Below are 57,671 nucleotides of genomic sequence, written 5' to 3'. Positions count from 1 at the left end.
TTTTATATCGGTCTCAACTTTAGTCAGCCAAATGATACTCTGTAGACTATTACTCGGAAAACAAGTCACTGGATAGATATCTCTCGCCCGTATCACAAGCGATACATACAACGAAGCTTCCCTTTGGCAAGTCTTTTGCTACGTTGATGGCTGTGAAACATGCAGCACCGGATGATGGACCTACCAGGATGCCTTCTTCACTCGCTAGTCTTTTCACCGTTTCGTATGCTTCTTCATCTTTTATTTGATGAATCTTATTGTAGATGTCTTGGTTTAAAATCTCAGGGATGAAACCTGGGCTAGTTCCCACTAGTTTATGCTTACCAGGTTTTCCACCTGAAAGAACGGGAGATCCTGCTGGTTCTACTACATGAATCTCCACATCTGGGTATTCTTCTCTTAACACTTCTCCAGTACCTGTTATAGTCCCACCCGTACCTGCAGTTGCAATGAATGCACTTAAAGGTTGGTTTAGTTGATTTGCTGCCTCAATAATCTCAGGACCAGTAGAACGTCTATGAGCTTCAGGATTTGCATCATTTTCAAACTGCATTGGCATAAAGCTATTAGGAATTTCATCTACTAATTCTTTCGCTTTCTTAATAGCACCTGGCATTTTTTCATCACCTGGCGTAAGAACCACTTCTGCACCATAAGCTTTAAGTAAGTTAATACGCTCTGACGTCATCGTATCTGGCATCACTAAGATTGCTCGATATCCTCTTGCTGCTGCATTCATGGCTAACCCTATTCCTGTATTTCCACTAGTTGGTTCAATTATGGTAGAACCTGCTTTCAATAACCCTTGCTCTTCTGCTTGGATAATCATTTGAAACGCAGCACGGTCTTTAACACTTTTACTTGGGTTATAATATTCTAATTTTAAATAAACATCTGCTCCATTTGGATCTGCTAAACGTTGTAACTTTACTAATGGTGTATCTCCGATTAAATCGGCTATATTGTGAACTACTTTCATCCTAATTCCTCCTGCAAGATACTCTGATTCGTTTGATGCATTTTCTATAGTACTTATTGTACATAAATAACAAGATATCTTTCAAATATTCGAGTCGATTGCTATAGTAAGAAATGGTAATTATTTTGAATATGTAGAAAGAATTCAAAAAGCCGATACAACTAATAGATTGAAAAGAAATTAGGTGATACGTGTGGCACAATTAATTAAATGTCAAGATTATATATCAAGGTATGAGATGGATATTTATCGTTATCCATCACAGTATGTACGATTAAAGAAACAACATTGGGACGCTCTTTTAGAAATGTGGTTAAAGGACGAATGGCCAGAGAATGAAACCATTATCGTGGAAGAAACAAAAATTAGTCTCTTTACTAAAATGAGAGAATTTGTGAAGAAAAAACCTTCTAAACTTCTCGATAGTGCAGTGGAAGAAAAAGGAGAAGAGAGACCTGCTTTTACCTTTTTACCTCATTTAAGTTATGTACCAGATACGGAAGAAGAATTAAAGCAGTTTTTCTTAGATCAACTGTATTCTTTTCAGTTAACTTGGGCCAGCTCAACGTTTACACAGCGATCTATCATGGATAGAAAATATCAATATGATCCTACGTTACGATATTTGCTTCAAAGATTTCCAGATACCTTTTTAGTTTTATATGAACCGATTTTATTAATAAAAAAGGCTCCTGTGGAATGCCACACAATCTTGATCTCTCCAACAGATGTATGGTGCATTGTTTTTCTAGAAGGGAAAGAAAATGAAGCCTATATAGGATCAAAGGAGAGGTTTTGGGAAAAGAAGTTTGGGGATTCATCTGCAAAAGTGTTAAATCCTGTTGTAGCCCTAAACAGAATGGAAAGCATTGTCCACTCTATTTTTCAACATCATCAAGTGGATTTACCTATAAAGAAAGTTGTTATCTCAAGAACTGGATATGTGGATTACCCAAGCCCCCAACTGATTTAACCATATTAGATAAACGAACGTACCCGGAATGGTTTATGCTACAACGAAAGATGAGGTCGCCAATTAAGAACAGTCAAATTCGTGCCGCGGACGCCATTTTAAAACATGCACAGACAAGTAGCTTTAGGAGGTCTCCTTTACATGACGAAGAAGTCAATCCTTTTGTGATGGAAGTAGATGAAAGTCCTGCTGAAAAAGAAGAATAACACATTGCCTGTAAAACCGGACAGGGTAAAAGAATAAAGTAGAAGAAAGGTAAATGGCTATTTTTTAGAGACGGTGGCTAGAATGGAAGTATGTATTGTAGAAAGGAGCTACTTCTATGCTCAAAATAGATCGTCCATATTCTGTTTTTGTAGATACATTAACCACGCTAACTGTCATTATGCCATTTGATTATATGAAAGATCGAAACCCTTTTTTTACTTTTGTTCATAAGACGGATACTCCGTTACCCATTATTCATACAGAGATGTTGGAAGGCGCGAAGAAATTTATTTTACAACTGAATTTTGAATGGAAATTTGGAGAGACAATTTGGATTCAGGATGACATACAAACTAGTGTAGATGTTCAGGTAGGTGCTGTGGTTAGAACAAGTGATTTTGATGAGAAGTGGCATTCGAACGAAGAAAGATTCGGAGTTTGGGTAGATACGGAAACCACAATTTTTAAGTTGTGGAGTCCTACAGCTACAGAAGTAAAAGTTCGTTTGTATAGTTCTGAAACAGTGGATTATTCTTTAAAACGAGAGGATAAAGGTGTTTGGAATTTTCAAATTAACCAAAACCTTTCAGGAATTAAATATACATTCCTTTGTAAACACAACCTAGTTTGGTATGAGACTGTGGATCCATTTGCAGTATGCACAACTCCTAATAATGAATTTGGAATAATAAAAGATTTTTCTGATTGGATAGCACCTTCTAAGTTAGAGAATGCTCACCATACTCCTATTATTTATGAGGTTCATTTACGAGATTGGACCATACATCCTAATAGTGGAGTAAAGCAAAAAGCCATTTTTAATGGATTTGTAGAATCAAACACCGTTCATTCCCATAACAAATCTTTTTCTACAGGGTTAAATTACTTGAAAGATTTAGGTATCACTCATGTGGAACTATTACCAATCAACTCATTCTTCGGAGTGGACGATGAGAATGGTTTAGAAGCGTATAATTGGGGGTACAATCCACTTTATTTCAATTCCCTGAAGAATGCTTACGGCTCTATCCCTTCTGATGCTTTTCATACAATGGAAGAGTTTAAAAAGCTTGTAGATGTTATGCATGACAATGGTATAGGGGTTATTGTCGATGTGGTGTACAATCATGTGTATGATAGAGAATTGTCAGCCTTTGAGAAGATTGTTCCAGGCTACTTTTTTAGACATAACATTCATGGAACCCCATCTGATGGGACGGGTGTTGGAAATGATGTTGCTACAGAAAGACGAATGGTAAGACAGTTTATTTTACAATCCCTCCGCTATTGGTATTCTACTTATCATGTAGATGGATATAGGTTTGATTTATTAGGTATTTTTGACTTAGATATGACAAATGAAATAATTAAATGGCGTGATGAGGAGGCTCCTTCTTTATTACTGTTAGGAGAAGGCTGGGATTTACCAACAGAGCTTCCGCAAGAAAAGAAAACGACCACATACCATGCAAGCCAGGTTCCAGGCATGTACTTCTTCCATGATCGATTTCGAGACATGATTAAAGGGAATACATTTGAGGAGTTGTCGCATGGAATTGCGTTAGGTGTTACGGACCAGTTAGAGTTATTGTATAAACACTTTTTACGACAAGATCACTATCTACCATTTCATCAAGCAGTTAATTATGTAGAATGTCATGATAATTACACACTGTGGGATAAATTTTCACTGGCAGCTCCATACTTAAACGAAGAAGAGAGGAAATTACGACACCTTTTAGCAACTTGCTTAGTTATTTTTTCTAATGGGATCCCTTTTCTCCATGCTGGTCAGGAATTCTTTCGGACTAAAGAAGGAGTAGAGAATAGTTACCAATCTCCTGATAGTATTAATCAAGTAGATTGGGATTTAGCTGTGCATAATCTCAGCTATATACAAAAAGTAAAACTAGCATTAAAAGTAAGAAATAACTTTTCTGTTTTCTGGGAACCAGAGAGTAAATCTCTTCCTATTGGGATCCATCATCAAGAAAAATGGATATCATGGCAATTAACCAACGGTAACGGGGAAACACTTTCCTTCTTTTGTACGGTTGGGAGAAATAAAGTGAATGTACCAATCTATGAGGGAGAAGTATTGTTTACGCTATCGAACGCTTCCAACAATGTGTTTATAGATAAACAGGTACAAGGTCCTGAATTTATTGTCGTGAAAACATAAGGGTGTTTTTGACAGGTTTATGTCGAAACTTCTTGACGAAAGGTTGCCAGAAACGATAATATGATGTAAGGTGGCTTTTGGGGTATCTTTGTCCTCAATTGCTTTTTTTTGTTACACATGCTACAAGGCAAAAGACGGTATGATATTAACGCTTTAAGCGGAATAAACGAAGGTGAATGAAGTTGGACTATTTATTTGGACAGGGATGGGAGATAATCCCGGCTGGCGGAGCGACTGGAGAAGCGTTCTTTGCTATACATGATGATCAAAAGCTTTTCTTAAAGCGCAATGCTTCCCCGTTTATTGCGGTTCTGTCCGCGGAGGGAATTGTTCCTAAACTTGTCTGGACGAAACGACTAGAAAGTGGGGACGTCATTACAGCACAAGAGTGGCTTGAAGGTAGAGAATTAAAGCCTGCTGATATGCGTATGCCGCTTGTTGGTGACCTTCTAAGTAAAATACATCAATCTAAGCCTTTGTTAACGATGTTAAAGCGCATTGGGAAACAACCGTACACGCCTTATGAAATGTTGATGCAAATCGAGACGACTCTAACGAAAGAAGTTGTGCTACATCCAAGCGTTCAAGCTGCATTGAGTTATCTAGATCAACATGTAGATGAAGTGTATACGGAGGATTTGGTAGTATGCCATGGAGACTTAAATCATAACAACTGGCTGTTAACTGAGGCGAACCAATTATATTTGATTGATTGGGAAGGCGCCGTAATTGCGGACCATGCTTTAGATTTAAGTATGATTTTATATTGGTATGTAGAAAAAGACGAGTGGGCTGATTGGTTACATCATTATGGTTTAGATATGAATGAAAGCCTCTTGCTTCGATTAAAGTGGTACATGATAGGTCAAACATTACTTTCCATCCAGTGGTCTAAAGAACAAAATCGAGACCACGAAGTGAAAAGTAGTCTCGCCTTTTTAGAAAAATGCTTATAATTTATAATGGTTGTTCAATTGTGTAGCCCAATCTCCAAGATTAGATTGATAAGAAGAGATATGTTGATCTAATTGTTGAGAAGTGCTACCGGATTTACTATAAACAGAAATATCTTCCAGTATTGATTTCATTTCTTGTTCGGTATTTGGATTAGACAATAAAGATTGGACTAGCCTTTCCATTTGCTCACATTCTTGATTAGATCCACAACAATCGGTTTGTTGGTTTTGCAAAAGATCTGCTAGTAAGCGTACTTGATCAGATGTTTGTAAAGGCATATTATTCTTCCTTTCGATTTCAATTTGAACCATTTGGGGACATAACCATAGTGTGTGTGTTCCCTTTTTAATTATTCTTCATAGAGGTGAACGAGATGAGATTACGTCATAAGCCTTGGGCAAGTGATTTCTTACAGGAGCATAACTCCATCGCGATTTCGAATCCATTCGACTATAAAGGAAAATGGAAAGAACTTTTTGGAAACGACCACCCTATTCATATTGAGGTAGGAACTGGTAAAGGACAATTCTTAGCTGGTATGGCAAAAGCAAATCCAGAAGTAAACTACATTGGTATTGAGATGTATGAGAGTGTCATTGTTAGTGCAGTACAAAAAGTTATTGATGAAGACATTCCTAATTTTAAATTAATTAATATTGATGCAAGAGAACTGACTAATTTCTTTGCAGATGGAGAAATTGGCAGAGTTTACTTGAATTTTTCTGATCCTTGGCCAAAAACTAGACATGAAAAGCGTCGTTTAACACATAAATCTTTTTTAGATTTATATAAGCAAGTGTTGGTTGATGGTGGGGAACTTCATTTTAAGACAGATAATCAAGGGCTCTTTGAATACTCGTTAAAAAGTTTTTCGTGGTATGGTTTAAGTTTAAATTGGTTAAGTTTGGACCTTCATAAAAGTGACATAGAAGGTAATATCATGACTGAATACGAAGAGAAGTTCTCTTCGCAAGGATATAGAATATACCGTGTGGAAGCTAAGTTCCCATCTGAAAAGTAAGGAATGAAAGAGGCTTGGACAAAACCCAAAAGTGACTGCACAGGGATTTCCGCTGCAGGGGGACGCTTTCCACTACGAAAAGCGAAAGGCGCGCGTTCAGCCGCGGCAGAAAAGTTTGGAAGACCGAGGAGGCAGCTCTTCAGGCACCGGAGGGCTTTTGGACTTTTCAGAGCGGTTGCGCACCTGCAGCTGGACACGGCCTCACTTTGCGTACGCTCCTGTGGGGTCTCAGTAACCCACCTTTCCCGTAGGAGTCGCCCCCTTCCGCTCCAATCCCAAAGATTTATTATGTAAATGCACTAATACTGCAATAATAGTAACTCAAATATAACGTGAAAAAGGTACATTCGTTTTATTGAATGTACCTTTTTCTTTTTGTTTGTGTGCCAGAGGATGGAAAAGAAGAAACCCGAGATAACGTCTATAGCTCATATACTAAATAAGTAGGGAAATGCAAATATTCTGCCAAATACCTACATGCGTGATACAATAGTAATAGGAGGGGATAGGATGGAAAAGCTTCATATTGGTAAATTTGCTGTAACTTGGCTTCGCGGCGGTATTACTCAGATGGATGGTGGGGCAATGTTTGGTGTTGTTCCTAAACCTTTATGGTCGAAAAAGTATCCTCACAATGAAAAAAATCAAATTCCATTAAGAACAGATCCTTTACTTATTCAAGTAGAAGGGAAAAATATTTTATTGGAAGCTGGCATAGGAAACGATTTATTAACAGAAAAACAACAAAGAAACTATGGTGTGTCAGAGGAATCACTTGTTGAACAAGACTTAACGTCTCTAGGATTAACTCCAAACGACATTGATATTGTATGTATGACACATGTGCACTTTGACCATGTATTGGGACTTTCTAAAATGCAAGGTGGCACAAGAACTAGCATGTTCCCCAATGCGGAAATTTACATAAGCGAAGTAGAATGGAACGAAATGCAAAACCCTAATATCCGTTCTCGTAATACATACTGGGAAGAGAATTATCGACCTATAGAAAAACAAGTGAAAACATTTAAAGAAGAAATCACCATTGTAGAAGGCTTAAAAATGACTCATACAGGTGGACATAGTAATGGTCACAGTGTAGTTACCATTTCTTCAGAAGGGGAACACCTCATTCATATGGGAGATCTGATGCCAACGCATGCCCATTTTTCCCCGCTATGGGTTCTAGCTTATGACGATTATCCAATGACATCCATTGAGCAAAAACAACGATTCATACAGCCTCAAATAGAAAAAGATGCTTGGTTTACTTTTTATCATGACGCGGTGTTCCGTGCGGTGAAGTTTTCATCTGATGGAACGATACAAGAATCCATTAAACGTGAATAAACTATGAAAAGCTTTCTTTGTTTATATAACAAAAAAGATGTCTAAATCGGAATCCCGATCTAGACATCTTTTTAAAGCTTACTTTTCTAAATGTATAGAAATAACAGCACCAGTAGAGGCATCTAGTTGCAGGGAAAAAGATCTCATCGTGTCTTGATCTTTTACTGTAAGCCCAGCATTATAAATGGATGTCTCAATTTTTTCCCGTACCAATGTTTCAGGCTTTAAGTGAATCCAAGAGCCTGTTACCGTATAATGTTGTTGAAAGGCACTCTTTACCCGTTGAAGTGCTTTTTCAGGAGAAGCATTTACTTTTTTTTGTGTCACTTGATATGCAAGAACAGAACTGACAGAGCCAACAAGTAAACCTAATAGAAAAGATGAATTCTTCACAACCAACAACTCCTTTATTAACCTATTTATAAGTATACCAAATAATATACAATGTGTAAGTCACATGAAAGGACGATTACATAATGAATGAAAAAACATTATCTTTATTTAAAACACTAACAGAATTACCGGGAGTTCCTGGACAAGAACATCTAGTTCGTAAATTTATGAAAGAAGAGTTAGCGAAAGTTTCAGATGAAGTAGTTCAAGATAATCTTGGTGGCGTGTTTGGACTGAAAAAAGGACCTGAAAACGGACCTACTATTATGGTTGCAGGACACATGGATGAAGTTGGGTTTATGGTTACGTCCATCACTAAGCAAGGATTAATCAGATTCCAAACGCTTGGTGGATGGTGGAACCAAGTAATGCTTGCACAAAGAGTTCAAGTCATGACAACGAACGGACCAATTGATGGTGTCATTAGCTCTATCCCACCTCATTTATTAACAGAAGAAATTCGTCAAAAACCGATGGATATTAAAAATATGTTAATCGATATTGGAGCAGACAATGAAGAAGACGCTAGAGCACTTGGCGTAAAACCAGGTCAAATGATTACACCGGTTTGCCCATTTACACCAATGGCAAATCCAAAGAAAATTATGGCGAAAGCTTGGGATAACCGTTACGGTTGTGGTCTTGCTTTGGAACTTTTACAAGAAGTTGCAGGAGAAACACTGCCTAACACACTGTATTCTGGAGCTACTGTTCAAGAAGAGGTTGGGTTGCGTGGAGCGCAAGTTGCTGCAAATATGATTAACCCAGATCTGTTTTTTGCTTTAGATGCATCTCCAGCAAATGATATGACTGGCGATCCGAAAGAATTCGGAAGACTTGGAGAAGGTGCGTTACTTCGAATTCTAGATCGATCTATGGTTACACACCGTGGAATGAGAGAATTTGTATTAGACACTGCTGAAAGCAATAAAATTCCTTATCAATACTTTGTTTCCCAAGGTGGAACAGATGCAGGTAGAGTGCATATGTCAAACAACGGTGTACCAAGTGCTGTAATTGGTATCTGCTCTCGATACATTCACACGTCCTCTTCTATCGTTCATGTAGATGATTATGCTGCAGCAAAAGAGTTAATTGTGAAATTAGTGAAATCGGCTGATGCTTCTACTGTGAAGACCATTAAAAGCCAAGCGTAAGAGGTTTCCCAATATGAAAGTGATGGTAGGCTCCAAGAACCCTACAAAAATAGAAGCAGTAACAAATGCATTTATTTCGTGTGAATACAAAATAGAAGTACAGGGTAGTGATATTCCCTCATTTGTTTCTGCTCAACCTATTGGACATGAAGAGACTAAGCTTGGTGCCATTAATCGGGCGAAACAGGCAGTAATTGGGAATGATATTGGAATTGGATTAGAAGCTGGAATAGTCATTATGGACGACGCATACTATCTGTGCAACTGGGGCGCGCTGGTTCATTCCTCAGGCGAATTATTTGTAGCTGGAGGCCTTCTCTTGCCACTTCCAAACTTTTTATATGAACACTTGCATGCTGGTGAAGAGTTAGGTCCACTGGTAGATCAATTTTGGAATAGACAGAATACAAAACACCAAGAAGGTATAGCTGGGATTCTGACAAATAATCGAGTGAAACGTACAGATTTATTTGTTCAAGTGGTACTTCCACTGATTGGTCAATGGGAAGAAAGTCGCTAAATATTCCTCTCTTTCTCCAATTTTCGACAACCTCTTATTGCATGCATTCTATGAAAACGCTATGATTAACATATATTGTAGTCAAGGGTTGGAGGGAGTTTGGAGAATGTTGAAAGGAAAAGGGCTATTCGCCTTACTTACCATACTATTTTTAGCTGGTTGTCAAGGAAGCGTGGAAGATCAGCTAAAGGGATCAAAGTCTATTTTAGAAGAGCCATCAACTATTGAAGTTGCTGCACCAAATGAATCAACAGAAGGATTAAGTTTTCATTTGCCTTCTAATGTGAAAATTATAGAAACTTCACCTAGTAATATTATATTAGAAGGAAATAATCAAACATATATTGTCTTCTTTAATCCATTTGAAGATGAATTTAGTAAATCTCTCTATGAAGAAGAAAAAAGTAGGAGAGAGAATGTTACACTCTCAACAGTAAAGGAAACAGATGAAGGATATTACTATTCGTTTATTGATTCTATCGAGGATGATCGATATCGAATCATTATAGGACGAGGAGGAGTTAAAGTAACTACTGAGTCAAGTGGAGATACTATTCTTTCTAGTGTGAAAACAATGGTAACCATGTTACGTTCATCTGATGTAAGTAAATAAATTGTTGGAAAGCTGCCAGGAATCCTCTGGCAGCTTTTTTGTTACGTGATCAGTAACAACTCATCGTTGACCACGTGATGTGGTCTGCACTTAGATGAGTATACTTATCGAGTCCCATAAAGAAAAGATATCCTCCTAATGAGTAAGTCCCTGATTAAAAATTTAGTGTAGTATCCTTTTCCTCATTTGGGGTAAGGTAACAAGTGATTGCCTTACATATTTTCCTCTAGACATTTATTACATCTGTCTTTACACTTGAATAGAAAGTGAGGAGAATGGTTATGAAGAAATACATAAAAGAGCAAGGTGTATCTCTTTCTGTAAAAGCATATGTAATTGATGCACTTACGTATATGGCATTAGGACTTTTTAGTTCTTTAATAATCGGTGTTATTATTAAGACTATTGGAGAGCAATTAGGCGTTTCTATTCTAGTGGAAATAGGAACTATCACAATGGGATTAGCTGGACCTGCAATTGGGGTCGCGATTGCATATGGACTTCAAGCACCTCCATTAGTATTATTCTCTGCCGTAATTGCAGGTAGTGTCGGTTTTACTTTAGGAGGTCCAGCTGGAGCATATGTTACATCTGTGATAGCAACGGAGTTCGGTAAGTTAGTTAGTAAACGAACAAAAGTAGATATTTTGGTAACACCACTTGTCACTATTTTGGTGGGTTACTTTATCGCTTCGATTGTTGGGCCACCAGTCTCGTTTTTTATGACTTCGTTAGGTGAAACTATTAGTTGGGCGACAGAACAAAGACCAATTATCATGGGAATAATAGTTGCATTATTAATGGGGTGGGCTTTAACTGCACCAATCTCTAGTGCAGCCATAGCTTTCATGTTAGATTTGAGTGGATTAGCAGCGGGTGCAGCGACGATTGGGTGTAGTGCTCAAATGGTTGGATTTGCGGTGTCTAGTTATCGGGAAAATAAGATTGGAGGTCTTATCGCACAGGGGATAGGAACTTCCATGCTTCAGGTACCAAACATTTTAAGGCACCCTCTCATTATTATTCCTCCAACAATAGCTGGTGTCGTTCTATCTCCCATTGGAACGGCGTGGCTAGCGATGGAAAATAATGCAGCTGGAGCAGGGATGGGTACGAGTGGTTTAGTAGGTCAAATAATGACTTTTACCACGATGGGATTTAGTGTAGATGTATTGATAAAAGTTCTTTTACTCCACATCATTGGTCCTGCTGTGTTATCCTTATTAATATCAGAATGGATGAGAAAGAAACAGTACATTAAATATGGACAAATGACTATTGATACAGGAGGCACCCAAAAATGAAAAAGCTTGAGAGTGTAGAACAATTTGAATCATTTAAACAAGAAGGAAAATATGTATTTATGTTTTCTGCTGATTGGTGTCCAGACTGTCGAGTAATCGAGCCAATTTTACCTGAGGTAGAGAGTAAATTTAGCGAATATCATTTTATTTATGTAGATCGAGATCAGTTTTTGGACCAATGTATCCAGCATGACATTTTCGGAATTCCGAGCTTCCTAGTGTTTACGGATGGAACTGAGACTGGAAGATTTGTCAGTAAAGATCGTAAAACGCAAGAAGAGATTGAAAAATTCTTGCAAGAAGCAACGAAGTAATTCATTTCAAGACCCTAACTTGGTGTTGGGGTCTTTTGTTACGTAAACTATTAATATCCTTTTATCATGAATGGAGGAATGACGATGAAGATGACTTCGGAGTTAATGAAGACAACGTTAACGAATCGCTTACAAAAAGAAGAGCGTTCGATTACTTATAATAAGAAAGAAGACCAGCTACGAATTGAGGATACGAAGACTGGTAAAGGGGTGACGCTTTCCATCCCTAACATGATTGTTAAATGGGAGAGAACGAAAGAAAAAGCATTTGACGAGATTGTTTACTATGTCGAAGAAGCCTTGCACGCAATGACTGACCAACAAGGATTAAATGGACAAGAACAAAATATCTTCCCTGTCATTCGTTCTACTTCTTTTCCGAATGAATCAGAGAGAGGTTCTGCTTTTATTGTTTCAGAGCATACGGCAGAAACAAGAGTGTATTATTCCGTTGACCTGGGAACAACGTATCGATTAATTGATCAAGCTTTCCTAGAAAAAGAAGGCTGGACAGAAGAACAAGTAAAAGAAGTGGCAAGGTTTAATGTGAAAAAACTATCTACACCTTTAAAGAAAGATACAGTTGCAGGAAATCATTTTTATTTCTTAGCAACGAAAGATGGATACGATGCAAGTAGAATTTTAAATGAACGCTTTTTAGAAGAGTTTTCAGAGAGTGTTACTGGAAAAATGGCAGTTGCTGTGCCGCATCAAGATGTACTAATATTAGCAGATATTCAAAATGAAACTGGTTATGATATACTTGCACAGTTGACAATGAGTTTTTTCTCAAATGGTCACGTTCCGATTACGGCTCTGTCATTTTTATATGAGTCTTCAGAACTAGAACCTATTTTTATATTAGGAAAAAATAGACGTGTAGAAAAGGAGTAAGTAGAAATGTTGCATATGTTTTATAACAAAGAAGGTATTGGTGACGTGTTATTAGCTACTTCTAAAGAGGTAGGACAAGAGAAAGTTCATGTAGATCGAAAAGGAAATGTAGCTCGTGTTATCGAAACTTCTTCGAATGAGACGATTGGATACAATATTTTTGAGGTTTCTTTTCACCTTTCATTAGAAGCGAATGGACAAGTTGAGCTAACGGAGGAGTTAGTGAATCAAGTTAATGAGTTGATTAAAGCAGAGGGCTTTGAGGATCTGTTAGTAGCTGATTTATCTCCTAAGTTTGTTGTTGGACATGTTGTGGAAAAAGAGAAACATCCTAATGCAGATAAGTTAAGTGTGTGCCAAGTGGATTTAGGCGATGAGAAGGTACAGATTGTTTGCGGTGCGCCAAATGTAGAAGCTGGGCAGAAAGTAGTGGTAGCAAAGGTTGGAGCCGTAATGCCAAGCGGTATGTTAATTAAAGATGCAGAGCTACGCGGTTTACCTTCTTCAGGCATGATTTGTTCCGCTCGTGAGTTGGCAATTCCAAATGCTCCAGAGGTGAAGGGAATTTTAGTTCTTGGTGATGATGCAGTGGTTGGAACTGAGTTTCCGGTAGGTAAATAGGTTTAGGACGAAAAGACACTTCCATTCTTGGGGTGTTTTTTCTTTTATATGCTGAGTGACTGCACCATTTTCGGCTCATTCGTGTGAAGCATTGCTTCACACGCCTTTCAGCTTTGCTGAAAGGTAGGAAGATGTGTAGGAAGTCTTTTAGGAAAGCTAGCTTTCCCTGCGACTTCCTACACATCTTCCTAAATGAGCCGAAAATTTACAAAGCTTGTTTTGGCCATCACATTTCTACCATAACAAAAGCCACTCGTAATTTCTGTTTATTGTGCTACAATTTGATGTGACGAATATTCACAAATGAAGGATGTTGACATAGATGAAATGGTTAAAGAAGTTGATTGCGAAAGTTGATTATGATGATCGTGTGGCGGAGGAAGAGGTTGCTGTGACGCAAGAGGTTGCAGAAGAGGAGCTAACACCGCCTAAATCACATGTCGCTTATCATTATCCTAAGAATGAATTTAAGTTTCCATTGATTCCAGATGAGGAAAAGGAAGCAAGGACTGGTCAGCTTGGACATGTGGATGAAAAGCCCAAAGCTTATGAAGATACAAAGATTGATAAACAGCCAGAGAGAGAGAGTACATATAATCCAACTACTAACCAAAGTACAGTTAAGATAGACACGATAGAACATAGGAAACCATTTAAGCCCTCTCAGATCCCGTCTCCTATTTATGGGTTTCGATCTCGCCCCGCTGTCGATTCTGAAGAGTTGTTACAAACGATGAGACAAGAGTGGGAACAGAAAGAAGAGGTAGAGAAAGAAGCTGTACAAGCTGTTTCGGATAATTTATCTATACATAGTGAAGAAGAAATAGTAGTTGAGTCCGAAGTAAATGAAGAAACGGCAGTGAATGTGAAAATAGAAGAACCTCATGATAGTCATGAAGAATTCCTTGAAGAAGAGTTACACGTGCTTCAAGAGGAAGACATAGAGTTCCATGCGCTATCCCGAGAAGATACTCTAGAAGAAGAAAAAGTCGTAGAAGCTCCAATCAAAAAAACTGTAGTAATGGAAACACCTGAAGAAAGCGAAGGGACTGTAGAGAAAGAAAAACAACCAGAGAGAAAAAGAAGCAAAGTTCCTTTTAATGTCCTAATGTTGAACTCTGATAAACGTAAACAACCAGAAAAAGTTTTACCAACACAAGAGAGTACACCATCAGAACAAGTGGAAAAGGTTGTACCAACAAAAGAGAATAAAGAGAAGATACTATCACAAGATACTAAAAGAGAAGAAACAGCGGAAAATTACTACTTCCCAAGTACCGAACTTCTAACTCCTCCTATCATTCGAGAAGGAGACCAAGAGTGGTTAGAAGAACAGTCCGCACTCTTAGATCAGACACTTGAACATTTCAATGTAAGAGCTAAAGTAGTTCACGTTAGCCAAGGACCTTCTGTAACTAGGTTTGAAGTACAACCAGAGCCAGGCGTTAAAGTAAATAAAATAACTAACTTATCAGATGACTTGAAATTAAGTTTGGCAGCAAGAGATATTCGTATGGAAGCACCTATTCCAGGAAAACAGGCGATAGGGATTGAAATACCAAACCCAGTTAGCCGTCCTGTTTTTATAAGTGAGATTTTAGAAGACCCGGCTTTTCGTCATTCAGAGTCACCTTTAACTACCGTACTAGGTTTAGATATTTCAGGTAAACCAGTTGTAACAGATTTAAACAAAATGCCGCATGGATTAATCGCTGGAGCAACAGGTTCTGGAAAAAGTGTTTGTATTAATAGTATTCTCGTGAGCTTGTTATATAAAGCTACGCCAGAAGACGTTCGTCTTCTGTTAATTGATCCAAAGATGGTAGAGCTTGCACCTTATAATCGTATTCCTCATCTCGTGACACCAGTGATCACAGATGTCAAAACTGCTACAGCTGCTTTAAAGTGGACAGTAGAAGAAATGGAGCGACGTTACGAGCTATTTGCACATACTGGAGTAAGAGACATTAAACGCTTTAACGATAAAGCTATGGAAGCAGGACAGTACTCTCAAAAACTTCCGTTTATCGTAGTAGTAATTGATGAGTTGGCAGATCTAATGATGATGGCACCGAATGATGTAGAAGATGCGATCTGTCGAATTGCTCAAAAAGCAAGAGCTTGTGGTATCCATTTAATTATTGCCACACAACGTCCTTCTGTAGATGTTATTACAGGATTAATTAAAGCTAACGTACCAACTCGAATTGCATTTTCTGTGTCTTCACAAGTAGACTCCAGAACCATCATTGACTCGGCTGGTGCAGAACGATTATTAGGTAGGGGAGATATGTTGTTCCTAGACAATGGAGCTTCAAAGCCTGTTCGTCTTCAAGGGACTTTTGTGACGGATGATGAAATTGAAAAAATTGTCCATCATGTAAGAAATCAACAAGATCCAGAGTTCCTGTTCCATCAGGACGAACTATTAAAAAAGATTCAACTAGTGGAAGACGATGACGATTTATATTCTGATGCTTGTGAATTTGTGGTAGAACAAGGTTCTGCTTCTACGTCATCCCTTCAACGTAGATTCCGCATTGGATACAATCGTGCAGCTAGATTGATGGAGATGATGGAGTCACAAGGAGTGATTTCCGAGGCCCGTGGAAGTAAGCCAAGAGATGTGTTAATTAACGACATGGACTTAGAAAACTTGTAGGATTTGTTGAAGCGTGGTAGGGTATAGGAGTTACTGTGAAAAAGTGATATAATTAGACCGCACAAATTTGAGAGATACGACATGTGAAGTATGTATACACAAACAAAACCTTAGATTTTAGCAAAATATAGGTTTGTGTCATATACTGCTTACAGATCGACAATGGTTGGAGGTTCATTTATGACAATATACCATTTTGTAGGCATTAAAGGATCAGGAATGAGTTCATTAGCTCAAATCCTTCACCAAATTGGGTATAACGTTCAAGGTTCAGATGTAGATAAATTTTTCTTTACTCAAACAGCACTTGAAGAGAATGGCATTCCTTTTATGCCGTTTAGTAAGGACAACATTAAAGAAGGTATGACAATAATTGCTGGTAATGCTTTCCCTGACACACATGAGGAAATTGAAGCAGCAAAAGAATTAAACTTACCGATTATTCGTTATCATAAATTCCTAGGTGAATTTATGAATCAGTTCACAAGCATTGCTGTTACCGGTGCACACGGTAAAACGTCCACTACTGGACTACTTGCTCATGTGATGAAAGGTGCTAAACCTACCTCTTATTTAATTGGCGATGGTACAGGTCAAGGTGCACCAAATGCGAATTACTTCGTTTTTGAAGCATGTGAGTATAGAAGACATTTCTTGTCGTACGAACCAGACTATGCGATTATGACAAACATCGATTTCGATCATCCAGATTATTTTGCTAGCATAGATGATGTATTCTCTGCTTTCCAAGAGATGGCTATGCAAGTAAAAAAAGGTATCATAGCTTGTGGCGACGACGAACAGTTACAGAAAATTCAAGCGAACGTTCCTGTTCTTTTCTATGGTTTCAATGAGGAGAATGATTTCCAAGCAAGAAATGTTGTGAAAGAAACTACGGGAACAACGTTTGATGTCTTTGTCCGAAACACATATTATGCGACGTTTAAAATTCCAACTTACGGTGATCACAATGTTCAAAATGCACTAGCAGTTATTGCTATCTGTCATTATGAGGATATTGAAGCAGATATCATTCAAGAACAATTGTTATCTTTCGTTGGTGTGAAACGTCGATTTACGGAAAAACAAGTTGGAGATCAAGTGGTCATTGATGATTATGCTCATCATCCAACAGAAATTAAGGCAACGATTCAAGCAGCACAACAGAAATATCCAGATAGAGAAATAGTAGCGGTGTTTCAACCACATACATTTACTCGTACGCAAACCTTCTTACAGGAGTTTGCTGACAGCTTAAATGGAGCAGATCAGGTATATTTATGTGATATTTTTGGTTCAGCTCGTGAAAACCATGGAAAACTTTCTATTAAAGACCTACAGGAGAAAATTCCAGGTGCGGAGTTGTTAGAAGAAGAAGAGACTGCTGTATTGCAAAAGCATGAAACAGGCGTACTAATTTTCATGGGAGCGGGAGACATCCAAAAGTTCCAAAGTGCTTATGAGGGATTGTGTAAATAAATTAAACAAAAAGATGCATCTAACTTAGATGCATCTTTTTGTTTATATAGCTAAACTAAAGTAACTTGACAAAAACTTTTAGAAGAATGGTTTCTACAATCCAAACTTGTTTGGGAATGGAGCGGAAGGGGGCGACTCCTACGGGAAAGGTGGGTAGCTGAGACCCCACAGGAGCGTACGCAAAGTGATGCCGTGTCCAGCTGCAGGTGCGCAACCGCTCGGAAAAGTCCAAAAGCCCTCCGGTGGCTGAAGAGCTGCCTCCTCGGTCTTCCAAACTTTTCTGCCGCGGCTGAACGCGCGCCTTTCGCTTTTCGTAGTGGAAAGCGTCCCCCTGCAGCGGAAATCCCAGTGCAGTCACTTTCGGGTTTTGTCCCAGCCTCTTTTGATTTATTTCAACTGATCTGGATTTAATGCTTGTAATTCATCGATCACGAATAAACCGTCTTTTCTGATTAGTACATCATCAAAGTAGATTTCTCCTCCACCGTATTCTGGGCGTTGAATGTTTACGATATCCCAGTGGATGTTGGAGTCATTTCCATTGCTTGCTTCCTCATAACATTGTCCAGGAGTGAAATGGAAGCTTCCTGCGATTTTCTCATCGAATAGAATATCTTGCATCGGGTGTAAGATATAAGGATTTACCCCAATAGCAAACTCTCCAATATAACGAGCGCCTTCATCTGTATCAAAGATATCGTTAATACGCTCACTGTCATTCGCCGTTGCTTCTACAATTTTACCATCTTCAAAAGTAAGTTTAATATTTTCAAATGTAAACCCTTGGTATGGAGATGGAGTATTGTAAGTAATTGTTCCGTTTACAGAAGTTTTAACAGGAGCTGTGTACACTTCTCCATCAGGAATGTTCATGCGACCAGCACATTTGATTGCTGGAATATCTTTAATGGAGAAAGATAGATCCGTACCTTCGCCAACGATACGAACTTTATCCGTCTTATTCATTAGTTCCACTAAGTTATCCATCGCTTTATCCATCTTACCGTAGTCCAAATTACAAACGTCAAAGTAGAAGTCTTCGAAACCTTCTGTACTCATTTTAGCAAGTTGAGCCATGGATGGATTTGGATAGCGAAGTACAACCCATTTTGTTTTAGGTACACGAATTTCACGATGAACTTTCTTTCCTATTGTAGAACCGTGGATTTTTAACTTGTCAGCAGGTACATCTGCTTGCTCATTGATATTGTCACCAGAGCGAAGACCGATATAAGCGTCCATTTTACTCATCACATTTGCTTCGAATTCAGCCATTAAGGAGAAATGCTCTTCTGTTGCACCAAGTAATAACGTGCGGTCTAAAGAAGGTTCTTTTAAAGAAACAAAAGGATGACCTCCAGCTTCGTAAGCAGCCTTTACTAACTCATTTACTAATTCTTTTTGAACACCAAAGTTCTCAATTAACACTTTTTCACCAGGTTGCAATTGAACGGAATAGTTAATTAAGTTTTTTGCTAAAGTAGCAATTCTAGAATCTCTCATATGTATACCTCCAAATATAAATTACCACTCTATTGTACCCTATTTCTTTAAAAAACGGCCTAGCGTTTTTTCGTGTGTCTAACTATTATTTTTCATACTTTTACGCAAAGATTGGCAAATTGCAACAATCTACTCTAAAATAAGACATAATAGGTTTTACATAATTTTAGTATGGGAAAAGAAAAGTAATTGGAGGTGCTAGAGATGGAATGGCTTTTATACGTTAGTATTGCTGTAATTGCTGTAGCTTTCTTTATTTTGGTGGTGAATATTTCAAGAACACTTCGATCCTTAAACGGAACTCTGGATAGTGTGGCAAAGACATTAAATGGATTAGAAGGTCAATTACAAGGTGTAACAAATGAAACGACAGAACTTTTAAACAAAACTAACGCTTTGGCAGAGGATATTCAGGGTAAGGCGGAGAAATTAAATAGTGTAGTACACGCAGTTCAAGGTGTAGGCACAAGTATTCAAGACTTAAACACTTCTGTAAGGCGTATTACAGGTTCGGTAACTAGCCAACTAGAGAAAAACACAGAAACTGTTACACAAGTTGTCCAGTGGGGTAATGTATTTATGGACCTACGTGATCGCTTTAAGTCTAAAAAAGTAAAAGACACAGAAGAAAAAGAAACACCCCAACGTGTAAGACAGTACGAATAAGATTCTAGATTCTGAAGGGAGAAGAGAACATGACAGCAAATCAAGAGCAACGTGACCAAGAGCAAACGTCAAATGGATTTTTAGTAGGGACTATTATTGGTGGAGTTGTAGGTGCTGTAACTGCATTATTCCTTGCTCCAAAACCGGGAAAAGAATTACGTAATGACTTAACAGAACAAGCAAAGAATGTAAAAGAGCGCTCTGAACTTTGGACCGAGCAAGTGAAAGGTAAAAGTACAGAACTTGCTGAGAATGCCAAACAGACTTCTTTATCACTTGTTCAAAAGGTGCAACAAGAAACGAACGACGTTGTGGGAAAAGTAAAAGAATTTAGAAGAGCTTCCGTACAAGAAGAACTGTCACAATTGGAAGAAGAACAGGTAACGACTATCCCTCTTCCTACTAGTGAAGAAGTTGTAGCAGAATCACAAGAAGAGGAACCAGCGAAAGAAATGGAGTACTCTAAATAAGGAGTGTCATCATGAAAGAATTACACACAATCCAAGAGTGGGAGAATGTAAAAGACTCTTATTCGGGATTTCTTTTTAAACATAGTAGTACATGCCCAATTTCAGCACGAGCATTTCAAGAATTCCGTTTCTTTGTAAAAAATAATCTAGATGCTCCGGCTTACTTTATTACTGTTCAAACATCTAGACCCTTAAGTAATTATATTGAAGAAGTAACAGGAATACGTCATGAATCGCCACAGGTGTTTTACTTTAAGGATGGTAAAGTAGTAGAATCTACTAGCCATACCTCCATTAAAGAAAATTTGTTAGTGAGTTGGGTACGATAGTTTAGCAAAAAAGCTTCTGAGAATCTTAAATTCTCAGAAGCTTTTTTTGTTACGTGACCAGCAAGAATTCTTCGTTAGTCACGTAATGTGACTTGCATTTAGAGGAGTCTCCAAATTAACGTGCGCTCAAGAAGTAGAAGAGTCGGTGAAGAGTACACGTTAAAAAAATAACGTGCGCTCTAAGAGTAGAAAACTCCATGAAGAGCACACGTATCATGATCAAGGTCATTTCGACTGGATTAATTCTTTCTCAGTAACCGAGATAATCATCTCTACACTTTCATCACTTTCTTCCATTCAATCGCCAACTCATCGCCAGAGAAGATAGGAGTATCAAATGTAGCTGGACTACCATTGTACATTAGAGTAAATGTATACCCTTCACCTGGTTTTTCAACGGACAGAAAAGGAAGAGCATCTTGAAAAATAAATGAGGTTTGATTCTGGGAAGTGAATGTAATAGAATCTCCACTACTTACTGTTTCTTCTATCGTTACATCTTTATTATTCTTTTTTATTACAGAAAGATTTCGAGAAATTGTTATCTCTTTATTATCAATAAAAACAGTAATTCGCTGTTCAAGTGATGTTTGTAGACAATTCATTACTTCCCTGACAGTTGGTTTCTTTGGAATAATAATTTCGATGGAATCCCCTTTTTGTAATTGGCTACTTACATTAGCAGAGACACCGTTTTTCTTAATTTGAACACCATACTTAGGGATAGATGTTTGCTTTCCGTTTATTGTAACAAAAAACTTCTTCATTCCTTGTTCTAAATCAAAAGTGGATGCGAACCTTTTTACTAATTGTTCAATCGTAGACGTAAAAGTCACTCGAACGTTATCTCCATCATGAAGCGGGTCGTGAATACTCCCTTTACGCTCATTAATCCAAACAGTAGGCATTACCTCGACTGGTTCGTTATTGACAGATACAGTGAAATGAGAGGAAGCATCTAAGAAGTCTTTTACATATATCTCTGCAAATGTACCATCTACTCCTTTTTCGACTGTTAGCTTATCTTGGTCTTTGACAATAGATTGTAAAGTAGCTAGTTCTCCATTCACATGCACGATAGGTGGTTTTCCATGTTGACCAGGTATTTGAATCGGTTGTCCGTTAAAGGTAATGAAAGTTGCTAAACCAGGTTTTCCATGTAACTTGGATACACGTTCCCCAGAAGCCAATAAACAATCGGAAACCTTTAACTCATTTAACTCAAATAAACGAACGGTTGTATTGTTTACGGTTACTGTAACATAGTGAATGGGAGTAGTTTGCGCAGCAAGCGCAATACCAACAGGAGTCACTAATTCCGGAGTACTTACAATCCCGTCTGCAAAGCTTACATGTTGAATGGCATCTGATCCCCTTACAGCTACTCGATTAACTGGAAGTTCAAGGTAACTTGCCAATTGATCAGATAAGCAAGGAGTTAAACTGCCTCCTCCAACTAACATTATAGCTTTAGGAGATTCGTTGCCATTCAGGAACTTAATTTCTTTCCCTATTTCTGCTGCTAAATGTTCCACAGCTGGCTTAATTTCCCGAATTACTTCCATAGAAGGAATCCTATTTTCAAAGCCCAAAACGTCTTCTACTAACACTTCTTCATGTAATCTCAATGAGCGTTTTACACTTTCTGCTTTCGTAAAATCTAATAAAAATGCATCACTCACAGCTTCGGTAATTTCGTCTCCAGCAGTTGGTACCATTCCGTAAGCTATAATGGTGCCTTCTTTCGTTAAGGCAATATCAGAAGTACCAGCTCCAATATCTACTAATGCTATGTTTAATCTTCTCATGGAAGTTGGGATCAAGGCATTTATCGCTGCAATTGGTTCAAGAGTCAGTGCATCAAGTTGTAAAGAGGCACGTGATAGTGCGGATAACAAAGAGTCTACAACCACTCTTGGTAAGAACGTGGCAATGACTTCTACTGTAGCCCATTCACCACGCTGGTCTACTAAATTACCAATCTCTTGGCCATCAATATAATATTTTAAAACAGAATAACCAACACAATAATAGTTATTTACGTGATTAGATTTTTTATCTGTATCTGCAACGTCACTTTGTGCTTCTTGAACAGCGGACAATTCCATATGTAAGACGTCTTCGTTCGTTAGCAATGGCTTACCTTTTATCTCTTTAGAAAAAGATTTCTTCATTGTCACTAATGACCTTCCTGCTGCAGCTACACAAACTTTTGATAACTCTCCATATGTTTCTTCTAGTGTCTCTTTTATGGAAGTAATAGTATTTGAGACAGCAATGACATCGTGAATCTGTCCATCAAGCATCGAACGTTCACTATGTTCCTCTACAATCACTTTCTCCACATGGTATTGACCTTCAATCTTTTTGACAATAACTCCAACGACAGAACGCGTACCTATGTCCAGTGCAAAAATAGTTTCTGTATTTTGCATAGATAACACCCTTTCTTTGAGAAAAAACACCCAGTTTACTTTATCGCTTAAAAGCGTTTAATTAAAAAAGTATTTTTACGTGACATTTGCTCCAACGTGATTTATAATGACATAAATTAATAAGTTAGAAGTTGCTTCGTTATCATTTTTATCTATAGAGAAAATGTACCATAATTTAGATTCTCTTGAAAGATAATATAGAAGCACAGAGAAGGGTGGAGAAACAGATGAGTCAGCAAACATTAGAACAATTACGTGCACAAGTAGATGAAATGAATCAACAGTTATTAGAGTTAATTAACAAGCGTGCTACGGTTGTTCAAGAAATAGGTAAAATTAAAGAAAAACATGGTGGCAATCGATATGATCCAGTTCGTGAGCGAGGCATGTTAGATAAAATTAAACAATTAAATGATGGTCCGTTTGAGGACTCTACAATTCTCCATATTTTCAAAGAAATTTTTAAAGCTGGGGTGGAGCTTCAATCTGATGACCATCAGAAAGCTTTGTTAGTTTCACGTAAAAAACAACCTACAGATACAATTGTAAATGTGAATGGTGAACAAATTGGAAACGGTACTCCAACGTTTATCTTCGGTCCTTGTGCAGTAGAAAGTTACGATCAAGTTGCTGCCGTAGCAAAAGAAATTAAAGCGAAAGGATTAACAATGTTACGAGGAGGTGCATATAAACCTCGTACATCACCTTACGATTTCCAAGGTCTTGGATTAGATGGATTAAAGATTCTAAAGCAAGTTGCGGACGAGTACGACCTTCGAGTAGTAAGTGAAATTGTTAACCCTGCTGATATTGAAACAGCAGTTGATTATGTAGATGTTATTCAAATTGGTGCACGAAACATGCAGAACTTTGAATTGTTGAAAGCTGCAGGTTCTGTAAATAAACCGGTTCTTTTAAAACGTGGTTTAGCTGCAACAATTGAAGAATTCATCAATGCTGCGGAGTACATTATGTCTCGTGGAAATGGACAAATTATCCTATGTGAACGTGGTATTCGTACGTACGAGAAAGCAACACGTAACACATTAGACATTTCTGCGGTGCCAATCTTAAAGAAAGAAACGCACTTACCAGTATTTGTAGACGTAACACATTCAACTGGTCGTCGTGATTTACTATTACCAACAGCAAAAGCAGCTTTAGCAATTGGAGCTGATGGAGTGATGGCAGAAGTGCATCCAGACCCAGCAGTAGCATTGTCCGATTCTGCTCAACAAATGGACTTCAATCAATTCGATGACTTCTACGAGCAAATCATGAAGACGGTTAAGGCTTACCAACTTTAATACGGTTTTTAAGCTAATAAAAGTTGGTTTGGAACAAAACTAAAAAAGTTCATTCAAAAGTAAGATGTACCCTATAGAGTAGACACTTAAATAGTGCTCTCTGTAGGGTACTTTTTTACGTTATATTTGAATTCATCATAGTGCAGAAAGTGATTTTACATAATTAAAATTTGGGATTGTAGCGGAAGGGGGCGACTCCTACGGGAAAGGTGGGTTACTGAGACCCCACAGGAGCGCGTACTATCGCGACGAGGAGGCTCAGCAACCCGCCCCGTGGAAAGCGTCCCCCTGCAGCGGAAATCCCTGTGCAGTCACTTGGATATTTGAATGTATTTTTACCTAAAAAGAGTAAAGTACACAGCATTGTGAATAATAATAAAAAACAATTGTAAAATCCCCGTAATTTCTTATGTAATTCATTGCAGTATCAACGCTCGTATCGTATGATAAAAGGCAGTATTCATAATTACATTCATCTAAAATTAGATAAATATAGAAGATTGAAAAGACAAAGGAGTGCATACATACATGAATATTACGATTTATGACGTAGCAAGAGAGGCAAACGTCTCTATGGCAACTGTTTCAAGAGTAGTAAATGGCAACCCTAACGTTAAGCCAGCTACTAGAAAGAAAGTATTAGAAGTGATTGAAAGACTAGGGTACCGTCCCAATGCTGTAGCTCGTGGACTAGCTTCTAAAAAGACAACTACAGTTGGTGTAATTATCCCTGACATTTCTAACATTTTCTTCGCAGAACTAGCACGTGGTATTGAAGATATTGCGACAATGTATAAATACAACATTATTCTTAGTAACTCTGATCAAAATAAAGAAAAAGAGTTGCATTTATTAAATACAATGCTTGGAAAGCAAGTAGACGGAATTGTGTTCATGGGTGGAAATATTACAGAGGAGCATGTAGAAGAATTCAAACGTAGTAGTGTGCCAATCGTTCTAGCAGGTTCTGTTGATGAACAACAACAAATCCCTTCTGTAAATATTGACTATCGTCAAGCTACCTATGACGCAGTAACTATGTTTATTGAAAAAGGACATAAAGAAATTGCATTCATTTCTGGACCTTTCCATGATGTAATTAATCGTGAGTTGAAGTTAGCCGGATATAAAGATGCGTTAGAAAATGCGGGCATTACAGTGAATGATCAGTATATCATTGAAGGTGATTATACGTATGACTCTGGGTTAGAAGCATGGCAACGTTTAAGTGAACTTCCTACTAACGTGACAGCGGTTTATTCATCAAATGATGAAATGTCATTAGGTGTAGTTCATGGTGCACAAGACGCAGGTAAAGTTCTTCCAACTGATTTAGAAGTAATTACGTCTGATAATACAAAACTTGCGATGATGGTTCGTCCTCAGCTTACATCTGTTGTCCAACCTTTATATGACATCGGAGCTGTGGCAATGCGCTTGTTAACAAAGTATATGAGTAAAGAATCGGTAGAAGAACAAACGGTTATATTGCCACACCGAATTGAGGAACGTGACTCAACAAAATAAAAAACCTGTCGATATTAGGAGAAAGACGGATTCGTGCAGGGAGAAAGTAAATGAAAAAGTTTGATGGATTCACCCCCTTTGGTATGTTGGTCGGAATTTGCTTAGTATTTTTAGCAATATTCACTTCAGGAGGAACAGAAGGATTCGCCTCCTTTGTGGATATTCCGTCTATTCTCATTGTAATCGGTGGTTTGTTTGCTGCAATGTTAGTAAGTTTTCCTCTGAAAGAATTGAAGTCATTGGTATTAACTATGAGACAAGCTTTCCACTCAAAGGACCTAGACATTGCTTCTCTCATTAAGACATTTGTTCAATTATCTGATCGAGCTAGAAGAGAAGGTTTATTAGCATTAGAAGCAGATATAGAGCAAGTAGAGGATCCTTTTATGAGAAAAGGAGTCTTACTGGCAGTAGATGGTATAGAACCAGATATGATAGTTGATATTTTAAATGCAGAGATTATTGCTTTAGAAGAGAGACATAGAAAGAAGCGAAGCCTACTTGAAAAAGCAGGTGAGTATGCACCCGCATGGGGGATGATCGGTACATTAATCGGTTTAATCCTCATGTTAAAAAGCTTAGATGATCCTACTACTCTAGGACCAAATATGGCCATTGCGCTTTTGACTACTTTTTATGGTTCTCTTTTAGCAAATTTAGTGTTTATTCCGATGGCAGCTAAATTATCGCAAAAGACGGAAGAAGAAGTCTTTTATAAGCAAATTGTCATTGAGGGAGTAATTGGCGTTCAATCAGGTCAGAACCCTAAGATCTTGGAAGAAAAATTAAGTGCCTTTTTGTCAGAGAATGATAGATTGCGAGTAGATGCGATGGATTCGGAGTCGATGACGAATGAAGCATAGAAAGCCGAGACCTGATAATAAAAAGAGTGCTCCTTTATGGATGGTTACTTTTTCTGACCTTGTTACATTAATTCTTGTTTTCTTTATCCTGTTATTTTCGATGTCCCAAATCGATATGGTAAAGTTTAAGGCATTGGCAGATTCCTTTCGCGAACGCCAAATCTTAGAATTTTATCCATCTATCATAAAAACAGAAAATCCTCCTACCCAGCCGGATATCCAGTCCAATACAGACCAAAATCAAGACGGAAAAGATGACTTAGATAATCTTGTGGAAGAAGTTCAAAATTATCTAGAGGTAAATGAGTTGTCCGATGTTGCTGTAGCCACAAGAACAGAGCGTGGGGTAGTTCTTGTTTTACAAGAACAGGTCTTGTTTGCTAGTGGAGAAGCTACGATTTTGCCACAAGCTTATGCCTTTATGGATAAGGTTGGAGAGTTGCTTACATCTATTCCTAATATGGTGAAAGTGGAAGGTCATACCGATAATCGACCAATATCTACTTCGCGTTATCCGTCTAACTGGGAGTTATCAAGTGCCCGTTCGAGTAGTGTAATTCGCTTCTTGCTAGAACAACATGGTCTGGAGCCTGAACGATTTATTGCAGTAGGATATGGTGATACCCGTCCTATTGTCCCGAATACGACAGAGGAAAACTGGTTAAAGAATCGCCGAGTCGAATTAATTATTTCGGATCCAAGTTATGAAAGCATAACGGAACCAGGGCAATAAATAAAGCCATTTATGAAATGATGTTACTTCATAAATGGCTTTTAGCGTTTCAGGTTATCTAGCCTCAGATCTAGGTTTAATTGGCTGCAATGCTCTTTTGGTCATTTCTCGATTCTTTTGTTCAATATCTAGCTTCCTGGGTACAGGCTTCATAATAGCGGGATCATCCCACCAAGAAGTCGGTAGTTTTACATTTGCTTCCTCAGTCCAGGAATCGATCCAACTACTTGGAATTGGGTTTTCTTCAGGAGATATAGCATTCATCTCCATCCAAATTAAAGCCCAAGCTCTAGGAACAACTCGCCAAATATCGTATCCGCCTCCACCAGTGGCAATCCATTTTCCATCACAGTATTTGTGAGCAAGTTCATGCGCTATAGCTGGAATACGATGATAGATGTTCATGGAAGCACATAAATGAGTCAATGGATCCCAAAAGTGAGAATCAGCACCGTTTTGTGTCAGAATAACGTCAGGCTTAAAAAATTCAGCTACATCTCTCACACTCTGTTCAAAGCATTCTAGCCACGAATCATCCTCTGTAAAAGCATCTAATGGGATATTAAAAGAAGTTCCGTACCCTTTTCCAACACCCCATTCATTCACATTACCTGTACCAGGAAACAGATAGCGACCTGTTTCATGAATAGAAAATGTGCAAACAGAAGGGTCGTCATAAAAAGTAAATTGAACGCCATCCCCGTGGTGAGCATCTGTATCAATATATAAGACTTTCGCTTGATACTTCTGCTGAATATAACGAATGGCCACAGAACTATCATTATATACACAGAAACCAGAAGCTCTACCCTTAAAGCCATGATGCAGTCCACCACCTAAGTGGAACGCATGCTTCACTTTTCCACTCATTACTAGTTCCGTTGCTGTCAAAGTGCCCCCAACTAGTAAAGAAGATGCTTCATGCATGTGAGGAAAAATTGGTGTATCTTCTGTACCTAATCCAAATGACTCTGCTTTCTCTTGCGATAGCTCATTTTTTCCCGCTTTCTTCACTGCTTCTATAAAAGAATGATGGTGTACAAGTTCTAACTCTTCTTCCGTAGCATGTCTTGGTAAATGAATTTGATCAGGTGAAAAAGCTTTCATTTTTTCTAGCAGATCATATGTAACTTTTAATCTAAGTTGATTAAAAGGATGAGTGGGGGAAAATCGATAGCCTAGAGCATCTTCAGAATATACAAGAGCAGTCTTATCCATTAGTTCTCCCCCCTTAATACATAAATCGATTTTTAAATCGTATTCGATCAAATTTTTCCATATCTTCTTGCTCAATTCTCTTTCCCTTGCGAACCATCAAACAATTAGCTGGGTGAGAACTAATTTCGGGATCATCGGTAGCCATATATTCTAATCCACCTGCATTCATCATCTTCTCCATGATTTTTCGATACTCCCATACATTCAAGCCAGTTCCTTTTAAGTCCCAATGCCAATAGTACTCTGTAGTAATAATAATATAATCTTCCATTGCATCATCCATCATGGAAACACGTAGGAGATGCTTTCCTATTGAAGCACCACGATAGGCACTAGCGACTTCTACAGCACCTAACTCAATTAAGTTCGCCATTTTACCTTCCGACCAACGTTCTAATGGATCAGGGTATAAGTACGTAACATATCCAATTATGGTGTCATGCAGTCGTGCAATAATGATTCTTCCTTCTGGTAAATCAGCAATTTCCATGAGTGCTTCCTTCTGCTGTGAAGCAGGACGGAATGCAACTAATCCGTCATGAAAGTTTAGTCGCCCAATTTCTCTTGATGATATTGGACCTTCCACGACAATTGTGCCAAAAGAAGACTTTAATTCGATTACATTATAACGTTTAACATGATCCATCAACCTGTATCACCTCATCATGTAATGTGGTTAAACGAAAAGGGTAAGCGTTTACAATATAACCTTATTATAACAAAGATTTCTTATGAAGAAGGATTTTTTCACTAAACATCGTATTATTTAATCTAGCAGTATTGTAATTATTGTAAATTTATATAATGGTTCTGAAAATTTAATCTTTAATTGGAACTGACTAGTAGATTCATGTATACTTAAGTTGAAATATCTTACATAAGGGGGAAGGGTCAATGAAAGTGGAAGCGCTACCAATTGTACCAGGTAATTATCAATTACCATCTTATGAAGAAGCACGAGAATCCTTCTCGTGGTCTGATGTTGAGTCGGTTTTTTCATGGTCTATGACGGGGAAAATGAATGCAGCTTATGAAGCGATTGATCGACATGCATTATCTTTTAGAAAGAATAAAGTAGCTCTATATTACCGAGATGAAAATCGTTCAGAGTCTTATACATTCTTTGATATGATGAAGAACTCTAATAAGGCTGCGAACGTTTTAACGCAATATGGAAACGTTGAAAAAGGAGATCGTGTTTTTGTATTTATGCCACGAACACCTGAATTATATTTTACGATTTTAGGAGCAGTAAAATCAGGAGCAATTGTAGGACCGCTTTTTGAAGCTTTTATGGAAGGAGCCGTAAAAGATCGTCTAGAAGATAGCGATGCAAAGGTGTTAGTTACAACACCTGAATTAATGGAACGAGTGCCATATGATCAATTACCTGCACTAGAGCACATCTTCTTAGTGGGAGATGGAATCGAGGAAGAGGGGAAGTTCCTTGATTTGAACAAACGAATGAATGAAGCAAGTACTTCGTTTGAACCAGTATGGATGGAGAAGACAGATGGATTGCTTCTTCATTATACATCTGGCTCTACAGGAAAACCTAAAGGTGTACTTCATGTTCACCAAGCAATGGTACAACATTATCAAACTGCTAAATGGGTATTGGATCTGCAAGAAGAAGATATCTATTGGTGTACTGCTGACCCTGGATGGGTAACAGGAACAGTTTATGGTATTTTTGGACCATGGTTAAATGGTGTAACAAATGTCATTGTTGGTGGAAGATTTAAACCAGAAAATTGGTATAAAGTTATTGCATCACTTGGGGTAACAGTTTGGTATAGTGCGCCAACTGCTTTCCGTATGTTAATGGGAGCGGGGGATGCTTTAGTAAAAGAGCATGATTTATCTTCTTTACGCCATGTATTAAGCGTTGGAGAACCTTTAAACCCTGAAGTGGTAAGATGGGGAATGAAAGTTTTTAATAAGCGTATTCATGATACGTGGTGGATGACGGAAACAGGTAGTCAATTAATTTGTAACTATCCATCTATGCCAATTAAGCCAGGTTCGATGGGAAAACCTATTCCTGGAGTAGAAGCTGCTATTGTGGATGATCAAGGTAATGTACTTCCACCAAATAGAATGGGGAATCTAGCTATTAAACGTGGTTGGCCATCTATGATGCATACGATTTGGAATAACGAAGCAAAGTATGAATCTTATTTTATGCCAGGTGATTGGTATGTGTCAGGAGATTCCGCTTATATGGATGAAGAAGGGTACTTCTGGTTCCAAGGACGAATTGATGATGTCATCATGACGTCTGGAGAACGCGTTGGTCCATTCGAAGTAGAAAGTAAGTTGGTAGAACATCCTGCTGTTGCAGAGGCAGGTGTTATTGGGAAACCAGATCCCGTTCGAGGGGAAATCATTAAGGCATTTATTGCTTTACGTGAAGGGTATGAAGTGACGGATGAACTAAGCGAAGAAATTCGTCAGTTCGTGAAAAAAGGTTTAGCTGCACATGCAGCACCAAGAGAAATTGAATTTAAGGATAAACTTCCGAAAACAAGAAGTGGCAAAATCATGCGCCGAGTATTAAAAGCTTGGGAATTAGATTTGCCAACAGGTGACTTAAGTACAATGGAAGATTAAAAAAAGCTGAAACGACTAATTTTAAGTCGTTTCAGCTTTTTTCGTTACTCAGGATTATCTTCCGGTGGGGTACTTGGATCGGTAGGATCAGTAGGCTCTTCTCCGTTTCCATCCCCATTTCCATCTCCAGGATTTTCTTCATCTCCTCCACCATCTGTTGGTGGGTCGGCAGGAGGGTTGCTCTCTGGTGGTTTTTCTTTAGGTGGTTTACTTGTTGCTGGTGGATCCGCTGGTTTTGATTGACCAAATGTTAACTGATTTGAATTAGCAGATTCTTTTCCGGCAACATCTACCGCTCGAACCACATACGTTCCACTAGATACGGTCAATCTTCTTTCCTCTCCAGCTTTAACGGCTGCTACCCTTGTTATTTTGCCACCATCCACTCGGTAGACATAGTAGCCAACAACATCAGGACTAGTAGAAGGAGTCCAAGCTAATAAGGAGTTTCTAACAACTGCATTAACGGTCTGTGGTACTGAACCGTCATCCGAAATAGTATCATCTGCAAGTATAATATTATTCCATTTTGGGTTATCTGGAAGTAATGTTTGTAAGTCTATTTCTTGTCCATTTGTTAAGGATTCTACATACTCAGGGGCTAACAATAAGCCTTTTTGTACAAACTCTGCAGGTGTAGAATCTAAAGCAATATACTTTTTATCACCAATCGTTACATAGTTTGTGTTGATTAAACTGTCATCTGTCTTCGTTGGAGCGAATTTAGCATTAAAAATGTCGGTTTCTACTAAACCAGCTTGCGAACATGCTTCAGATGGTAACAGACCAGAGATGGCACAGTAAGAACGACGAACAATTCCCCCTGGCATCTTAAATTGCTCATTAGGATCTACTACCTCTGGTTTTGCTTCATACGCTGCATTAATAAGCCTACTCCATACTGTTAAGTTTCTTCTGGAAGCACTTTCTACACCTCTAGCTTCTAGTGACCGTGGTGTTTTATATCCTAACCAGGTTCCGAAAGTAACGTTTGGATTTGTTCCAACGAACCATACATCTTTTGTTTCTTGTGAGGTACCAGTTTTCCCAGCCCAGTCGGAAGAAAAGGCAAGTTGTCCTGGAACGGAACCAGCAGTCCCTCTAGTAAGAACGCCTCGCATGACATCTAATGTTAAATAAGCTGTTTGTGGACTAAAGACATCCACAGGTTCTGGTTTATGTTCAAATAATATATTTCCTTGCGTATCTTCAATTCGTTCAATTAAATATGCATCGATAAACTTTCCTTGGTTTGCAAAGGTTGCGAAGGCATTAACGTTTTGTTCAACCGTTACACCGTTTGTTAGGCCACCAATAGCGACAGCTGGACCACTGTCATTTGCATCATCTATTCTTGAGAACCCCATCTTCTTTAGGTATTCAAGTGGTGATTGATTAATAACTGTTCTATATTGCTGAATCGCAGGTATATTATATGATTTTTCTAATGCAAAACGAGATGAAACTAATCCATGGAAACGATTATTGTAGTTACCTGGTTCATATGGTGGTTGCCCAGGAATTTGTATCGTTACTGGTATATCTGCCCAAACTGTTCCTGGACTAGCTTCTCCTAGTTCATACGAAACGGCATAGGATAATAAAGGTTTCATAGTGGAACCATTCGAACGATAAGCTTGCGTCGCATGGTTGATTTGACTCGTTTCAAAGTCACGACCACCTGTAAAACTTAAAATCTTACCAGTAGAATTTTCTATTAAAATACTTCCTACTTGAACAGGTTGTTCCTCCGCTTCACCGTCCTCATTTGTGACAGTAACAGTTGGTCCATATCCTTGATAAGAATCTTTTGCTTCTTCCATTTTATCGAAAATCTGTTTATCGATTGTTGTATGGATACGATATCCATTTTGTCGTAACGCACGAGAAGCCAGTGTCTCATAGCGTCCCATCTCAGCTTCATCTTGATCTAACTGCTCTCTTGTTATCCCATTTTGTTCTGCAAGAATATACTTCAGAATGTGCTTAGAACGTTCTTCGATTTCAGCTGAAAGCCAAGGATATCTTTCATTAGAAGTAGCGATAGGCTTAGCTAAATTAGATTTGATGTCGTAGGAAATTGCTTCATTAAATTCCTTTTCCGTAATAAACTCTTCTCTTTTCATTCTTTCTAGTACTGTTTTCATACGATCGATAGAAGGACTTAAGTCTTGTTTCACTTCCCCTTTATTCGTAAATGGTGTATAGCCAAATGGACTTTGTGGTAATCCGGCTAAATAGGCAGCTTGGGGAAGGGTTAAGTCTTTTGCTTCGACTCCAAAAACTCCTTTGGCAGCGGCTTGAATTCCTGCAATATTACGACCATTAGCATTACGCCCAAAAGTGGAGACATTTAAGTAAGCTTCTAATATTTGATCTTTTTCAAAGAATCTTTCTAAACGTAAAGCTAAGAGGATTTCTTTTGCTTTACGATCAAAGGATACTTCGTTTGTTAATATTTGGTTTTTGATTAATTGTTGTGTTAAGGTAGAACCACCTGTTTGAACGGAAGAGTTCGTGAATTCTTGTATTAATGCACGAGCAATAGCTTTAGGCACAACGCCTTCGTGCTCAAAGAAATATTCATCTTCTGTTGCAATTAATGCTTCTCTTACATAAGGGGAAATATTCTCAAGTGATACTTCTTCACGTTCTAGGTCTGTTCTCATTTTTCCTAGGTACACATTATCTGAGAAGTATAATTCAGAAGTTTGTTCGTAGTTGTAAATATCTCTCTCCATACTTTCGTAGGAACGAATAGGTTCTTCTTTTACTAATGATGCAAAATATCCGGCACCGGTTGCTCCTACAAATGCAACACCTAATGTAGCCATTACAAAGAAAAGTAATAGCACATTCCCAATAACACCGTATGTAATACGAGCTTTTTGACTGACTCGCTTCTGCTTTAACCAAGTTGATATTCGTTGTAAACTAGCATGCAAATTTGCTCTATTCATGTCGAATCCTCCTTAGAACAGATTAATTATAGCATAGTTCACTACAGCTGTTGACAAAGATTATGCTTCTATCTATAATTTGAGTAACTTTTATATCGAGCGTAGAAAGGCTAAGTAAATATAAACGACCCTGTTAAGAAAGACGATGGTAGCTGCGAATCGTCCATTCGTTTATATTGAATTACACCCTGGAGCATTAGTTTGCTAACGTGAACTAACGTTTAACCTTCGTTACAGGTTTAAAGCGAAAACTTTTTAAAGTTTTAAGCTGGGTGGTACCGCGCTTTCAAGCGTCCCTGCATTTATTGTGGGGGCGTTTTTTGTTACGTGAAGTAACAACTCAGTGTTGGCCACGTGACGTGGCCTGCCCTTAACTGAGTATCCTTAATGTAATGATCACTAAGCAACCAAACCCAACCAAAGCCAGTTGCAGAAGTGGCCTGCCCTTAACTGAGTATCCTTAATGTAATGATCACTAAGCAACCAAACCCAACCAAAGCCAGTTGCAGAAGTGGCCCGTACTTAACTGAGTATCCTTAATGTGAGGACACTAAGCAATAAACTCAAAACAAACTTAGCTGTAAACGTGACCATTACATTTCTAAAAGTAAGTAAACAAATCATTCAGATAGAATTTTAAGGAGGCATTTTGATGAATTTAATACAAGATTTAAAAGACAGAGGAATTATTTATCAACAAACAGATGAACAAGGAATGCAGGAACTTCTAAATAAAGAAAGTGTTTCACTATATTGTGGGATTGATCCAACAGCAGATAGTATGCACATTGGTCACCTATTACCTTTCCTAACGTTACGCCGCTTTCAACAAGCTGGTCACCGTCCGGTTGTGCTAGTTGGAGGAGCTACAGGATTAATTGGAGATCCAAGTGGTAAATCGGAAGAAAGACAACTCCAAACGTTGGATGATGTAAAACACAATGTAGCTTCCATTCAAGAACAGTTAAAATCAATTTTCACATTTGAAGGAGACACAGGTGCAATCATGGTGAATAACTATGATTGGATTGGTGCAACGGATATGGTTACGTTCTTACGTGATATTGGGAAGCACATTGGTGTGAACTACATGTTAGCGAAAGATACAATTGCAAATCGTTTAGAGACGGGAATTTCTTTCACAGAGTTCACGTATACAATTCTTCAAGCTATGGACTTTATGCACCTTTATGAAAACCATAATTGTCGTCTTCAAATCGGAGGTAGTGATCAGTGGGGGAACATTACTACTGGTTTAGAGCTTATTCGTAAAACACAAGGAGAAGGCGCAAAAGCATTTGGCATGACAATACCACTAGTAACAAAAGCAGATGGAACAAAATTCGGTAAAACAGAGAGTGGAGCTATTTGGTTAGATCCAAAGAAGACTACGCCGTACGAGTTTTACCAATTCTGGATTAACACTGCGGATGCTGATGTGGTGAAATACTTGAAGTTCTTCACATTCCTTTCTATGGAAGAAATTAATGAGTTGGAAAAGAGTGTAGAAGAGGAAGCGCATCTACGAAAAGCACAAAAAACATTAGCGGAAGAAATGACGAAATTAATTCACGGTGAAGAAGCGTTGGCACAAGCAATTCGCATTTCAGAAGCGCTTTTCAGTGGTGACATTAAGTCTCTATCTGTAGATGAAATTCGTCAAGGATTTAAGGACGTTCCTACGTTTGTAAGTGAGGAATTAAATCCAGGTTTAGTTGATTTACTTGTTGCTGCAAAAATTAGTCCATCTAAACGTCAAGCTCGTGAAGATGTACAAAACGGTGCTGTTTATGTAAATGGTGAACGTATGACGGACGTAGGTTCTGCACTTACTAATGAAGATCGTCTAGGCGGAGAATTCACTATAATTAGACGTGGTAAAAAGAAATACACGATGATTCGTTTTTCATAATTCAGTTAATGTAAAAACCATTCTACGGAGAAGTGTGATACGCTTCTTATAGAATGGTTTTTTGATGTGTCTTGTAAATAAAATAGCGTATTTTATGGAAAGGAGAGATAAAGTGTTTTATGCACTGCTTGCAGTAGTCTTATTGATTCAAGTAGCTTTATTGTTTGCTATATTCACTTCTGTTTTTAAGAAAAATGTAAGGAATGGTATAGTCTTTTTGACTATTTTACTCATAGTGTTTAGTTATCAAACATGGACAGCATTTCAGTTTTTCCCGTTATTGGGTTGGTTTACTTTAGGGTTAATTAGTATGATGGGTAGTATAAGTTTTATAGTTATCCGTCGATGCTAAATTATTTCTTCTTAAATTGTGGCTTAGAGCCGAAGCCGTAGGAAGAGAGAAGGAAGGTATACGGCTTTAAGCCGAAGCCGTAGGAAAATATCCAAAGAAATGGCTCTCATAGGCACAACCACATACTTGTAAAGTAACTCAATCCTTTATTTACCTAATCCTTCATTGATCCAACTTGTAATAGTAGACACGATTTCCTCTTGCTGTTCTTTAACACTGATTCCTGCTGTATTATCACCTTTTTGCTCTCCATATACACCAAATTGTGCATGGTTTCCACCTTTTATTTCATGAATGATTGTATTTTTAGATAACAATCTTGCATTTTTTTCTATTTCTTCGTAAGTTGTTAATCCATCTCGTTCTCCATAAATACTTAATATTGGAAAATTAGTATTAGAGAAATCACTTTTTCCACTTGGATAGGAAGCCAATAAAATTAATCCTTTCAAATTATCTTGCTGTTCAAAAGCAAAGCTTGCAGCTGCCACACCACCAAGTGAATGTCCGCCAATGAACCACTGATCAATGCTTTCATGGTTATCAATAATACCCTTAGCTTTATTTACATTTGTTATCGCCAAGTTTAGTGGCATGGAAGGTATAGCTACCATAAAACCACTTTCAGATAGTTCTTGCCCTAAATAAAAATAAGCTTCTGGCTCTACTTTGGCACCAGGATAGATAATGATACCTATATCACTCTCTTTTTCCGGTGTAAAAATATACGTACTGTTCTCTTTCAACGGAACTTCCTCTAACATTGCTGATAGATTCTCCGTTCCTTTATATGTCATCTGCGTCCAAATAAAAAAGCTAGTAAGAGTAAGGAATATAACTCCAATAATGAAAAGGGATAGCAGTCTACTTTTTTTCATACAGCACCTCTATCACATTAAGATGAAAAGAATCCAGTGATTAATTTAAACAAATCTTGTAATACCCCATATAAAACAGCTAAATAACAAACCGATGCTAGGCTATAAAAAGCCCATTTTACTAATTTTTTGGCTTTTTTCATATGTCACCCCATATAATTGTTTTTTTTAGTTTTCCCATACATATACAAAACATTTCAAGGGTGAGAGATTTACTATTGTATAGAATATTCATTATCCAATTATAATGGCAAAAAAAATCCCCTGAAACGTTGTTGAAACAACATTTCAAGGGATTTAGGTGCATTACTCTGCCATCTAGAAAGATTAACGAGAGTAGAACTCAACGATAAGAGCTTCGTTGATATCAGCAGGACACTCAGAACGCTCTGGTAAGCGAGTGAAAGAACCTTCTAATTTATCAGCATCAAAAGTTAAGAAGTCAGGTACGAAGTTGTTTACTTCGATAGCTTCCTTAACGATAGAAAGGTTACGAGATTTCTCACGAAGAGTAATCGTTTGACCTGCTTTTAGGCTGTAAGAAGGAATGTCAACGCGCTTGCCATCAACCATAACGTGACCGTGGTTAACTAGCTGACGAGCTTGACGACGTGTACGAGCAAGACCTAAACGGTATACTACGTTATCAAGACGAGCTTCTAGAAGTGACATGAAGTTGTCACCGTGTTTACCTTGAGCTTTACCAGCTTTATCGAATAACGTGCGGAATTGACGCTCGTTTACACCATACATATGACGAAGCTTTTGCTTCTCTTGTAATTGTAAACCATATTCTGAGATTTTCTTACGTTGGTTAGGACCGTGTTGTCCTGGTGCGTAAGGGCGTTTTTCTAATTCTTTACCTGTGCCGCTTAGAGAGATTCCAAGACGACGAGACAGTTTCCAAGCTGGACCTGTATAACGAGCCATGAGAGACTCCTCCTTTTTGTTTTTATTTTGTTGTAAAATAAAAACCGGCAATCATCAGCGTCATGAGTATACTGTTTTCATGTAACTTCGCCCTAGCAGCAGCGGGTTACGGGTTACACCTCACTTAGAGGAACAGTATAGAATCATCAAACCGTGATACTAGGCTGCATTATTTTACACAACGAACATTATATAATCTATAAATGCTATAGTCAAGGAAAGATATAAAATTAAGGAGAAGTAGAATGATAGAAACCAAAAAAGAGAAGCAATGGAGATTTATTTTTATTGGAGTTTCTATACTGATTGTGGTCTTAGCTTTCCGATTTCAACAACTAACATCGAGTGAAATACCTAAGCAAGAGTGGGTTGCGGAAAATAGTGCCTACATCTACTTTGTTCAATCCATGAAAAAAGGAGAAATAACACATATTTCTCTTTATCAAGTAGATAAAAATCACCAGTACAAAACGGTATTATTTGATCAAATTGAAGAGTCGTCAGATATAAAAGAGATTTATATTGATGCATATTTCCAAGAAACTTTTATAAAAACCTCAGAGTCTTATTTCGCAGTAAGTGAAAAGGGTATTAAAAAAGTTAAAGCTCCAAATAGTAAAAAAAAGGCAACAAAGAGAATCCCCTTTTCTGTAGAAAATAACCGTAAACTTTATATAAAAGAGAGTAATCTATCCTATGAATTACCCCAAAGTAGCAAAGTACTAGATATCATTAAAGGAAATGAAATTTATCTTATTTTTACAGAAACAGATTGGATAATATTAGAAAGGTAGAAAAAACCAACTGATAGTCCGAAAGTATGTATTTCAACCACAAAAATTTTATCGTATATGCTATAATAGGATAAATGAACTATTTTAAGAGGAAAAATAAACCAATAGGTGATTTCAAATGAGTGAAGTTAAATGGAATATGTGATCTTAAAATACAAAGCGATGCTTTATGAACTTTCAACAAACGAACAATCCCATAGTTCTTCTCGTTATTTATTAAAACCTTGGTCGGAAGGTGTGCAAGGATTATTAAATGCACCAATACATCTTTGTATTGGTAAAATTGTAGATCAACGTGTAGAAGATTTGAGATCCATTTTCTTTAGTGGACCATTATCTTATCCATATGATATAAAGTTGAATGAATTTTACAAGTGTAAAAATAGTTCCTACACGTTTAGTTACACAGCACATTCTTCAAACGTAGTGTTCTCCTTTCCTTTCATTAATAACAACCACTTACTTTTAATCTTAGAAAAAAAGGACTTCACTTTATACTCAGAGTTGTTCTGGCAAGAGTTCTGTAAAGAGACTATGAGGTTCTTTCAAAGAATTATTTTCATTCAAGAAAGAATAGAAGATGAACGTCGCTATAAAGAGTTGTATAGGGTGACGGAAAAATTTCATTCTTCAATGGACGATCAGCTAGTTTTAATGGAACTTATGAATACATTAAAGAGAGTGTACCATCGGTTTGACTATACATTACTACTAACAAATCAATATGAAAATATAGATGGATTACCAGTTACCTATTTTGATTTTGATTCAGCTAATCTTGCAGTAATGGAAGCATTTACAGGTGGCGTATCAACTTTTGAAAAAATTCCTGGAGAAGTCACTTTATTTTATGCGCCATTACGTGGGAAACAAGGTGTATATGGCGTATTACAAGTAGAAACACCCTTTCATTCTCCTTATTTAGATACGGAAATAGAATTTATTCGTTTACTTGCTGATACAGCAGGGTCTGCTCTAGAAAATGCTAAGTTATATAAACAATCAAAGAAACTTATCTCAGATTTACAACTTATCAATGAAACTTCCCATCACTTAAATCGTAGTTTGCGACTTACGGACACGCTTACCTTTTTAGGAAAACAGATAACAAAACATTTTCATTCTACCTCTTATGGTTTCGTATTGTTGCATCATGGAGAGTTCCATGTTGATGGAAGCGAACCATTTATGAATGAAGATGTTTCAAGATATCTAGAGCACATTATGAAGAAAATGAAACAATTTCCAGATAGTATATTTATGGTTGATGTTGAAGCAAAACTGGATTGGACGGAAGCTCCATACAAGTCTGTTATGGCAGTGCCAATGATGCAATCGGGAGAGATGATGGGGGTTTGTATTGTACTTCACAAAGAAGCCTATGCCTATACCTTTGAAATGTTTAAATTTCTCCAATCCATTATTGATCACTCAACTTTAGCTATTCACAATTCGATCTTGCGAGATGAATTGGAACGCTTAGTCTCCACAGATTATTTAACACAACTATATAACAGGAGTTATCTGGACAAAATGATGGGTGCTTCCCTTGAAAGAGATGAGTGTGGGTCGTTTATTCTAATTGATATCGATGATTTCAAATTAGTAAATGATACACATGGTCATCAAGTTGGTGATGAAGTAATTGTACAGGTGGGTTCTATTATGCAAAAGATTCTTGGATTACAAGAGTTTGGCGCACGATGGGGTGGAGAAGAGTTAGCGATATACTTACCAAATTGGAAATTAGAAAAAGCTGTCCTTTTAGCAAATGAACTGTCCACTCGAGTAAGAAAAGAAATTCAGCCAAGTATTACTATATCCTGTGGGGTTGCTTATTGGGACAAACCAAAAGAACAAGTGAAAAATGTCTTTCATCGAGCAGATACTGCCTTGTACTTCGCAAAAGAAAATGGAAAAAATCAAGTAGTATCACAAACTGAATTTTAACCAAGATAATAAGAAGAGCTGTGAAAGGTGGCGGCACCACCTTTCACAGCTCTTTTCCACATTGTTATAGAAACCTCAATAACGTTTCACAGAACTTTTCTAATTGAACTCGATCTACTTCGTCAAAACGAGCAAGTTCAGGACTATCAATATCTAAAACTCCGATAACTTCACCATCTTTTACAAGTGGAACAACAATCTCTGACAAAGAAGCCGCATCACAAGCAATGTGTCCAGGGAATTCGTGAACATTAGCTACTAGCTGCGTTTTTCCTTGTTCTGCTGCAGTTCCGCAGACGCCTCTCCCTAAAGGAATTCGAACGCAAGCTGGAAGGCCTTGGAATGGACCTAAAACTAATTCTTTTCCGTCCATTAAGTAGAAGCCTACCCAGTTAACTCGATCTAAGAATTGATTTAAAAGTGCTGCTGCATTGGATAAGTTTGCAATTTGATTTGGTTCGCCTTCTAAAAGTGCTTCTAACTGTTTAATAACAGTTGCATATCTAGCTTCACGTGAACCAGAATAATTTTCGACATGGAACATACTAATCATCCTCCAATTGACAAAATACGTTCTTCTTCTCGTGTGAATCATCTTACAATGCTATTTCTGTCGAAAGATTATAGCAGGAATAAAAGAGTCAAAGTAAGAAGGTAGTAAATACGTAATTGCTCTTTTTGCAACTATACATGAAATGAAGGAAATTGGGAACTATTTAGCTTCCAATTAGGAGGTGCGACGATGGAAGATAAAAAGGCACAAATTATTCATTCAGCAATACAGTTGTTTCAAGCAAAAGGGTATGGTGGAACATCTGTCAGAGATATAGCGACGAAAGCAGAAATGAATGTTTCATTAATAAGTTATTATTTTAATAATAAAGACGGACTTTTACGGAATATTTTTTTGTTGTATTTTGAAAAGTACTTTCAAACTATCGAAGAAACTGTTTTTAAACATTCCGATAAAGAAGATAGTGAATTTATCTATGAATATATTCATGCGATTTTATCTTTTCATGCGAAAGAACATGTTCTTTCTAGATTTGTCTTGCGTGAAATGGCTACAGATACTCAATTAGTAAGGGAGTTAACAGCTACATATTTAATGAAAGAGCGACAATATTTTATCTCCCTTTTTCACAAGATTCCTGTTCAAGACACTCCTGCCATACCGGATCGGTTTTTATTATTACAATTTAAATCCATGCTAATTATGCCATTTTTACAAGCACAATACGCAAGAGAAGTGTGGCAACTCTTCCCTAACGAACCATACTTTGTTGATCGTCATACACAAGTAATTATGCAATGGGTTACAAAAACTTGGGTTTTGCCACCAAAACAAAGATTAAAAGTGGCGTATTAATTCACGTAGTTCATTTGTAACGCCTTGTGCTAGCCCATTTGGATGATGTGCGTCAGAACCATATACACATGGTATTTGCATGGACAATGCTTGTTGAATAACGGATATAGGAGGATAAACCTCTTTGCAATATGGTTTAACTATTCCAGCTCCATTACAGTCTAGCTGATAATTATATTTTTGTGTTTCTTGTAGAATGGTACCCCACCATTCTTTTTCTTTTGTCTTATACTCTTTTGAAACAGGGAAAAGTTCCTGGAATTTGTGTACAAGCGTGATATGTCCGAGTCTTTTGGGTTTAAATGAACCTAAGTCAGCGTGAATACTAGCTAAGATGGACTGGTAGTATGTATCGTAAATTCTCTCTACACTTCCAAAAGATTGAATCATAACATGAAATGTATCTTCATGATAATCTAAACAAAACCATTGATTTTTGTCCTTTAAAAAATGAACTGAGAGGATACAATCATCAATCTGCATGCCATACTCGTTTAAGAAATCCTTGGTTTCTTCTTCCAATCCTTCTATATAATCTACTTCAAAACCACATTGAATAGTGATCTTATTTGCATAGTAATCTTTTAATGCTGTAACTTCTTTTATATAGAGAGGTACGTCTGCTACCGTCATAGCACTATCTTTTAACGGTGTGGGGTCTGTGAATGACGTTGGAAGTGGTGCATGCTCTGTAAAAGTGATTCGTTCAAGTCCTAAACGTATCGCTTTTTCTACATAAGCGGTAAGAGATTCTTTACTTCCATGTGGGCAAAAAGGGGTGTGGATGTGGCCGTCACGCTTCATGAAAATCGCTCCTTTATACGATACTTTCTTATAAGTTAGTTAATTTGAAAAAAATATGCAAAATAACGTCAAATTTTGTCTTTGTCATGGTATCATTAAGACATTATTTTAATCTACAGTAAAGTAGTTAAAGAGAAACGTGCGAGTATGGAACAGGGGGCTTACGATGGAAATATTCATCGGTGCAATAATCACAATCATTGCCATTATTATCTATACACAAATTAATAAACGTAAACGATTTAAAGAGATTGATGATTTAGATCAATTTAAAAAAGAACTAATTAATCGCCCGGTACTAGATGAACTTTCTAAAGTGAAATCACTGAACCTTACTGGGGAAGCGGAAGAATGGTTTGAAAAATGGAGACAAGAATGGGATGAAATTATCACAGTTCATTTCCCCGACATTGAAGAATGGTTCTTTGAAGCAGAAGATGCTGCTGAAAAGTATAAATTTAAAAAGTCCCAAGAAAGAACTGTATTTATAGCAGAACAACTAGAAGTTATAGAAGAGAGAATAAACACTATTCTAAAAGAACTTGCTTACTTAATTGAAAGTCATGAAACCAATGAAGAAAAAGTGAAAGGTGCACTCGAAGTCATCCATTCACTTCATGTGAAACTGATAAACGAAAAGACTTCTTTTGGAAGAGCTGCACGTGCGTTAGAAAAGGAATATGAGAACTTGCTAAACATTATTCGTCAGTATGAGGAGTTAACAGGAAATGGCGACTATTTAAAAGCAAATTCAGTGGTAACTGAGTTGTTAGAACACGTTACAGTACTAGAAAAGAAGTTAACTCAAATTCCTTCTTACCTTAATGATTTCTCCAATCCTATTACAGCAGACATTTTAGATGCAACAGAAGGATTTGCAGAAATGAAAAAGATGGGTTACAACTTAAACCATTTGAAATTAGAAGAAGAATTAAAAGCCTTAGAGAATTTACAGGCAACTATCCTACAAGACCTTTATCAAGGAAGTATCGCTGTAGCTTCAGAAAAAGGAGAAGAATTAACAAACAGAATTGAAAGCATCTTTGACCATTACCAAGTGGAAGTGGAAGCTAGGACTAATACCAAAGAATTAGAGCCCAAAGTAAAAGATTTACTTGATACTGTGACAATTTTGCATGAAGAAGCGATGGAGCAAGTAGAAGAAGTAAAAAGGTCATATGAATTGGCTAAAGAAGAAAAAGACGCACCAACCAATTTTTATTCTACGTTTAATAAACTAAAAAAGAGATATGAAGGTTTAGCGGATGGTCTCGCGCAATCAAATGTCATTTATTCATCTACACATGAAGCTTTAATAGAGATTGAAAATGAATTAACGCAGTTAGAGCTTCACTACAAAGAATACATAGCTCACTTAAAAACGTTAAGAAAAGATGAATTACTATCGAAAGAAATTATCGCTAAGACCAAGCTTCAGCTGATGGATATCGCACAGAGATTACTAAAGAGTAATACGCCAGGTGTTCCTGCTTCTTTCCAAGCGTACCTTGAGGAAACAACAAACCATGTTCAACATACGTTTGATCTATTAAAACAAAATCCGTTAAACATGAAGCTTATTAATGAATCAGTGGAAGAAGCTAGTTCACGTGTGAAGGAACTTGATGAGCGAGTAGAAGAATTGATGGATCAATGTCGTTTAGCGGAGCAAGTTATTCAGTATGGGAATCGATATCGTAACCGTTATGAAGTGGTGAAAATAGGATTAACACAAGCGGAAAAATCATTCCGTTCTTACCAATACCAACAAGCTTTAGAAGAAGCTGCTACAGCTTTGGAAGAAGTAGAACCAGGTGCCTTACAAAAAATAGAGAAGTTGCTAAACGAAGACGAATGAGACTTCCAAGCTTCACGTTCATCCTTTTAAGTGCACTGTCGTTTGTCGTATGGGGAGCCGTATTGTTTATGTATCTTCAACCAATTCCCTTCGTGCAAGATTCGAAGGAACTAGTAGCTTCTGTTCCTTTAGATAAAACTATAAATGAAAATAGTGACACTCGTGAAGAGAGTGTGCAAGTTACGTCTTCTTTCAAAGAACAAGGTTTAATGCTTGAAGATGTAAGTCATTTAGTACAAAATGGAACTGTTTCAATCGATTCTTTACTACAGTTTGTAAATGGACAAAGGGAGAGGTAAAGCTTCCTTTGTTTTTTTATTTGTGAATATTGGGAATGGTAATCGTATCTTAAAATACATGATAAGTTAATCACAGAAGGGAACTAACATGATTTATTTAGATAATAGTGCGACGACACAACCTTTTGCAGAAGTTGTGGATACTTTTGCTACCGTTTCTACTAAATATTTTGGAAATCCATCTTCCTTGCATGAGCTTGGGAGCCAATCGTCTAAATTATTGCAAAAAGCTAGGGAACAAGTTGCTACAATTTGTAATGTGCAACCTAGAGATGTAGTCTTCACTTCTGGAGGCACAGAGGGAAATAACATGATAGTAAAAGGCGTCGCAGAACAAAATGGGATTTCTAAAACCCATATTATCACAGCTGAAACGGAACATCCTTCTATCTTAGAAACGGTTCATTATTTAGAAAAACAAGGTGCGAAGGTTTCGTATATTCCTGTCGACGAATCTGGGTTAATTCAGTTATCTGAATTAGAAGCAGCAATTACAAATGATACAACGCTAGTTACATTTATGAGTGTGAATAATGAAACAGGTGTCGTCCAACCAATTAGTAAGATTGGTGAAGTAGTCAAAAAATATTCTAAGGCGCACTTTCATGTTGATCATGTGCAAGGAATGACGAAAGTAGAATTAAAGGTAGATGAATGGCATATTGATTCATTTACAATTTCAGGCCATAAAGTTCATGGATTAAAGGGGACAGGTGCATTAATCCTGAAAAAAAATAAGCTTGTATCCCCATTGTTAAGAGGTGGTGGACAAGAACAAGATTTAAGAAGTGGGACAGAAAATGTTGCAGGAGCTGTGAGTCTTGCGAAAGCATTAAGGTTAGTAGAAGAGAGAAAAAACCTAACGGAGCTTTCCAAGTTAACCAATGAATTTAAAGAAAAAGTTAAACATCATCCGAAACTTTTGTTAAACAGTCCACTAGAAAATAGTGCCCCTCATATAATTAATTTTTCTGCTCCTGGAACACCTGGAGAAGTACTTGTTCATGCTTTAGAGATGAAAGGTATTTATGTATCTACAACAAGTGCTTGTTCCTCTAAGCTTGCAAAGGCCAGCACTGTTTTATTAGCAATGGGAAGAAAAGATGCAGAAGCAAAAAGCTCTATTAGAATATCTTTATCCATACAATCAACAGAGGAAGAACTTATCAAAGCTTGGAGTGCATTAGAAGCATTTTTAGCATCTTAGGGAGGAAATGAATGTGAAGATAGATCGTATTTTAATTAGATATGGAGAACTAAGTACAAAAGGAAGAAACCGTAATTCTTTTATTAAACAGTTAAAAAAGAATTGTTTATTAGCTTTGAAAGGTCTAACTGTCAAAATCGAAGCGGACAGAGATCGTATGTATGTGTATACGGAGCAGCAGGAGCAAGATGAAGTAATGGAGCGGTTAACAAAGATATTTGGAATCCACTCATTTAGTCCGGTAATAAAAGTGGAGAAAGATCTGGATAGTATAAAAACAATCGCTACACAAATGGTTCAAGAACAAAAAAATAAAGGTTTAGTAACATTTAAAGTAAATACGAAAAGATCTGATAAATCATTTCCCCTAGAAACAAATGAGGTTAATCGACAGATTGGTGGGTATGTAAAAGGGAATGTTGAGGGGCTGGAGGTTGCCTTAAAACAGCCAGACATCGAGTTGAAACTAGAAATTAGAGATAACGGCGTTTATATTATGTGTGAAACAATTGAGGGAATGGGTGGTCTCCCTGTTGGAACTTCCGAAAAAGCTATGTTAATGCTCTCAGGTGGCTTAGATAGTCCTGTAGCTGGTTTTATGACAATGAAAAGAGGAGTGGAAATAGAAGCGGTTCACTTTTTTAGTCCTCCTTATACTAGCGAACGATCTAAAGAAAAAGTTATTGCTCTTGCAGAAAAATTAGCGGCTTTTAGTGGAAAAGTTACTTTACACATTGTTCCATTCACCAAGATACAAGAACAAATTCAACAGCAAGTCCCAGAGAATTATACGATGACTTCTACACGAAGAATGATGTTAAAAATTACAGATCAAATTAGAGAAAGAAGGGGAGGATTAGCCATTGTAAACGGTGAAAGTTTAGGACAAGTTGCAAGTCAGACACTACACAGTATGATGGCAATCAATGACGTAACAGCGACACCGATTATACGACCTGTGATATCAATGGACAAATTAGAGATTATTTCTATAGCAAAAACCATAGATACGCATGATATCTCCATTTTACCGTTTGAAGACTGTTGTACGATTTTTACTCCTGCTGCACCTAAAACAAGACCAAAACTAGAAAAAGTAAAATATTATGAAAGTTTCTTACCATTTGATGAGTATATTGCCGAAGCGGTGGACAGTGTAGAAACAATCGAAATCACAAAGGGATATACTGCGAAGCAAGAAGAAGAATTAATGGAATTACTGTAAAACGAAGATTTAGTACAGAATTTTTATAATGAAAACACTTAGGATAAATTACCAATATTAATCGTGCATGAACATCTCTCCTTGTGCACATTCTATACTCACAAGGAGGTGATATCACATGGCACGTACAAACGACTTAGTGGCACCAGGTGCACAACAAGCTATCGACCAAATGAAGTACGAAATCGCTTCTGAATTTGGAGTAAACCTAGGACCAGACACAACTGCTCGCGCTAACGGATCTGTTGGTGGAGAGATTACTAAACGTCTAGTTCAAATGGCTGAGCAACAACTTGGCGGTGGATACCAAAAGTAATTGTTATAATGGCTACAGAGAGTGGGTTTAGACCCACTCTCTTATTTTTGTTACGTGACCAGTAACAACTCCGTGTTAGCCACGTGATGTGGCCTGTACTTAACGGAGTCTCCTTTATGTTAGGGAGCACGGATAACTGAGGCGACAAATGAGGAAAGTCGTAATGTTGGAGAAGGAGACACGGCGACAAAAGGGTTAAGTCGCCCTACACAGTGGAAAAATCCCCAATGAAATTCAGTTTCAAATTCACCTCACTAATTTTGCGTGAATAAAAGGATTTTGGCCTCCGATGAAGAATCTAAGAAAGGAATGATATATTAAAGGAGGTCTTTACATGCAAGCGCAGTTAGTTGCCCCTAAAGAATATAACATCACAGATGAATGGATGAAATCATCTATCCCACAAGATCGATTGGCAATAGTCAGTGAAAACGAAGAAGGTAATGTAACGACTAGGACATACGGAGAATTGCGTACTAGGATAAATAAAATTGGTAACGCTTTCTCGAAGCTTGGACTACATAAAGGAGACGTCATTTTACTCTTACTTCCTAGGGGAATTACAGCATACGAAGTGTATGGTGGAGCTTTGAAATTAGGGTTAGTTATTATCCCTTCATCCGAAATGCTAAGAGAGAAAGATATTCTTTATAGAATCGAACATAGCGATGCTAAAGCTATTATTGTACATGATCAATTTGCTAAAGCCTTTGAAGAAATGAATTTACCGGATACATTAACAAAATGTGTCGTAGGTGGTCATACCAATTCAGGTTTTGGACACAATATCTCCGTTCTAATGGAAGAAGAATCATCAGATTGGCATCAACCCAAAACGAATAGGGATGATTTAGCATTCTTATCATACACGTCAGGAACGACAGGAAATCCAAAGGCAGTTATGCATACACATAGTTGGGGATACGCACATATTCGTACAGCAGCAAGTGGTTGGATGGGTATTCAAGAGGCAGACAGAGTATGGGCAACTGCAGGACCAGGGTGGCAAAAATGGATATGGTCACCTTTTCTATCTGTACTTGGCAGTGGTGCTACCGGATACCTTTATGAAGGGAAATTTGATCCGTATGCATATCTTGCATTTTTAAAGAAACATGCTATCCAAGTATTATGTTGTACACCTACAGAGTATCGATTAATGGCAAAAGATAAGAGAATTAGTGAATTTTCCTTACCGCACTTAAGGTCGGCCGTTTCAGCTGGAGAGCCTCTTAACATGGAAGTAATCCATTTGTTCAAACGTTTGTTTAATGTTAATGTGCGAGATGGATATGGTCAAACCGAAAATACACTATTATTAGGTTTTATGGAAGATACACCCCTGCTGCCAGGTGCAATGGGCAAGCCAACACCAGGAAACTGGGTAGAAGTGGTAGATGAAGATGGAACACCTTGTCTGATTGGGGAAGTCGGACATATAGCCGTTCACAAATCTACCCCTGCACTATTTAAAGGGTATTTTCGTGATAAAGAAAGAACAGAGAGACAGTATCGAGGAGACTTTTACTTAACTGGTGACAAAGCAAGAAAAGATGAAGAAGGATACTTCTGGTTTGAGGGAAGAAGTGATGACATTATCATTAGTTCAGGGTATACTATCGGGCCTTTTGAAGTAGAAGATGCGTTAACGCAACATCCTGCAGTACAAGAATGTGCGGTAATAGCAAGTCCGGATCCGGATCGAGGTAATATTGTCAAAGCATACGTAGTTCTTGTGGAAAAGCAAAAAATGCCAGAGGAAGAATTAGTGACATTATTACAAAACCATGTGAAAGAACTAACTGCCCCATACAAATATCCAAGAAAAATAGAATTTGTACGCGAGTTACCAAAAACAACTTCCGGTAAAATTAGAAGAGTAGAGTTAAGAAAGTGGGATCTAGAAACTTTAAATCAATAGACCATAGGAGTATACTATAAACAAGGGGCGGCTCATTACGAAGCCGTCTTTATTTGTTATGTGATCAGTAACAACACATTGTTGACCATACGATGTGGTTCGTTCTTTGATGATTCTCCTTTTATAATTTCTAAAGTAAGGCGGGGAAAGATGTGAAGCGTCAGTTATGGGTTAATGGACGATTTGTCACGATGAGGAGTGAAGGTGAGGAAGTTAATGCAATTATCATTCAGGATGATAAGATTATTAAAATTGGTGATAGAAAAGATTTAGAGCCTTTAATAGAATTATATGATGAAATAAAAGATTGTAGCGGTCAGGTATATTACCCTGGTTTTGTAGACAGTCATATGCATCTAATAGGTCATGGGGAGTCACTTTTAACTATTAACTTGTCAACTGTATCCTCATTCCAAGAAGTAATTACATGCGTAAAAGAAAAAGTTCAGCAAGTACCTCCAGGAGAATGGATTATTGCAGAAGGCTTTGATGAAGAACTATTCTATGATAGACAAAAAATTCCAACAAAGTGGGAGTTAGATAAACTAAGTCTTGTGCATCCCATTGTATTAAAGAGGAAATGCCGACATGTATTTACTGCGAATACGCTTGCTTTACAAATGGCATCCATTGAATCTACGTCTGAAAATCCCATGGGAGGAAGTTATGACAAGGTAAATGGAGAGATTACTGGGGTAATGAGAGATCGTGCTGTGGATAAAATGCTAGAAGCAATGCCTGGTAAAACAAGTGAATATTTAACTTCTGCCACGAGATTAGCTATAAAAGATGCCTGGTCTAAAGGGTTAGTTGGTGGACACTCGGAAGACTTATCTTATTACGGGAATCCACAAAATCCATTTCAAACATTTATAAAAGAAGTAGAAGAAGGGGACTTTCCGTTCAGACTGCATTTATTGGTGCACCATTTGGCAGTGGATAAAATGAAGGAATTAGACGTGCTCCATATAAACAATACTTATTTAGAACTAGGTGCAATAAAAATATTTGTAGATGGATCTTTAGGTGGAAGAACTGCATTATTAAGCACATCTTATAAAGATGCCCCTTCCACAAAAGGCATAGCTGTTCATCCAAAAGAAGTATTGGAGGATCTTGTAAAGCGTGCTAGGATAGAAAAGAAAAATATTGCCGTTCATGTCATTGGAGATCAAGCTGTGGGGGATATATTAGAGGTGATAGAAAAATACCCATGTCCGCCGAATTTATTGGATCGATTAATACATGTACCATTATTAAACAATGAATTAATTCAAAGAATGCAAGTGTTACCAATCATTGCAGATATTCAGCCGTCTTTCCTACCTAGTGATAGTTCCTATCTACATAATAGGATTCATGAGGAAGTACACACACATCGGTTTGCCTGGAAATCACTTTTAGAAGCAGGTATTATTTGTGCTGGAGGCTCTGACGCACCAATTGAAGACATTAATCCCTTAGAAGGGATTAAAGCAGCTGTTAGTAGGTCTGTGTATATGGATGGAGAAACGATAACTTACGTACCTACAGAACAATTATCTATGTACGAAGCGATTTCTCTTTATACAAAAGGTTCTGCTTTGGCCATTGGGAGAGAAAAAGAGATGGGGATGATTGCAGAAGGTTATTTTGCTGACTTTACCGTATTTAAAGAAAGATTAGACGAAATTCCGTTACAACAACTAACAGAGAATCTACACACACAGACTATTATTGGCGGGAATATAGTATTCACTCGTCCGTAATGGGAGAGGAGAAAAAATGAAAAATCAAGAACAAACCGGTATTGTCTTTGCAGCAGTCGCCTATATCTTATGGGGTGCGCTTCCTATATATTGGAAGCTTGTGGATCATGTAGGGTCATTTGAAATTTTAATGCATCGTGTATTTTGGTCTTTTTGGTTTATGCTTTTATTATTATTTATTATGAAGAAGCATCGCACATTTGTAAAAACCTTAAAATTAATGAAGACTCACCCTAAACAATTACTAGCTCTTTCCGCTGCATCTATTATAGTAACGTCTAATTGGTTCCTCTATATTTGGGCTGTGAATACGGATCAAATGGTGGAAGCGAGCCTAGGATATTACATTAATCCTTTAGTAAGTGTTATTTTAGGAGTAACTATTTTGAAAGAGAAGCTTAGTAAGCCGGCAATTCTATCTTTTATCCTAGCTGCTGTTGGGGTAAGCATTCTTACCTTCTCCTATGGAGTATTTCCTTGGGTGGCATTTACTTTAGCGATTACTTTTGGAGTTTACGGACTAGTAAAGAAAATGGTAAAAGTAGATGCAGAGATTGGTATGGCGTTAGAAACACTTACCTTAATGCCTATTGCCCTAGCATTTTTAGTTTACTTTGCTGGCAGTGGTCAAGGTGCCTTTGGAACTGACACGTTAATCACAACATTAATATTAATGGGAGCCGGTGCTGTAACCGCTACGCCTTTGCTGTTATTTACAAAAGGTGCACAGCGAATTCCGCTATATATGATCGGATTCTTGCAGTATATTGCGCCGACGCTCATGTTGATTTTAGGGATATTTGTTTATAAAGAGACGTTTACACCGGCTCATTTTATTGCCTTTACGTTTATTTGGTTAGCATTATCTGTATTGACTGTGGGAAGAACAAAATGGTTTAAAAGAAAAACAAAGACTCCTGTTCAGGCTGCATAAAAAAAGGTGCGTTTCATCAACGCACCTTTTTGGTGTTTATAAAAAGGATCTCTTCACTTTATGCCAGAAAGAGTTATCTTTTAATTTTACTGTTTTAATCTTCTGCTCACTTACTTTTAGATCAATAGAGTGTACATTTTTAACGCTCATTGCATCGTTGTCTAGCCCCATTGTAGGGTGATCATTACCATCTTGTACTACTTTTAAGGTTAATTTTCTATTTTCTCCAAGTAAGAACGAAGATCCAAGTGTCCTGTATCTATTTGTATTTAATGATGCTAATTCACTTACTTGAATACAAGGTAGCGTCGGATCAACCACAGCTCCATTTAATGACTTAGAGTATGCAGTAGAGCCTGTCGGTGTGGAAACAACCATACCATCACCACGGAACGTTTCAAAGTGGAAGTTATCAATAAAAACGTCAATAACAAACGTTTTAATAATACCAGAACGAATAGTAAATTCATTTAAACAAAGAAACGTACCTTCTTTGTCAACTGTAGCTTCTAATAAAGGATAACGTCTTACTTCAATTTGTTTTGTTGTCATCGCTTCAATCATTGTAGAAGTATCTTCTAATAAGAAGTCACAGTAAATGGAGAGGCTACCAGTTGTGGAGATACCTACGTATAAATTATCTTGTTTAAAGCCAGTCCGACGTACTGCTTCTAAGAATGTGCCATCGTCTCCAACGCTAATAATAATATTGGCGATAGTTGGATCAGTGACCACGTTAAAATCATAACGTTTTGCAAGTTCAAACAATGTCTCTAGTTTTTCTGTCTTTGAAGGATCAGGTCGGTAATAAAAATACATATTTCTTCTTTCCATTTGTATCCACCTCATTCTTTCTTTTGACTAACACATTTGATAAACTTACCTCTGTATCATTAGTTTACCAAATAAGTGAAACGAAACAAACTTTTAACCGTATCTATTGAAGGTAAGATAAGGAGGAGATATACATGAATAAGAAAAGATGGGGAGCCTTAGTAATCGCAGGAATTTTATTAGTAGGGTCTCTTGTTACAAATGCAGTCAGTCAAAGTGTTTTTAGTCAACAAAGTCAATCGTTTGAAGATTTATTAATGAACAGTGGTGATTGGGAACAAGTTGTTATTGAGGAAGGTACTCCAACAAAGTCTATCGCTCTTCTAACTGTAGACGGTGTTATCCAAGATACAAATGCCCCTTCTCAACTTTTTGAATCAGTTTCGTATAATCATGATCAATTTATCGAACAGCTGGAGCATATTGCTGAATCTGATGATTTTAAAGGCGCTGTAATATCCGTAAATACTCCTGGTGGAGGAGTAATGGAATCCGCTCAAATCCACAAAAAGATTCAAGAGGTTCAAAAAGCTGGTAAGCCAGTATACATCTCTATGGGTGCTATGGCAGCGTCAGGCGGTTATTACATAGCAGCTCCTGCTGACAAAATTTTTGCTAGTCAAGAAACACTAACTGGATCGCTAGGAGTTATTATGCAAAGCATTAATTTTGAAGGGTTAGCTGAAAAGTATGGAGTAGATTTTGTTACGATTAAGAGTGGACCTTATAAAGATATCATGAGTTCTTATCGTGAAATGACGGATGAAGAACGCAACATCCTTCAAGGGATGGTAGACCGTTCTTATGATGGATTTGTAAAGGTTATTTCAGAAGGGCGCGGTATGTCAGAACAAGATGTTAGACGAATTGCAGATGGACGAATTTATGATGGCTATCAAGCGAAAGAGTTAAATTTAATTGATGAGTTTGGTTACGAAGAAGATGCAATCCAAGCACTCAAAAAGGATCATAACTTAGGAGATGCCCAAGTAGTGAGTCTTTCCAAAGGTACTTCATTCGCCTCACTATTCCAAATGGGTGCAAAGAAAATGATAGGGGACGATTTAGGGTTAGTAGAAGCAATTCAAACTTTCTCAAATCCTAATGCTCCTCGATTAATGTACCTATATGCAGAGTAAGGAGGGAGATAATATGTCAGAAAAAGATATCTCATTACTAAACGAAGAAATTACCAAGGAAGCTCCAACTGTTGATAGTAAATCAGAAGCACCGATTATTATTGTAGGTAGAGAAGAAGATCAAGTGGATACTTTAGGTCAACATGTCTATTATGCAGGGTTTTGGATGCGTTTTTGGGCGTATTTGCTTGATTTAATTGTGATCTTTAGTATCCATGGCATTATAACAAAGCCTCTTTTAAGGATAGTTGGTGTAGATATTCCAGGTAACGGTTGGATTACACCTTATATGGTTGTTTCTGCTGTTGTGTTTTATGGATATTTTGTGCTGATGACAAAGTGGAAAGGTCAAACTCTTGGGAAAATGGTGTTCGGACTACGTGTAATATCCATTAAGGAACCGAGTGAAAACTTATCATGGAGCACGGTTATTTTTAGGGAATGGATAGGCCGGTTTATTTCTGCAACATTGTTATTTCTATATTTATTTGTTGCAGTTCTCCCAAGAAAGCAAGGAATTCATGACTTATTCGTAGATACAACTGTTATACATGAAAATGTGGTTCCTGTAACGATAGAAAAACCCCATAATGCGTAAAAATAAAACCTGTGAAAACAGGTTTTATTTTTTTATTATTTGACCATACTGAATGGGACTATAGGGTATGGGGGTAATGATATGATCTGGGTGGGAGTGGTTTTATGTATTTTCGTCCTGATCTTTCTCGTTATTTATTTTACGACATTGACGATTTTAATCAGAGTTCATAAAAGTGATAAACGAAACGAGGCAATTTTTATATTTAAATGTTGGAATGGTTTAATTCGTTATGAAATCAAGATTCCATTTTTAAAAATAGATGATGACGGACCTAACGTTGTTTTCGAGGAAGATAAAAAAAGTGGGAATAATCCAAAGAAAGAAAAGAAAGAAACTAAAAAAGTTACACCTGAAGAAGTTACTGACTCATTTTCTGATATGAAAACTCTCTTAGAGCATATTAAAGCAATGCACAAAATTATCTCTAGTTTTATGGCAACAATTAAAATAAGAAATTTTAAATGGGAAACCATGTTTGCAACTGGTGATGCAGCAAGGACAGGAATTGCGACCGGCTTAATGTGGACGACAAAGACTACATTCATAAGCGTTATTTCTACTATCTTTCGATTGATGAACAAACCGGTTATTCATGTTCAACCAGTTTTTCAAGGAAAAGGATTAGAGTCAAGACTTTCATGTATGGTTCAATTTCGAATCGGTAATGCTATGAAGGCAGGATTTAAAATGATTCGATATTGGAGAGGTGGCAAAGCGACGTTTAAAACATTGCCACTATCTAAATTAAGCTCAACAAAGAAGAATGAAACTATGAATTAGAAATGGAGATGTAAAAATGAACGAACATCCTATCCAAGGCTTAATGAACACAGCAATGCAAAGCTTAAAAGACATGATTGATGTGAATACAATTATTGGAGATCCAGTTGAAACACCAGATGGAAGTGTTATTTTAACTGTTTCTAAAGTAGGTTTTGGATTCGCTGCTGGTGGTAGTGAGTTTAAAATGGATTCAAAAAGTCAGGACAATCACGGACCTGGGCAACATGAAGATGAGTATGCGCTACCATTTGGTGGAGGTAGCGGAGGAGGAGTGTCGATTACTCCAATCGCATTTCTTATCGTTGGAACTCATGGTGTCAAGATGCTTCATCTAGATGAACAGACTCATCTGTTAGAAAAAATATTAGACTTAGCTCCGGGTGCTGTGGATAAAATTCAGCAAATTTTAAAGAAAAATAATCATGGTGACAATGAAAATAAGAATGTAGATTACAATCAAAATCATCAGCATAATAGGCAAGACTTCGGTGTCTAAGGATACATAGACATAAGATGTGTTATGCAAAAAGGTTGTCGACATACCGGCAGCCTTTTTAAGATTTGTTAATAAAAGTGTTTTACTGGTACGTTGATAAATTATTCGGTATGATGATAGAGAATGTAAGTACTATAAGGAGGTAGTAAAATGGCAACTATTACGTTTAAGAACAACCCTGTAACTCTGTTAGGTAATGAAGTAAAAGTTGGAGACAAAGCACCAAACTTCACTGTATTAGCTAATGACTTATCTGAGGTGACTCTAGACTCTAGTAAAGGAAAAACTAGATTAATTTCTGTTGTACCATCTATTGATACTGGAGTATGTGATCAACAAACTCGTAAATTTAACGAAGAATTAAGCTCAGTAGAAAATGTGGAGGTACTAACTATTTCTGTAGACCTTCCATTTGCTCAAAAACGTTGGTGCGCATCAAATGGTCTAGAAAACGTACATACACTATCTGATCACCGTTCTTTATCGTTCGGAGAAGCTTATGGAGTACATATTCAAGAACTTCGTTTATTAGCTCGTGCTGTATTTGTTGTGAATGCAAATGATGAAGTTACATATGTAGAATATGTATCCGAAGCAACAAATCACCCTAATTACGAAGCTGCTGTGGAAGCAGTGAAGAATGCGTAATTAACACTTCTTTGTTCGAGCTGTCCGGAAATGTTATACTTCTGGATGGCTTCTTTTGTTTGTTACGCCAAGTAGCCAGTAATTATTATAAGACCTTATAGTATTTCTATAGATTAACGTATTAGTAGTGGAGGACAATATGACATCATCAATTACACAAATGGAACATTTATTTCAAGTTTTTAATGAAACCACTGTTCTATTACAAAATGAATTACAATGTACCTATTTAGAAGCGCTTGCGGAAACTGGAGAAAACATGTTTCAAGGAAGCATATTACAAGACGAGGTAAGTGAGATAGGTCGAAAACAATTAGAAAAGTCTTACCAAACAGTTAAAATAGATATTATTGATAAAAGTATCATTCGTAAAAGTTTTCAACTTGCAGTCCTAAAAGGAATGAAGGAACATGTTCAACCAAA

55 protein-coding genes and 1 other annotated feature (1 of these 56 only partly in view) are annotated in these 57,671 nt (G+C 37.4%); of the genes, 42 read left to right on the top strand and 13 right to left on the bottom strand.

Annotation, left to right across the window (positions count from 1 at the left end; genetic code table 11):
* Window positions 1-49: 49 nt before the first annotated feature.
* Window positions 50-979, bottom strand: a complete 930-nt coding sequence (gene cysK / locus G8O30_RS10000; protein WP_239671945.1) for a cysteine synthase A — start codon at window positions 977-979, stop codon at window positions 50-52.
* 193 nt (window positions 980-1,172) lie between these two features.
* Between cysK and G8O30_RS09995 the strand changes: the two genes are divergently transcribed.
* The 4 genes from G8O30_RS09995 to G8O30_RS09980 all read left to right on the top strand — a co-directional run bounded on the left by G8O30_RS09995 (window position 1,173) and on the right by G8O30_RS09980 (window position 5,297).
* Window positions 1,173-1,952, top strand: coding sequence for an NERD domain-containing protein (locus G8O30_RS09995; protein WP_239671944.1), 780 nt, complete (start codon window positions 1,173-1,175; stop codon window positions 1,950-1,952).
* Between the two features lie 35 nt (window positions 1,953-1,987).
* Window positions 1,988-2,158, top strand: coding sequence for a hypothetical protein (locus G8O30_RS09990; RefSeq protein ID WP_239671943.1), 171 nt, complete (start codon window positions 1,988-1,990; stop codon window positions 2,156-2,158).
* A gap of 116 nt (window positions 2,159-2,274) precedes the next feature.
* Complete coding sequence (gene pulA / locus G8O30_RS09985) at window positions 2,275-4,341, top strand: type I pullulanase (RefSeq protein WP_239671942.1); 2,067 nt, start codon at window positions 2,275-2,277, stop codon at window positions 4,339-4,341.
* A gap of 182 nt (window positions 4,342-4,523) precedes the next feature.
* Complete coding sequence (locus G8O30_RS09980) at window positions 4,524-5,297, top strand: phosphotransferase family protein (protein WP_239671941.1); 774 nt, start codon at window positions 4,524-4,526, stop codon at window positions 5,295-5,297.
* On the opposite strand, the gene G8O30_RS09975 is transcribed toward G8O30_RS09980, so the two are convergent.
* Entirely contained in the window at window positions 5,292-5,576 is a 285-nt protein-coding gene (locus G8O30_RS09975) for a YtzH-like family protein (protein ID WP_239671940.1), read from the bottom strand. The genes G8O30_RS09980 and G8O30_RS09975 overlap by 6 nt on opposite strands.
* Before the next feature lie 95 nt (window positions 5,577-5,671).
* Between G8O30_RS09975 and trmB the strand changes: the two genes are divergently transcribed.
* Window positions 5,672-6,319, top strand: a complete 648-nt coding sequence (gene trmB, locus G8O30_RS09970) for a tRNA (guanosine(46)-N7)-methyltransferase TrmB (protein WP_239671939.1) — start codon at window positions 5,672-5,674, stop codon at window positions 6,317-6,319.
* Between the two features lie 510 nt (window positions 6,320-6,829).
* Window positions 6,830-7,669, top strand: coding sequence for a YtnP family quorum-quenching lactonase (locus G8O30_RS09965; protein WP_239671938.1), 840 nt, complete (start codon window positions 6,830-6,832; stop codon window positions 7,667-7,669).
* 78 nt (window positions 7,670-7,747) lie between these two features.
* On the opposite strand, the gene G8O30_RS09960 is transcribed toward G8O30_RS09965, so the two are convergent.
* A complete protein-coding gene (locus G8O30_RS09960; protein WP_239671937.1) occupies window positions 7,748-8,062 on the bottom strand; it encodes a hypothetical protein in 315 nt (104 codons plus the stop codon).
* Window positions 8,063-8,145: 83 nt separating this feature from the next.
* Here G8O30_RS09960 and G8O30_RS09955 point away from each other — a divergent pair, with 83 nt between their 5' ends.
* The 9 genes from G8O30_RS09955 to murC all read left to right on the top strand — a co-directional run bounded on the left by G8O30_RS09955 (window position 8,146) and on the right by murC (window position 17,626).
* Window positions 8,146-9,219 (top strand): M42 family metallopeptidase, encoded by a 1,074-nt coding sequence (locus G8O30_RS09955; protein ID WP_239671936.1) that lies wholly within the window; start codon window positions 8,146-8,148, stop codon window positions 9,217-9,219.
* A gap of 13 nt (window positions 9,220-9,232) precedes the next feature.
* Entirely contained in the window at window positions 9,233-9,739 is a 507-nt protein-coding gene (locus G8O30_RS09950) for a DUF84 family protein (protein WP_239671935.1), read from the top strand.
* A gap of 106 nt (window positions 9,740-9,845) precedes the next feature.
* Entirely contained in the window at window positions 9,846-10,352 is a 507-nt protein-coding gene (locus G8O30_RS09945; protein ID WP_239671934.1) for a hypothetical protein, read from the top strand.
* 281 nt (window positions 10,353-10,633) lie between these two features.
* Window positions 10,634-11,656 carry a PTS sugar transporter subunit IIC gene (locus G8O30_RS09940; protein ID WP_239671933.1) on the top strand — a complete coding sequence of 341 codons (1,023 nt, stop codon included), beginning with the start codon at window positions 10,634-10,636 and terminating at the stop codon, window positions 11,654-11,656.
* Window positions 11,653-11,970, top strand: coding sequence for a thioredoxin family protein (locus G8O30_RS09935; RefSeq protein ID WP_239671932.1), 318 nt, complete (start codon window positions 11,653-11,655; stop codon window positions 11,968-11,970). The genes G8O30_RS09940 and G8O30_RS09935 overlap by 4 nt, the downstream gene beginning before the upstream one ends.
* 84 nt (window positions 11,971-12,054) lie before the next feature.
* Window positions 12,055-12,864, top strand: coding sequence for a DUF1444 domain-containing protein (locus tag G8O30_RS09930; protein WP_239671931.1), 810 nt, complete (start codon window positions 12,055-12,057; stop codon window positions 12,862-12,864).
* Between the two features lie 9 nt (window positions 12,865-12,873).
* Window positions 12,874-13,485, top strand: a complete 612-nt coding sequence (gene ytpR / locus G8O30_RS09925; protein WP_239674536.1) for a YtpR family tRNA-binding protein — start codon at window positions 12,874-12,876, stop codon at window positions 13,483-13,485.
* A gap of 322 nt (window positions 13,486-13,807) precedes the next feature.
* Window positions 13,808-16,147 carry a DNA translocase FtsK gene (locus G8O30_RS09920; RefSeq protein WP_239671930.1) on the top strand — a complete coding sequence of 780 codons (2,340 nt, stop codon included), beginning with the start codon at window positions 13,808-13,810 and terminating at the stop codon, window positions 16,145-16,147.
* A 180-nt stretch (window positions 16,148-16,327) separates the two neighbouring features.
* A complete protein-coding gene (gene murC, locus G8O30_RS09915) occupies window positions 16,328-17,626 on the top strand; it encodes a UDP-N-acetylmuramate--L-alanine ligase (protein WP_239671929.1) in 1,299 nt (432 codons plus the stop codon).
* A 387-nt stretch (window positions 17,627-18,013) separates the two neighbouring features.
* Here murC and G8O30_RS09910 read toward each other — a convergent pair whose 3' ends face one another.
* The gene (locus G8O30_RS09910) at window positions 18,014-19,129 is read right to left on the bottom strand and encodes an aminopeptidase (RefSeq protein WP_239671928.1); all 1,116 of its coding nucleotides are present in this window, start codon (window positions 19,127-19,129) and stop codon (window positions 18,014-18,016) included.
* A gap of 204 nt (window positions 19,130-19,333) precedes the next feature.
* Between G8O30_RS09910 and G8O30_RS09905 the strand changes: the two genes are divergently transcribed.
* Genes G8O30_RS09905 through ytxJ form a run of 3 tightly spaced genes read left to right on the top strand, consistent with a single transcriptional unit; the run spans window position 19,334 to window position 20,594 of the window.
* The gene (locus G8O30_RS09905) at window positions 19,334-19,795 is read left to right on the top strand and encodes a DUF948 domain-containing protein (RefSeq protein ID WP_239671927.1); all 462 of its coding nucleotides are present in this window, start codon (window positions 19,334-19,336) and stop codon (window positions 19,793-19,795) included.
* A 29-nt stretch (window positions 19,796-19,824) separates the two neighbouring features.
* Window positions 19,825-20,265, top strand: a complete 441-nt coding sequence (locus G8O30_RS09900) for a YtxH domain-containing protein (RefSeq protein WP_239671926.1) — start codon at window positions 19,825-19,827, stop codon at window positions 20,263-20,265.
* Between the two features lie 11 nt (window positions 20,266-20,276).
* Window positions 20,277-20,594, top strand: coding sequence for a bacillithiol system redox-active protein YtxJ (ytxJ, locus tag G8O30_RS09895; protein ID WP_239671925.1), 318 nt, complete (start codon window positions 20,277-20,279; stop codon window positions 20,592-20,594).
* Between the two features lie 272 nt (window positions 20,595-20,866).
* Here ytxJ and pilM read toward each other — a convergent pair whose 3' ends face one another.
* A complete protein-coding gene (pilM, locus tag G8O30_RS09890; RefSeq protein ID WP_239671924.1) occupies window positions 20,867-23,029 on the bottom strand; it encodes a pilus assembly protein PilM in 2,163 nt (720 codons plus the stop codon).
* 227 nt (window positions 23,030-23,256) lie between these two features.
* On the opposite strand from pilM, the gene G8O30_RS09885 reads away from it, so the two are divergent.
* From G8O30_RS09885 to motS, 4 genes are all read left to right on the top strand, one after another.
* Window positions 23,257-24,336: a bifunctional 3-deoxy-7-phosphoheptulonate synthase/chorismate mutase gene (locus tag G8O30_RS09885; protein ID WP_239671923.1), complete on the top strand. Its 1,080-nt coding sequence runs from the start codon at window positions 23,257-23,259 to the stop codon at window positions 24,334-24,336.
* Between the two features lie 528 nt (window positions 24,337-24,864).
* Complete coding sequence (gene ccpA, locus G8O30_RS09880; protein ID WP_239671922.1) at window positions 24,865-25,863, top strand: catabolite control protein A; 999 nt, start codon at window positions 24,865-24,867, stop codon at window positions 25,861-25,863.
* 50 nt (window positions 25,864-25,913) lie between these two features.
* Window positions 25,914-26,726 (top strand): flagellar motor protein MotP, encoded by an 813-nt coding sequence (gene motP, locus G8O30_RS09875; RefSeq protein WP_239671921.1) that lies wholly within the window; start codon window positions 25,914-25,916, stop codon window positions 26,724-26,726.
* Window positions 26,716-27,459, top strand: a complete 744-nt coding sequence (motS, locus tag G8O30_RS09870) for a flagellar motor protein MotS (RefSeq protein WP_239671920.1) — start codon at window positions 26,716-26,718, stop codon at window positions 27,457-27,459. The genes motP and motS overlap by 11 nt, the downstream gene beginning before the upstream one ends.
* A 54-nt stretch (window positions 27,460-27,513) precedes the next feature.
* On the opposite strand, the gene G8O30_RS09865 is transcribed toward motS, so the two are convergent.
* Both G8O30_RS09865 and G8O30_RS09860 read right to left on the bottom strand, forming a co-directional pair.
* Window positions 27,514-28,677: an acetoin utilization protein AcuC gene (locus G8O30_RS09865; RefSeq protein WP_239671919.1), complete on the bottom strand. Its 1,164-nt coding sequence runs from the start codon at window positions 28,675-28,677 to the stop codon at window positions 27,514-27,516.
* Between the two features lie 13 nt (window positions 28,678-28,690).
* Window positions 28,691-29,323 carry a GNAT family N-acetyltransferase gene (locus G8O30_RS09860; RefSeq protein WP_239671918.1) on the bottom strand — a complete coding sequence of 211 codons (633 nt, stop codon included), beginning with the start codon at window positions 29,321-29,323 and terminating at the stop codon, window positions 28,691-28,693.
* Window positions 29,324-29,571: 248 nt separating this feature from the next.
* On the opposite strand from G8O30_RS09860, the gene acsA reads away from it, so the two are divergent.
* Complete coding sequence (gene acsA / locus G8O30_RS09855) at window positions 29,572-31,290, top strand: acetate--CoA ligase (RefSeq protein ID WP_239671917.1); 1,719 nt, start codon at window positions 29,572-29,574, stop codon at window positions 31,288-31,290.
* 44 nt (window positions 31,291-31,334) lie between these two features.
* Here acsA and G8O30_RS09850 read toward each other — a convergent pair whose 3' ends face one another.
* On the bottom strand, window positions 31,335-34,250 hold the full coding sequence (locus G8O30_RS09850) for a transglycosylase domain-containing protein (RefSeq protein WP_239671916.1): 2,916 nt from the start codon (window positions 34,248-34,250) through the stop codon (window positions 31,335-31,337).
* Between the two features lie 93 nt (window positions 34,251-34,343).
* Window positions 34,344-34,551 (top strand) — a binding site (T-box leader).
* A 351-nt stretch (window positions 34,552-34,902) separates the two neighbouring features.
* On the opposite strand from G8O30_RS09850, the gene tyrS reads away from it, so the two are divergent.
* Both tyrS and G8O30_RS09840 read left to right on the top strand, forming a co-directional pair.
* Complete coding sequence (tyrS, locus tag G8O30_RS09845; RefSeq protein ID WP_239671915.1) at window positions 34,903-36,162, top strand: tyrosine--tRNA ligase; 1,260 nt, start codon at window positions 34,903-34,905, stop codon at window positions 36,160-36,162.
* A gap of 112 nt (window positions 36,163-36,274) precedes the next feature.
* Window positions 36,275-36,514, top strand: a complete 240-nt coding sequence (locus tag G8O30_RS09840; protein WP_239671914.1) for a hypothetical protein — start codon at window positions 36,275-36,277, stop codon at window positions 36,512-36,514.
* Window positions 36,515-36,660: 146 nt separating this feature from the next.
* Here the strand turns inward: G8O30_RS09840 and G8O30_RS09835 are convergent, their stop codons facing one another.
* Both G8O30_RS09835 and rpsD read right to left on the bottom strand, forming a co-directional pair.
* Window positions 36,661-37,392: an alpha/beta hydrolase gene (locus tag G8O30_RS09835; protein WP_239671913.1), complete on the bottom strand. Its 732-nt coding sequence runs from the start codon at window positions 37,390-37,392 to the stop codon at window positions 36,661-36,663.
* A gap of 327 nt (window positions 37,393-37,719) precedes the next feature.
* A complete protein-coding gene (gene rpsD / locus G8O30_RS09830) occupies window positions 37,720-38,322 on the bottom strand; it encodes a 30S ribosomal protein S4 (protein WP_239671912.1) in 603 nt (200 codons plus the stop codon).
* A gap of 245 nt (window positions 38,323-38,567) precedes the next feature.
* Between rpsD and G8O30_RS09825 the strand changes: the two genes are divergently transcribed.
* Window positions 38,568-39,116 (top strand): hypothetical protein, encoded by a 549-nt coding sequence (locus G8O30_RS09825; RefSeq protein ID WP_239671911.1) that lies wholly within the window; start codon window positions 38,568-38,570, stop codon window positions 39,114-39,116.
* 132 nt (window positions 39,117-39,248) lie between these two features.
* Window positions 39,249-41,066, top strand: a complete 1,818-nt coding sequence (locus G8O30_RS09820) for a sensor domain-containing diguanylate cyclase (RefSeq protein WP_239671910.1) — start codon at window positions 39,249-39,251, stop codon at window positions 41,064-41,066.
* Between the two features lie 64 nt (window positions 41,067-41,130).
* Here G8O30_RS09820 and G8O30_RS09815 read toward each other — a convergent pair whose 3' ends face one another.
* Complete coding sequence (locus tag G8O30_RS09815; protein ID WP_239671909.1) at window positions 41,131-41,610, bottom strand: GAF domain-containing protein; 480 nt, start codon at window positions 41,608-41,610, stop codon at window positions 41,131-41,133.
* Between the two features lie 198 nt (window positions 41,611-41,808).
* Between G8O30_RS09815 and refZ the strand changes: the two genes are divergently transcribed.
* Window positions 41,809-42,435, top strand: coding sequence for a forespore capture DNA-binding protein RefZ (refZ, locus tag G8O30_RS09810; protein WP_239671908.1), 627 nt, complete (start codon window positions 41,809-41,811; stop codon window positions 42,433-42,435).
* Here the strand turns inward: refZ and hisJ are convergent.
* Window positions 42,418-43,239 (bottom strand): histidinol-phosphatase HisJ, encoded by an 822-nt coding sequence (gene hisJ / locus G8O30_RS09805; protein WP_239671907.1) that lies wholly within the window; start codon window positions 43,237-43,239, stop codon window positions 42,418-42,420. The genes refZ and hisJ overlap by 18 nt on opposite strands.
* 166 nt (window positions 43,240-43,405) lie before the next feature.
* Here hisJ and G8O30_RS09800 point away from each other — a divergent pair, with 166 nt between their 5' ends.
* The 8 genes from G8O30_RS09800 (at window position 43,406) to rarD (ending at window position 52,747) form a co-directional block, all read left to right on the top strand.
* A complete protein-coding gene (locus G8O30_RS09800) occupies window positions 43,406-45,097 on the top strand; it encodes a septation ring formation regulator EzrA (protein ID WP_239671906.1) in 1,692 nt (563 codons plus the stop codon).
* Between the two features lie 62 nt (window positions 45,098-45,159).
* Complete coding sequence (locus G8O30_RS09795; RefSeq protein ID WP_239671905.1) at window positions 45,160-45,396, top strand: hypothetical protein; 237 nt, start codon at window positions 45,160-45,162, stop codon at window positions 45,394-45,396.
* An 88-nt stretch (window positions 45,397-45,484) separates the two neighbouring features.
* Window positions 45,485-46,603, top strand: coding sequence for a cysteine desulfurase family protein (locus G8O30_RS09790; protein ID WP_239671904.1), 1,119 nt, complete (start codon window positions 45,485-45,487; stop codon window positions 46,601-46,603).
* A 13-nt stretch (window positions 46,604-46,616) separates the two neighbouring features.
* A complete protein-coding gene (thiI, locus tag G8O30_RS09785; protein ID WP_239671903.1) occupies window positions 46,617-47,828 on the top strand; it encodes a tRNA uracil 4-sulfurtransferase ThiI in 1,212 nt (403 codons plus the stop codon).
* 118 nt (window positions 47,829-47,946) lie between these two features.
* On the top strand, window positions 47,947-48,144 hold the full coding sequence (locus tag G8O30_RS09780) for an alpha/beta-type small acid-soluble spore protein (protein ID WP_239671902.1): 198 nt from the start codon (window positions 47,947-47,949) through the stop codon (window positions 48,142-48,144).
* 334 nt (window positions 48,145-48,478) lie between these two features.
* Window positions 48,479-50,065, top strand: a complete 1,587-nt coding sequence (locus tag G8O30_RS09775; protein WP_239671901.1) for an acyl--CoA ligase — start codon at window positions 48,479-48,481, stop codon at window positions 50,063-50,065.
* 152 nt (window positions 50,066-50,217) lie between these two features.
* The gene (locus G8O30_RS09770) at window positions 50,218-51,813 is read left to right on the top strand and encodes an amidohydrolase (RefSeq protein WP_239671900.1); all 1,596 of its coding nucleotides are present in this window, start codon (window positions 50,218-50,220) and stop codon (window positions 51,811-51,813) included.
* Between the two features lie 16 nt (window positions 51,814-51,829).
* Window positions 51,830-52,747, top strand: a complete 918-nt coding sequence (rarD, locus tag G8O30_RS09765; RefSeq protein WP_239671899.1) for an EamA family transporter RarD — start codon at window positions 51,830-51,832, stop codon at window positions 52,745-52,747.
* Window positions 52,748-52,783: 36 nt separating this feature from the next.
* Here rarD and G8O30_RS09760 read toward each other — a convergent pair whose 3' ends face one another.
* Window positions 52,784-53,581: an NAD kinase gene (locus G8O30_RS09760; RefSeq protein WP_275576480.1), complete on the bottom strand. Its 798-nt coding sequence runs from the start codon at window positions 53,579-53,581 to the stop codon at window positions 52,784-52,786.
* A gap of 134 nt (window positions 53,582-53,715) precedes the next feature.
* Between G8O30_RS09760 and sppA the strand changes: the two genes are divergently transcribed.
* From sppA to G8O30_RS09730, 6 genes are all read left to right on the top strand, one after another.
* Window positions 53,716-54,720, top strand: coding sequence for a signal peptide peptidase SppA (sppA, locus tag G8O30_RS09755; RefSeq protein ID WP_239671898.1), 1,005 nt, complete (start codon window positions 53,716-53,718; stop codon window positions 54,718-54,720).
* A gap of 13 nt (window positions 54,721-54,733) precedes the next feature.
* Window positions 54,734-55,318 carry an RDD family protein gene (locus tag G8O30_RS09750; protein WP_239671897.1) on the top strand — a complete coding sequence of 195 codons (585 nt, stop codon included), beginning with the start codon at window positions 54,734-54,736 and terminating at the stop codon, window positions 55,316-55,318.
* A gap of 81 nt (window positions 55,319-55,399) precedes the next feature.
* On the top strand, window positions 55,400-56,101 hold the full coding sequence (locus tag G8O30_RS09745) for a DUF2953 domain-containing protein (protein WP_239671896.1): 702 nt from the start codon (window positions 55,400-55,402) through the stop codon (window positions 56,099-56,101).
* Between the two features lie 16 nt (window positions 56,102-56,117).
* Window positions 56,118-56,600, top strand: a complete 483-nt coding sequence (ytfJ, locus tag G8O30_RS09740; RefSeq protein WP_239671895.1) for a GerW family sporulation protein — start codon at window positions 56,118-56,120, stop codon at window positions 56,598-56,600.
* Between the two features lie 150 nt (window positions 56,601-56,750).
* A complete protein-coding gene (tpx, locus tag G8O30_RS09735) occupies window positions 56,751-57,248 on the top strand; it encodes a thiol peroxidase (RefSeq protein ID WP_239671894.1) in 498 nt (165 codons plus the stop codon).
* A gap of 139 nt (window positions 57,249-57,387) precedes the next feature.
* Window positions 57,388-57,671, top strand: partial view of a class I SAM-dependent methyltransferase gene (locus G8O30_RS09730; protein ID WP_239671893.1) — the beginning only. The gene runs 718 nt beyond the window's last position; the window shows 284 of its 1,002 coding nt (coding positions 1-284); the start codon lies at window positions 57,388-57,390; its stop codon lies beyond the right edge, outside the window.

This window comes from Mangrovibacillus cuniculi, from assembly GCF_015482585.1.
Taxonomy (GTDB): Bacteria; Bacillota; Bacilli; order Bacillales; family R1DC41; genus Mangrovibacillus; species Mangrovibacillus cuniculi.
This window is presented reverse-complemented; position numbering and strand designations above follow the sequence as displayed.

Bases quoted from the DNA above. Each gene is read 5' to 3' on its own strand.
- cysK (WP_239671945.1), bottom strand. From the start codon at position 979: ATGAAAGTAGTTCACAATATAGCCGATTTAATCGGAGATACACCATTA.
- G8O30_RS09990 (WP_239671943.1), top strand. From the start codon at position 1,988: ATGCTACAACGAAAGATGAGGTCGCCAATTAAGAACAGTCAAATTCGT.
- pulA (WP_239671942.1), top strand. From the start codon at position 2,275: ATGCTCAAAATAGATCGTCCATATTCTGTTTTTGTAGATACATTAACC.
- G8O30_RS09975 (WP_239671940.1), bottom strand. From the start codon at position 5,576: ATGCCTTTACAAACATCTGATCAAGTACGCTTACTAGCAGATCTTTTG.
- trmB (WP_239671939.1), top strand. From the start codon at position 5,672: ATGAGATTACGTCATAAGCCTTGGGCAAGTGATTTCTTACAGGAGCAT.
- G8O30_RS09965 (WP_239671938.1), top strand. From the start codon at position 6,830: ATGGAAAAGCTTCATATTGGTAAATTTGCTGTAACTTGGCTTCGCGGC.
- G8O30_RS09955 (WP_239671936.1), top strand. From the start codon at position 8,146: ATGAATGAAAAAACATTATCTTTATTTAAAACACTAACAGAATTACCG.
- G8O30_RS09950 (WP_239671935.1), top strand. From the start codon at position 9,233: ATGAAAGTGATGGTAGGCTCCAAGAACCCTACAAAAATAGAAGCAGTA.
- G8O30_RS09945 (WP_239671934.1), top strand. From the start codon at position 9,846: ATGTTGAAAGGAAAAGGGCTATTCGCCTTACTTACCATACTATTTTTA.
- G8O30_RS09940 (WP_239671933.1), top strand. From the start codon at position 10,634: ATGAAGAAATACATAAAAGAGCAAGGTGTATCTCTTTCTGTAAAAGCA.
- G8O30_RS09935 (WP_239671932.1), top strand. From the start codon at position 11,653: ATGAAAAAGCTTGAGAGTGTAGAACAATTTGAATCATTTAAACAAGAA.
- G8O30_RS09930 (WP_239671931.1), top strand. From the start codon at position 12,055: ATGAAGATGACTTCGGAGTTAATGAAGACAACGTTAACGAATCGCTTA.
- G8O30_RS09920 (WP_239671930.1), top strand. From the start codon at position 13,808: ATGAAATGGTTAAAGAAGTTGATTGCGAAAGTTGATTATGATGATCGT.
- murC (WP_239671929.1), top strand. From the start codon at position 16,328: ATGACAATATACCATTTTGTAGGCATTAAAGGATCAGGAATGAGTTCA.
- G8O30_RS09910 (WP_239671928.1), bottom strand. From the start codon at position 19,129: ATGAGAGATTCTAGAATTGCTACTTTAGCAAAAAACTTAATTAACTAT.
- G8O30_RS09905 (WP_239671927.1), top strand. From the start codon at position 19,334: ATGGAATGGCTTTTATACGTTAGTATTGCTGTAATTGCTGTAGCTTTC.
- G8O30_RS09900 (WP_239671926.1), top strand. From the start codon at position 19,825: ATGACAGCAAATCAAGAGCAACGTGACCAAGAGCAAACGTCAAATGGA.
- ytxJ (WP_239671925.1), top strand. From the start codon at position 20,277: ATGAAAGAATTACACACAATCCAAGAGTGGGAGAATGTAAAAGACTCT.
- pilM (WP_239671924.1), bottom strand. From the start codon at position 23,029: ATGCAAAATACAGAAACTATTTTTGCACTGGACATAGGTACGCGTTCT.
- G8O30_RS09885 (WP_239671923.1), top strand. From the start codon at position 23,257: ATGAGTCAGCAAACATTAGAACAATTACGTGCACAAGTAGATGAAATG.
- ccpA (WP_239671922.1), top strand. From the start codon at position 24,865: ATGAATATTACGATTTATGACGTAGCAAGAGAGGCAAACGTCTCTATG.
- motP (WP_239671921.1), top strand. From the start codon at position 25,914: ATGAAAAAGTTTGATGGATTCACCCCCTTTGGTATGTTGGTCGGAATT.
- motS (WP_239671920.1), top strand. From the start codon at position 26,716: ATGAAGCATAGAAAGCCGAGACCTGATAATAAAAAGAGTGCTCCTTTA.
- G8O30_RS09865 (WP_239671919.1), bottom strand. From the start codon at position 28,677: ATGGATAAGACTGCTCTTGTATATTCTGAAGATGCTCTAGGCTATCGA.
- G8O30_RS09860 (WP_239671918.1), bottom strand. From the start codon at position 29,323: ATGGATCATGTTAAACGTTATAATGTAATCGAATTAAAGTCTTCTTTT.
- acsA (WP_239671917.1), top strand. From the start codon at position 29,572: ATGAAAGTGGAAGCGCTACCAATTGTACCAGGTAATTATCAATTACCA.
- G8O30_RS09850 (WP_239671916.1), bottom strand. From the start codon at position 34,250: ATGAATAGAGCAAATTTGCATGCTAGTTTACAACGAATATCAACTTGG.
- tyrS (WP_239671915.1), top strand. From the start codon at position 34,903: ATGAATTTAATACAAGATTTAAAAGACAGAGGAATTATTTATCAACAA.
- G8O30_RS09835 (WP_239671913.1), bottom strand. From the start codon at position 37,392: ATGAAAAAAAGTAGACTGCTATCCCTTTTCATTATTGGAGTTATATTC.
- rpsD (WP_239671912.1), bottom strand. From the start codon at position 38,322: ATGGCTCGTTATACAGGTCCAGCTTGGAAACTGTCTCGTCGTCTTGGA.
- G8O30_RS09825 (WP_239671911.1), top strand. From the start codon at position 38,568: ATGATAGAAACCAAAAAAGAGAAGCAATGGAGATTTATTTTTATTGGA.
- G8O30_RS09820 (WP_239671910.1), top strand. From the start codon at position 39,249: ATGGAATATGTGATCTTAAAATACAAAGCGATGCTTTATGAACTTTCA.
- G8O30_RS09815 (WP_239671909.1), bottom strand. From the start codon at position 41,610: ATGTTCCATGTCGAAAATTATTCTGGTTCACGTGAAGCTAGATATGCA.
- refZ (WP_239671908.1), top strand. From the start codon at position 41,809: ATGGAAGATAAAAAGGCACAAATTATTCATTCAGCAATACAGTTGTTT.
- hisJ (WP_239671907.1), bottom strand. From the start codon at position 43,239: ATGAAGCGTGACGGCCACATCCACACCCCTTTTTGCCCACATGGAAGT.
- G8O30_RS09800 (WP_239671906.1), top strand. From the start codon at position 43,406: ATGGAAATATTCATCGGTGCAATAATCACAATCATTGCCATTATTATC.
- G8O30_RS09790 (WP_239671904.1), top strand. From the start codon at position 45,485: ATGATTTATTTAGATAATAGTGCGACGACACAACCTTTTGCAGAAGTT.
- G8O30_RS09780 (WP_239671902.1), top strand. From the start codon at position 47,947: ATGGCACGTACAAACGACTTAGTGGCACCAGGTGCACAACAAGCTATC.
- G8O30_RS09775 (WP_239671901.1), top strand. From the start codon at position 48,479: ATGCAAGCGCAGTTAGTTGCCCCTAAAGAATATAACATCACAGATGAA.
- rarD (WP_239671899.1), top strand. From the start codon at position 51,830: ATGAAAAATCAAGAACAAACCGGTATTGTCTTTGCAGCAGTCGCCTAT.
- G8O30_RS09760 (WP_275576480.1), bottom strand. From the start codon at position 53,581: ATGGAAAGAAGAAATATGTATTTTTATTACCGACCTGATCCTTCAAAG.
- sppA (WP_239671898.1), top strand. From the start codon at position 53,716: ATGAATAAGAAAAGATGGGGAGCCTTAGTAATCGCAGGAATTTTATTA.
- G8O30_RS09750 (WP_239671897.1), top strand. From the start codon at position 54,734: ATGTCAGAAAAAGATATCTCATTACTAAACGAAGAAATTACCAAGGAA.
- G8O30_RS09745 (WP_239671896.1), top strand. From the start codon at position 55,400: ATGATCTGGGTGGGAGTGGTTTTATGTATTTTCGTCCTGATCTTTCTC.
- ytfJ (WP_239671895.1), top strand. From the start codon at position 56,118: ATGAACGAACATCCTATCCAAGGCTTAATGAACACAGCAATGCAAAGC.
- tpx (WP_239671894.1), top strand. From the start codon at position 56,751: ATGGCAACTATTACGTTTAAGAACAACCCTGTAACTCTGTTAGGTAAT.